The sequence below is a fragment of the Pseudomonas sp. PS01300 genome, from assembly GCF_029960155.1.
GTDB lineage: Bacteria > Pseudomonadota > Gammaproteobacteria > Pseudomonadales > Pseudomonadaceae > Aquipseudomonas > Aquipseudomonas palmensis.
The window spans coordinates 1-55,210 of record NZ_JASCPN010000019.1 but is presented as its reverse complement, the minus strand read 5'-3'; the positions used below and the strand labels follow the sequence as shown (position 1 = coordinate 55,210).

Genomic DNA, 55,210 nt, shown 5'->3' with positions numbered 1-55,210 from the left:
CCCTTGTAGGAGCCGGCCTTGCCGGCGAAAGGGCTGCAGCGCAGCCCGTGCCCAATCAAGGCTTGCGCTTGCGCGGCCCGGTATTGAACGTCGGCACCTTGCGCACCGGCTTGACCTGCGGCGCGGCTGCGGGGGTATCCCCGCTGTCGGTCCAGCGCCCCAGGCTGCCCTTGCCGCTGCCCTGCTTGGGCTTCTTCGGTTTCTTCGGCTTCTTCACCACCTGCCCGCTGGCGTCGGTTTCCGGCACCCGGTGCTCCGGCACGAAATCCGGCTCTTCATGGCGCGGCAAGGTCTTGCGCGTGAGCATCTCGATGGCCGACAGCATGTTCACCTCGTCGGCACACACCAGCGAAATGGCTTCGCCGGTATTGCCCGCACGCCCGGTACGCCCGATACGGTGAATGTAGTCCTCGGCCACGATCGGCAAATCGAAGTTGACCACCAGCGGCAAGTCGTCGATATCCAGCCCGCGCGCCGCCACATCGGTGGCCACCAGGATCTGGATCTCGCGCCCCTTGAAGCTGTCCAGCGCACGCTGGCGCGTGGCCTGGGGGCGATCGCCATGGATGCCGTCGGCGTTCACGCCCTGCGCCTGCAGGCGCTCCACCAGCGCATCCACACCGTTGCGGGTCTTGGCGAACACCAGCACCTGCTTCCAGCGCTGCTTGCGCAGCAGGTGCATGAACAGCTCGGGCTTGCGCTTCTTGTCCACAGGCACGACCCACTGCTTGACGCTGCTGGCCGCCACGTTGCGCGGGCTGACCTCGACGCTGAGCGGGTCATCGAGCATCTGCCCGGCCATCAGGCGGATCTCGTCGGAGAAGGTTGCGGAAAACAGCAGCGTCTGGCGCTTGACCGGCAACGCCGCGTAGATCGAGCGCAGCTCTTCGGCAAAGCCCAGGTCGAGCATGCGGTCGGCCTCGTCGAGCACCAGCGCCTGCAACTGGTTGAACTTGACCGCGTTCTGGCGGAACAGGTCGAGCAGGCGCCCGGGCGTGGCCACCAGCAGGTCGATGCCCTTGCGCAGTTTCATCATCTGCGGGTTGATGCTCACCCCGCCGTACACCGCGTAGGTGCGCAGCGGCAGGTGTTCGGCGTACTCGACGATATTGGCGTGCACCTGTTCGGCCAGCTCGCGGGTCGGCACCAGCACCAGCGCACGTACCGAGTTGCTGGCGACCTTCTCGCCTTCCATCACCAGGCGCTGCAGCAGTGGCAGGGCGAAGCCGGCAGTCTTGCCGGTGCCGGTCTGCGCCGCCGCCATCAGGTCGCGGCCGGCCAGCACGGCCGGGATGGCCGCCGCCTGCACCGGTGTCGGGGTGGTGTACTTGAGGTGCTCGAGCGCGCGCAGCAAGGGTTCAATCAGGCCAAGTTTGGCGAATGTCATGGCAATACCGTCTAGGGAATTCAGCAATGGCGCAAGTTTACCCTGTTCGCGCGGGTTCACCGAGCTTCAATCCACAGGCGGCAGGTACACGTACGTCAGGCGATCCAGGCCATTGCCGACAAACAGCGACAGCGGCCTGCCCAGCTGGCTGGCGCGCGAACGGCACAGGCCGTAGATCTCGTTCAGGCTCGAATCGCGCGCCGACATCGGCGTCCAGCTGTGCATGCCCAGCGACCCCAGTTCGAAGATCATGTGGTCGCGGTCCTTCTCGCGGCTGAAGCTGACGGCTACCTGGCCACGCGCTACCTGACTACGCAACCCGCCATCAGCGAACTCCAGGCGCACCGGCGTGCGCCTGAGCTTCTGGTCCGGGGTGCGCAGCGTCATCACGCCCTGACTGTAGTCGAGCACCTCGAAGGGCAGGTTGGCCCTGAGCCTCACCGGGACCCGGCAATCGACCTCGCCACGCGCCGTGTTCTCGATCAGCGAACGCATCGCTTCGCTGAGCGTAGGATGGCTCTTGATCGCGACATCGTTGGGGAAGGCCAACCGCAACGCGATCGGCTGGTCAGGTTGATCCGCGAGGGTCAGGGTGACGTTGCCGGTGACTGCCTGGCGCGCAGCCAGCACGGCGTCGACCGTCGTCTGCAGAGCCTCACGCCGCGCCGGGGTCAATACGTCGCCTGGCATGCGCAGGTTCACCACCCAAGGGGTCTCGTCATCGGCCCACATTTCCACTCGGGCCAGGTCGATCTGCTGTTCGGCCAGCAGGTTACGGACCGCTTCGGCGTAATACCGGTCTGCATGGCCGTGGGCGTAATTGTCGATAACCGATACCTGAAACTCCAGGCCGACTTCCTGTTCATCACAACCGGACAGCATCCCAACCAACAAGCCTGCCATGGCAATACGACGCTTCACTTGGACAACTCACCCCTCAAGGCGTCAGCCGGGGTGGCTACGCTGGCCGGCACCTTGCGCCATTGCGGAACGCCGATCAACACCACCGCGCCGATGATCACCGCCATCGCCACGCACTCCTCCACGCCGATCTGCTCGCCAGCGAACAGGATGCCCAGCAGCACCGCCACCGCCGGGTTGACGTAGGCATAGCTGGTGGCCGCCGCCGGGCGCACATGCTTGAGCAGGTACATGTAGGCACTGAAGGCCAGGATCGAACCGAAGAACACCAGATAGAGCAACGCCCCCCAGCCGGCAGCGGTCGGCATCTGGGTCATGCGTTCACCGCTGAGCGCGCTGCCCAGCAGCAGCGCCGCGCCGCCCACCAGCATTTCGGCGGCACTGGCCATCGGCCCGGCCGGCAGCGGCAGGCTCTTGCTCCAGACTGAACCGAAGGCCCAGGACGCTGCAGCAAACAGGATCAGCGCCGCGCCCAGCGGGCTGGCCTGCAGGTTGGAGCCCAGGTTGAGCAGGCCGATGCCGGCCAGGCCAAGGCCGATACCGGCCCATTCCAGACGCGTGTTGCGGTGCCCGAAAAATCGCCCGAACACCAGGGTGAACAGCGGCACGGTCGCCACCGCCAGGGCTGCGACCCCGGACGCCACGCCCGCATGTTCGGCCAGGGTCACGCCGCCGTTGCCGCAACTGAGCAGCAATATGCCGATGGCCCCGGCGGCCTTCCATTGCGCCCAGCTGGGCGCCGGCACCCCGCGCCAGCGCAGAAAGCCATACAGCAGGCTGCCGGCAATCAGAAAGCGCACCCCGGCCATCAGCAGCGGTGGCCACGACTCGATACCGATGCGGATCACCAGATAGGTCGACCCCCACACCAGGTACAAGGCCAGGAAGGCACCGATCAGCACCAGCGGAAAGCGACGGGAGGCAGGCATGGGAGGCTCGAAATCAGGGTTTTGGAGCTGTAGTTTAGAAAGCCAAACGGGTAATTTTAAGTTACAAACCCTGTTTATACGGCCACCAGACTTTCGAAAAAACGGATGTTTGCCCGTTTCGCCATCGTTTCAACACCTGGTACCCACGCCCCATGGACAAGTACGATCGCATGCTCCTCGCCGCCTTGCTCGACAACGGCCGCGCCTCCTTCGCCGAACTGGCGCGCAAGGTCAACCTGTCGGCCCCGGCAGTGGCCGAGCGAGTGGCCAAGCTCGAGGCCAGCGGGGTCATCACCGGCTACCAGGCCAAGGTCGACATGAGCCGGATCGGCTTGCCGATCCAGTGCGTGATCGAGCTGCGCCTGGCCAGCCACGGCAACCAGCAGACCTATGAGGACCTGGCGCGTATCCCGCAGATCACCGAGTGCCACCGGGTCACCGGTGATCCGTGCGTGATCATGCAGGCGGCGGTCGGCTCGATGCCGGAACTCGAAGAGCTGATCAACCACGTGGCGCAGTTCGGGTTCAGCAAGACCTCGATCATCCTGTCCAGCGCGGTAGAGCGACGGGTGCCGCTCGGCCAGCTCGACAGCAACGGCAAGAAAGCCTAGCGGTAGCGCTTGAGGGTTTCGGCAACCTTGGCTGCCGGAACCTTCTGCAGGCTGCAGAACAGCGGGTGCGTTACCTCGCTGATACCGTGGCGCTGGCGCAGTTCGCCGGCCAGGTGCTGGGCCAGGTTGGCGGCCATCTCGGCATCGGCCATGGCCCGGTGAGCGGTGCCGGTGTCGGGCAGCCCGGCCCAGCGCGTCAGGGTGCCGAGCTTGTGGTTCGGCGCAGCCGGCAGCAGGCGCCGCGAGAGCAGCATCGAACAGGCGAACGACTGCACCCGCGAGCGTCCGATCAGGCTCAGTTCGTAGTCCCAGAACTTCTGGTCGAACGAGGCGTTGTGCGCCAGCAAGGGCGTGCTGCCGACGAACTCGGCCACCTCGTTCATCACCTGCGCATTGGCCGGCGCACTGCGCAGCATGGCGGTAGTGATGCCGGTCAACCCGGCGACAAAGGCCGGTACCGGCACGCCGGCATTCATCAGGCTCTGGTAGCGATCGACGATGCGCCCGCGTTCGAGCATCACCACCGCCACTTCCGTGGCGCGGCAGTAGGCACCCGGCGAGATGCCGGTGGTTTCAAAGTCGATGACCGCAATACGTTCCACAAAAACCTCGGGTAGCTCTCAGTGCTTGAGCAGGAGTGCGCCTTCGATGGGCACATAGCGGGTGGCGGCGCGAATCAGCGAGTTGGCGGTGAGCCCCGGTACGCCATAGGCCACCGCTTCGGCGCCATGACGGTTGATCACCCGTTCCAGCAGCAGGTCGAAATCGCCATCGCCGGAGGCCAGCACCACTTCGTCGACCCGCGAGGCGGCGTCGATCACGTCCAGGGTGATGCCCACGTCCCAGTCGCCCTTGGCCGAGCCGTCGCTGCGCTGGATATAGGGTTTGAGTTTGACCGTGAAACCGAGGTTGCGCAGGATCTGCTGAAACTGCTGCTGCTTGCTGTCGCCGCGGTCGATGGCATAGGCCACCGCCTCGACGATCTCGCCGTCCTGGCTGACGTGCGCCCAGAAGGCGGCGTAGTTGAAATGACAACCATAGGCCTGGCGCACGGTGTAGTAGAGGTTCTGGACATCGGCGAACACCGCAATCTTCTTCACCGCACTTCCTCGTCACGCCAGGTGCCGGCCCCGCATACCGGGGCCGTTTCGGCGCCCAGTATGCCAGCCTGACGGCAGTACGGGTATGTGCGCGGCTCAGACGAAGGAATCGTCGTCCGAAAAGAAGCCGCCGCCATCGTCACCGTAGTCGGTGTCCATGAAGCCGCCCTGATCATTGCCGTAGCCACCGTTGTCGGCGGTCAGGCGCTGCTCGTCGTTGCCGCCCCAGCCGCTGTCGCTGGCCGGTGCCGGGGCTTCGTTGATGATCTCGGTGACTTCCTGGGGCTGCGACGAATGATGGCCGAACAGGCTGCTGATGCCCTGCGCCAGCATCACCCCGCCTGCCACGCCGGCGGCGGTCTGCAGTGCACCGCCCAGAAAGCTGCTGGCGCCGCCGCGGGCCGGTGCGGCCTGGGGCGCGGCGTTGAAACCCTGCTGCTGAGGGGCCACGCCGGGCCCGCCAAAGCCGCTGGCCGGTTCACGCCAGCCACCACCACTGGTGGCAGGTGCCGGGGCCGGCTGGGCCGCGCGCTGCGGCTGCGGCTCGGGTTGCCGTGCCCCCCCGCCGAAGATGCTCGACAGGAAGCCGCCGCTGCTCGGCGCAGTGGCCGCCACCTGTGCGCGGGCCTGGTTCAGATCGGCCTGCAATTGCCTGTTCTGTTCATCGAGGCGCTTGAGCGCGGCCTCCTGCACCAGAATCGCCTGGGCCATGTAGTAAGGGGCCGACGGCTGTTGCTGCAGGTGCTCGGCAATGCGCGCCTGGGCCTGGGCATCACGCGGTGCGCCTTCGCTCTCGGCTTGCTTGAGGCGGCCGAACAGGCCGTCGATCAAGGTTTGTTCTTCGTGGTTCATGGGGCGACCTCACTGGATAGCCGGGGGATTACAGGTGAGCACTAGATGGGGTTCCAGCATGGGCGATTCAATCGGCCCGCGGCATGAAACTTTGTTCAGGTTCGACCGCTGGGCTAAAGTAGCGGCCTGCTCTGTCACTGCGATATCGACTGATGAATCCGCTTAGCGTTCTGCAAGACTCTTTGTATTTCTTCCGCCGCCACCTGCTGAGCATCGCCAAGCTGTGCCTGCCGCTGATCGTCATCGAAACGCTGCTGGCCCAGGCGATCTATGCACAGTTCGGCAGCCAGACCCGTACCCTGGCCTACGGCATGCTGCTGGGCCTGGTGTTCTACCCGCTCTACAGCGGCGCACTGATCCTCTACCTGGACGCCCGCAGCCAGGGTGAAGAGCCGCGCAAGCGCGACCTGCTGGCCATGTCGCTGCGCCTGTGGCCCTCGTTCGCGCTGCTGATGATCGTCTGCCTGCTGCTGATCGTGGCCGGCTGCGCGCTGTTCATCCTTCCGGGCATCTGGGTGATGGTCAACCTGGTGTTCGCCGAGTACCTGCTGGTGCTGCGCGGCCTGCAACCGCTGCCGGCCATGCGTCAGAGCTTCGAGCTGTGCAAGGGCCACTTCTGGCAGATCCTGGTGTGCATGATCGTGGCCATGATCCCGTTGTGGCTGATCGATGCGCTGACCCGCAGCCTGATCGGCGAAGAGCCCGAGCTGTGGCTGGAACTGCTGGTGGGCAGCTTCAACGGCTTCCTCACCCTGTTCAGCACCCTGGTGAGCTTTCGCATGTTCATGCTGGTCACCGAGCCGCCGCTGGCCCGCGACCCGAGCTGAACCAAGCAGGCGACGAACGGCTCGGGTATGCTGCGGGTTCACCTGCGACGCCAAGCCGAGCCGATGATCCGACTACTGCGCAATGCCCTGCTGACCCTGCTGCTGATACTTGCCCTGCTGTGGCTGCTGGCCAGTCACCTGAGCTGGCAACCCGAGCCGCGCGAGGCCCTGCCGGTGGCCTGCCGTGGCACGGCCACGCCGCTGGTGCCGGGCCAGATGCTCAAGGTCATGAGCTGGAACATCCAGTACCTGGCCGGCAAGGGCTACGTGTTCTGGTATGACGAAGGCCGGGGGAATGACACCCGCCCTACCGAACAGGACATGGCGTTCAACCTCGACGAAGTGGCGCGGGTGATCCGCGCCGACAACCCCGACATCGTGCTGTTGCAGGAACTGGACACCAACGCCAAGGCCAGCGCCTACCAGGACCAATTGGCCCTGCTGCGCGAGCGCCTGGCCGACCTCTACCCCTGTGCGGTGCAGGCCTACGACTGGAAGGCGGACTTCGTGCCCGACCGGCATGTGTTCGGCAGCGTCGGCCGCGGCCTGGCGACCCTGAGCCGCTACCCCATCCAGCAGGCCGAACGCCTGGCCCTGCCCTCGGCCCCCGACAACGCCCTGAGCCGCCTGCTGCAGCCGCAACAGGCGGTGCTGGCCAGCTACCTGCCGCTGCGTGATGGCGGCTCGCTGGCGGTGCTCAACACCCACCTGGCGCCCTTCGTTCCCGGCAGCGATATCCAGCGCCAGCAGGTGCGCCAGCTCGGCGCGCTGCTCGACAAGCTGGAAAGCCAGGGCACGCCGTGGCTTATCGGTGGCGACTTCAACCTGCTGCCGCTGGGCCAGTACCGCCGGCTCACCCCCGAGCAGCGCCAGCACTATGGCGCCGACAGCGACCTGCACTTGCTGTGGGACAAGTATCCGATGATCCCCAGCAACGCCGAAGCCGGTGGCGCCGAGCGCAGCGCCTGGCTGACCCACTACCCCAACGACCCGCGCCTGAACGGCCCGGACCGCACCCTGGACTACCTGTTCCACAGCCCCAAGCTGCAGCGCCTGAGCGCCCGGGTGCTGCAGCAGGACACCCTGCAGATTTCCGATCACCTGCCGCTGAGCGCGCGCCTGCTGTTGCCGACGCCGCCCTAGGGGCTACTTGCGCGGTTTGGCCCGCGCGGTGGCTTCGGCCACCAGCGGGTCGTCCGGCCAGTAGTGCTTGGGGTAGCGGCCCTTGAGGTCCTTCTTCACTTCGGCGTAGGTGCTGCGCCAGAAATTGGCCAGGTCCTGGGTCACCTGCACCGGGCGCCGTGCCGGTGACAGCAGGTGCAGCAACACCTGCTGGCGGCCCTGGGCGATGCGCGGGGTTTCGGCCAGGCCGAACAGTTCCTGCAAACGCACCGCCAGAATCGGCGGCGTCTCGCTGTAGTCCAGGCGGATGTTGGAACCCGAGGGCACACCGATGTGGACCGGCGCCCATTCGTCCAGGCGCTGCGGCAGCGGCCAGGGCAGCAGGTTGCGCAGGATGGACGACAGGTCGAGCTGGGCAAAATGACTGAGCCGGGTGACCTTGCCCAGGAAGGGTTGCAGCCAGTGCTCAAGGCTGGCCAGCAAGGCCGCGTCGCTCAGGTCCGGCCATTCGCTCTGGCCTGCCGCCGCAACATCCAGCCCGCGCAACAGTGCCACCCGCGCCTGCCACTGGCGCAGTTCCGGGGTCCAGGGCAGCAGTTCCAGGCCCTTGCGCCGCACCAGGTCAAGCAGCGCCCGCGCACGCGCATCCTCGCCCAGCCCGGTCAGCGGCTCGCGGCTGAGCACCAGTTCGCCGACCTTGCGCTGGCGCTCGGCACGCAGCACGTTCTCACGCTCGTCCCAATCCAGTTGATCCACGTGGCGCACCTGCTCGGCGAGCACGTCGTCGAACAGCGCCGGGTCGAATTCGGCCGCCAGGTAGATGCGCTCTTCGCGCTGCCCCTGGCGGCTGCCGAGGTCGGCGATCACCAGCCAGGGTTGCTTCATCAGCGCGTCGGCCTCACCGAACAGCGCCGCACGCCCGTTGGCCAACCGGTACTCGGCGCCGCCGGCACGGCGCTGCTGGGCGACCCGGTCGGGGTAGGCCAGCGCCAGCAGGGCACCGAGCCAGCGGGAATGTTCGGGGTCGGCCACGGCCGCGCCGGCCTTGCCGCGCAGGTAGCTGCGGTACTGGCGGGACAGTTGTCGCGCCCGCTGCACCCCGCCCTGCCCACCTCGGGCTACACGGGTTTCGCCACTGAGCAGGGCCAGCCGGCTGTGCAGGTCGGCGCCCGCCCCGCGCAGAATGTCACGCTCGCCCAGCAGTGCCGCCACATCGCAAGCCATCTGGGCCAGGCCAAGGTCCTGGCCCCGCAGCAGCAGGTGTGCGATGCGCGGGTGTGCCGGCAACTCGGCCATGGCCTGACCATGCTCGGTCAGCGCCAGCAACTGCCCCGGCCTGAGCGCCCCCAGGCGCACCAGCAGGTCCTGGGCCTGGGCATAGGCCGCCGCCGGTGGCAGGTCGAGCCAGCACAGCTGCGCCGGGGCCACGCCCCAGCGGGTCAATTGCAGGGCCAGCCCGGCAAGGTCGGCCTGCAGGATCTCGGCGCTGCCGTAGGCAGCCAGTTGGTCATGCTGGGCCTCGGACCACAGCCGATAGCACACGCCCGGTTCCAGCCGTCCGGCGCGCCCGGCCCGCTGGGTGGCGCTGGCGCGCGAGATGCGCTGGGTATCGAGGCGGGTCATGCCGCTGCCGGGGTCAAAACGCGGCACCCGCGCCAGCCCGGCGTCGATCACCACCCGCACGCCGTCGATGGTCAGGCTGGTTTCGGCGATGTTGGTCGCCAGCACCACCTTGCGCAGGCCCGCGGCCGGCGCCTCGATGGCGGCGCGCTGGGCCGCGAGATCGAGTTCACCGTGCAGCGGGCACAGCAGGATCTCGCGTCGCTCACCCAGGGCCTCCTGCAAGGCCTGGTGCACACGGCGGATCTCGGCCTGGCCAGGCAGGAACACCAGCAGGCTGCCCGGCTCGTCGGCCAGCGCCTGCAACACCGTGTCGACCACCCGCGGCTCGACGAACTCGCCGGGCTGGAACGGCCGCCCCCAGCGCATCTGCACCGGGTACATGCGCCCCTCGCTGCTGATTACCGGGGCGTCGTCGAGCAACGCGGACAGGCGCTGCCCTTCCAGCGTGGCGGACATCAGCAGGATCTTCAGCGGCGGCTCATCACGCAGCAGCTCGCGGCCGTTGAGGCTCAGGGCCAGGGCCAGGTCGGCATCCAGGCTGCGCTCGTGAAATTCGTCGAAGATCAACAGGCCCACCCCGTCCAGCGCCGGGTCGTCCTGCAGGCGCCGGGTGAGGATGCCTTCGGTGACCACTTCGATGCGGGTGCGCGGGCCGACCTTGCTGTCCAGGCGAATGCGGTAACCGACGGTTTCGCCCACCGCCTCGCCCAGTTCGCTGGCCAGCCGCTCGGCTGCCGCGCGGGCAGCCAGCCGGCGCGGTTCGAGCATCAGGATGCGCTGGCCGGCCAGCCACGGCTCATCGAGCAGGGCCAGTGGCACGCGGGTGGTCTTGCCGGCGCCCGGCGGTGCCTCGAGCACGGCTTCGTGGCGCTGCTGCAAGGCGGTGCGCAAGGCCGGCAGCACGGCATCGATCGGTAATGAATTCATGGTAGCCCTCGAACAATCGGCCGAGTATAACGGCGAACCGAGCCTGCCTTATCATGGTCTTAGCTGCACCCTCCGGCATTTCGCCGGTAGCGGTGCGGCCTACTTTGCGGAGATTCACATGCGTATTCCTTCACGCCTTATCGGCGGTGCCGTGGTTGCTGCCCTGCTGACCCAGCTGACGGCTTGCGGCACCCTGTTCTTCCCCGACCGTCGCGGCCAGATCGAAGGCAAGGTCGACCCGGTGATCGTGGCACTGGATGCCATCGGTATCCTGTTCTACGTGATCCCCGGGCTGATCGCCTTCGGCGTCGACTTTGCCACCGGTGCCATCTACCTGCCCGGCGGCAAGACCGCCCAGGTCGACCCGCACACGCTGAACAAGGCCATCGCTGCCGATGGCAAGGTCGACAAGGTGCGCCTGCAGGCCATCCTGGAGAGCGAGCTGGGCCAGCGCCTGCCGCTGAACGACCCGCGCCTGATCCAGCACAAGGGCAGCGTTGAACAACTGGCGATGTACGGCCTCAAGCCCGCCGCCTGACCGCCCGCACAAGGACGACCGATGAACACCAGCGCCGAACACGCCCGCCTGCTGCGCCTGGCGACCAATGCCTCGCTCGGGGTCGCCAGCATCCTGATCGTGAGCAAGGCGGTGGCCTGGTGGCTCAGCGGCTCGGTCAGCCTGCTGGCCGGCCTGACCGACTCGATGCTCGACGGCGTGGCCTCGTTCCTCAACCTGCTCGCGGTGCGCTATGCCCTGCGCCCGGCCGATGACGATCATCGCTATGGGCACGGCAAGGCCGAGGCACTGGCCGGCATGGCCCAGGCGCTGTTCATCGGGGTGAGTGCGGTACTGATCGGCGTACAGGCGGTCGAACGCCTGAAAAATCCCACGCCGCTGGGTGATGCCACGGTGGGCATTGTCGTGATGCTGCTGTCGCTGGGGCTGACCGTCGCCTTGCTGATGGTGCAGGCCAGGGTGGTGCGCCTCACCGGCTCGACCGCCGTGCGCGCCGACTCGCTGCACTACCGCTCCGACCTGCTGCTCAATGCCAGCATCCTGGTCGCGCTGGTGCTGGCGCGGTTCGGCTGGCCACAGGTGGATGCGTACTTTGGCCTGGGCATCGCGCTGTACATTCTATGGAGTGCCTTGCAGATCGCCCGTGAAAGCTCGGCGATCCTGATGGACAAGGAGCTGCCCGGCGAGGTGAGCGAGCAGATGATGACACTGGTGTGCGCGGTGCCTGGCGTGCAGGGCGCGCATGACCTGCGCACCCGGGTGTCGGGCAACCGCTGGTTCGTTCAGGTGGACCTGGAGCTGCCGGGCACCTTGACGCTGACCGAGGCCCACGTGCTGTGCGATGCGGCAGCGGCGGCGATCCGCCGGGAGTACCCCAAGGCCGAAGTGCTGGTGCATGCCGACCCGGTGGAGTGACACAGCAGCCCCTTCGCCGGCAAGGCCGGCGCCTACGGGATTCACGCTGTGCGTGTAGGAGCCGGCCTTGCCGGCGAAGCTGTTGCGCTTCAGTTGACGCTGTAACCGCGCCCGCTCAAACACGCCCCCAGCGCCCGTCGATAGGTGTCCGTCACCTGCGCCGCAGGCGCGTAGGTCGCCGATGCCGGGTCGAACCCGGTCTGCTGCACCGCCCAGCGGTGACACTGGTAGCGGTCCTGATCGACCTGCTGTGGCGACTGCCCGTTGGCCGGGTAGGCAATCACGTCATAGCCATTGCCCGGTTGCGCCGGCGCCGCAGCCACCGGCGGGCTTACCACCACATAGTCGCGGCTGTCGTCCAGGTACTGGTAATAGGTGCCTGCAGCCAGAAAGAACAGCGCACTGCCCACCCACACCTGCCGCGCATAGTCGGGCAGGTAGTTCACCCGTACCCCGTAAGGCGGCGCCACCACCACGTAATGCGGCCCCTGCGGGCGATACCAGTAGCCACCGGAATAGTAATAGTCACTGCCACGATACGGCACGCGCCGGTACGGTTCCGGGAAGCGGTCTATGGTGTGCCCCGGCCGATACTGAGGCCCGGGGCCCCAGCCATTGCCGTGCCCTTCGCCAGGGCGCTGCCCCGGCCCGCCGGCCTGCCAGTGCTGATTGGCGTCATTGCGCCGCGGCACGTCCTGATAGTACCCCTGGCGTGGCGGCTGGGTCTGGCGGACCTCGTCCGGGCGCGCGTTGAGCGGCGAGGACGCAGGCGGGCGCTCGCCGCCATTGGGGTCCTGCTGTGGTCCGCGACGCTCGTCTTGGGCCTGTACGCCCAGGCTCAGGCAAAGCAGACCAACACCTGCCAACTGCCAGATGCGCGACTTCATGCTGTTTCTCTCCCGCTGGCATTCATGGCCTACTCTATCAGGCCGCCTGCCACGCGCCAGCAGGCGCCAGATGAAATTGCGGACATTAAAAAAGGGTGACCCTGAGGCCACCCTTCGAGATTTTCGTCCGTGCTCGGCGCTTGTGACGCCGGCTCACCTCACGCTGTCTTGTGAACAGTGTGCAGCCCGGGGGCCGAGCACAACCCGGTGGGGTTGCTGGCCGCAGCGCCCCTGATTGGGGCCGCCGCTGTGGACATGTGTCCGGGCAGTGATTCTGTTGACCATCATAGGCAAGCGCTGCGACAGAGGATTGCGAAAATTGCTCAACAAAACATTACTTGCGCAATTTTTAACTAAGGATTGATAATCCGCAGCAATCGAAACAGAAAAGGCTTCATTCATGAGCAAGCTCGACCGATACGACCTGAGCATTCTTGCCGAACTGCAGCGCGATGCGCGCATCTCCAACCAGGAACTGGCCGAACGGATCGGCCTGTCGCCCTCGCCCTGCTCGCGGCGGGTAAAGCAACTGGAGGACGATGGCTACATCTCGCGCCAGGTCGCCCTGCTCGACCGCAAGAAGCTGGGCCTGAGCCTCACCGCCTACGTGCTGATCGGCATGGACCGACACACCCCCGAGCGCTTCGAAACCTTCGAGGCCGCCATCCGCAGCCTGCCCCAGGTGCTCGAGTGCAGCCTAGTCACCGGCATGGATGCCGACTACCAGCTCAAGGTAGTGGTGCCAGACATGGACCACTACCAGAAGCTGCTGCTCGGCCACCTGACCCGCATCGAAGGCGTCACCAGCGTGCGTTCGAGCTTCGTGCTCAACCAGGTGCTGGCCAGCACCGAGCTGCCCCTTACGCACCTGCGTTAGTCAGCGCTGCGGGCCGGGCGTATAATCGCGCGCTTCAACCTGGCGGAGAAGATCGATGGATCCTGCGTTGTTCGAAGAATGGATGATGACCATCCTGGTCACCATCCTGATTGGTTTCATGGGCTTCATCGTCTGGGACCTGGCGAAAAAATCCAAGGCTGGCAAGTTCGGCACCTTCATCCTGTTTTTCGTGCTGGGCCTGGGCATTCTCGCCTTCGTCATCAAGAGCGTGGTCATCGGCTTCATCGAAGGCGTCTAGCGCCGCGCCGGCACCTCGCGCCAGCAGCCCTGGTCCAGCCCATCCAGGCTCCAGTCGCCGATCCGCACGCGCACCAGGCGCAGGGTCGGCAAGCCTACCGCCGCGGTCATGCGTCGCACCTGCCGGTTGCGCCCTTCCTTGATCACCAACTCCAGCCAGGCGGTCGGCACGCTCTTGCGAAAGCGTACCGGCGGGTTGCGCGGCCACAGTTGCGGCTCTTCCAGATGACGCGCCTGGGCCGGCAAGGTCATGCCGTCATTCAGTTGCACACCCTCGCGCAAGCGCTGCAGCTGCTCCTCGGTCGGCTCGCCCTCCACCTGTACCCAGTACGTCTTGGGCAACTTGTGCCTGGGGTCGGCAATGCGCGCCTGCAACTGGCCGTCATTGGTCAGCAGCAACAACCCTTCGCTGTCGCGATCCAGACGCCCGGCCGGGTATACGCCCGGTACATCGATGAAGTCCTTGAGGGTGGCGCGGCCCTCGCCGTCGCTGAACTGGGTCAGCACGTCGAAGGGCTTGTTGAACAGGAGCAGGCGCGGCGCGGCCGGCGGCGCCTTGGCCTGGCGACGCGGGCCGGCGGGTTTGGCCGCGGCGGGCCGCGGCTTGGAACGGGGGGGTAACGGCATGGGGCCTCAGCGGAACGGCGGCTCGTCGAAACTGCGCAGTTTACGCGAGTGCAGCGAGTTCAGTTCGGTGCGCAGCAGGTCGAGCGCCGCAATACCTATCTTCAGGTGCTGGCTGACCGCCCGGTTGTAGAAGGCGTTGGCCGCCCCCGGCAGCTTGATCTCGCTGTGCAGCGGCTTGTCGGACACGCACAGCAAGGTGCCGTAGGGCACGCGCAGGCGGTAGCCCTGGGCGGCGATGGTGCCGCTTTCCATGTCCACTGCCACAGCCCGCGACAGGTTGATCAACGGGCGCTCCTGGGCCCAGCGCAGCTCCCAGTTGCGGTCGTCGTAGGTCAGCACGGTGCCGGTGCGCAGGCGCTTTTTCAGTTCGTCGCCACGTTCGCCGGTCACCTGCGCCGCCGCTTCCTGCAACGCCAGCTGCACCTCGGCCAGGGCCGGGATCGGAATATTGGGCGGCAGCACACGGTCAAGGATGCCGTCGCGGCGCATGTAGGCGTGGGCCAGCACGTAGTCGCCGATGGTCTGGGATTGGCGCAGGCCGCCGCAGTGGCCGATCATCAGCCAGCAGTGCGGGCGCAGCACCGCCAGATGGTCGGTGATGTTCTTGGCGTTGGACGGGCCCACGCCGATATTGACCAGGGTGATGCCATGGCCGTCGGCAGCAATCAGGTGATACGCCGGCATCTGGTAGCGGTGCCACACCACCCCGGCCACCAGCGCCTGGGCCTCGCCATTGTCCATGGCCTTTTCGATCACCACGTTGCCCGGCAGCACCATGCGCACGAAGCGCGGGTCTTGGCGCAGTTGCTCCAGGCCGTGGGTGATGAACTGGTCGACATAGCGGTGGTAGTTGGTGAGCAGGATCCATGGCTGCACATGCCGCCAGTCGCTGCCGGTGTAATGCACCAGTCGGCGCAACGAGAAATCGACCCGCGCCGCGTCGAACAGCGCCAGCGGCAGCGGGTCGACGTTGGCCCAGTCGTACAGCCCGTCGGCGATGCCGTCGGTGGCCGCCGACAGGTCGGTGCTGGGGAACACCCGCGCCAGCGCCGCAGCGGTGATGCCGGTGCCGGCCAGTTCATCGCCCTGCTCGACCACATAGGGGTAGGGAATGTTCTGCTCGCTCAGGCCCACTTCGACCGTCACGGTAAAGTCGCGCATCAAGGGCCCGAGCTGCTCCAGCAGGTAGCCGCGAAACGCGGCCGGCTGGGTCACGGTGATGCTGTAGGTGCCCGGCAACTGAACCTTGGCGTAGGCCCGGGTGATCACCGGTACGTCACCCTGATACTGGTAGGTCAGGCGCAGTTCGGGGTAACGAAACTGCGCGCGCTCGGCCGCATTGGGCTCGGTGCGGTCCTTGAGGTAGCGCTTGAGCGCCTGGCTCAGTGCGGCGGTGGCGGATTCGTGCAAGGCGGCCAACTGGTCGACGGCTTGCTCGGCGGTTTCCACGACAACGAAGGTTTCATCGGTACGGCTCACAATGTACTTCCTGTCTGTCTGACATGCATGGGCCCATCTTGCCTATATCCGCCGGCAAAGGCACGCACGTTAGAGCGGCCAGTTCGGTGTGGCCCGCTGCACCAGCGCCGCCACGTCCGCCCCGCGCGGCAACGTGCCGTAGACCCGGCCGCTGCCGGACAGCCGGCTGCCGATGAAGGCGTCACTGACCGCCGCATTGCCGGCCTCCAGCAACAGCTTGGCCTGCACCGCCAGGGCGATGTCCTCGGTGAGCTGGCGGGCGCGGTACTGGATGTCGCCGGTATCGGCGAAGGCCGCCTTGAGGTTGCCGATGTGTGCGGCCAGACGCGGGTCGCCATGGCCATCGCCCAGCTCCGCGAACAGCGTGTCCAGTACACCGGGCTCCTTGGACAGGGCACGCAACACGTCCAGGCACTGCACGTTGCCCGAGCCTTCCCAGGTCGAGTTGACCGGGGCCTCGCGGTACAGCCGGGGCAGGATGCTCTCTTCCACATAACCGGCGCCGCCCATGCATTCGGCGGCCTCGTTGATCATGGCCGGCGCGCGCTTGCAGATCCAGTACTTGCCCACCGCCGTCATCAGCCGCGCAAAGCGCGCCTGGTGCGGGTCGTCGGGCTGGTCCAGCGCATGCCCCATGCGCAGGCTCAGGGCCAGCGCCGCCTCGCTTTCCAGGGCCAGGTCGGCGAGCACATTCTGCATCAATGACTGCTCGGCCAGCACCCGGCCCCCGACCGTGCGGTGGGCGCAGTGGTGCGCGGCCTGGGTCAGGGCCTGGCGCATCAGCGCGCTGGAGCCGACCATGCAGTCGAAACGGGTCATGGCCACCATCTCGATGATGGTCGGCACGCCACGGCCTTCCTCGCCGATCATCCAGGCCAGTGCGCCGCGAAACTCCACCTCGCTGGACGCGTTCGAACAGTTGCCCAGCTTGTTCTTCAGGCGCTGGATATAGAACTGGTTGCGCGTGTCATCCGGGCGATGGCGCGGCAGCAAAAAGCAGCTCAAGCCCTTGTCGGTCTGCGCCAGGGTCAGGAACGCGTCGCACATCGGTGCCGAACAGAACCACTTGTGGCCCACCAGCTCGTAGGCCTGGCCCGGCCCCGGCGCGCCCACCGGGTAGGCCCGGGTGGTATTGGCACGCACGTCGGTACCGCCCTGCTTCTCGGTCATGGCCATGCCCAGCGTAACCCCCACCTTGTGCCGGTCGCCGACATTGCGCGGGTCGTAGGCGGTGGCCAGCACCTTGGGTACCCAGTACTCGGCCAGGTCCGGTTGCAGCCTGAGCGCTGGCACCGCGGCAAAGGTCATGGTCAGCGGGCAGCCGCTACCGGCTTCGGCCTGGCTGTGCAGGTAGGTCATCGAGGCACGGGCCACATGCGCGCCGGCACGCGGCTCGGCCCAGGGCAGCGAGGGCAGGCCATGCTCGATGGCAGTCCGCATCAGCTCATGGTAGGCCGGGTGAAACTCCACCAGATCGATCCGATGCCCATAACGGTCATGGCTGCTGAACTGCGGCTTGTTCTGGTTGGCCAGAAAGCCTGCGGCCATCAGCGGCCCACCGGCCAGCGCGCCGTAGGCATCGATGCGCGACTCGGCCCAGCCCGCGCCGTAATGGCGCGACCATTGCTGCAGCGGCAGGTCGAGGCGATACAGATTGGCGCCGTCGAGGCTGGGCGGCTGGTTGGTGACTTCGTGGGTTTCGGCGTACTGGTGCAGGTTCATCGGGGGCTCCTGGCAGATCCGGACGTGACCCCAGTGAATCACGCCCCGCCCCCGGCTCAAAGTGACAAAAACGCCTAATCAGCCGCGATTTGCCCCGATCTGGGCGCCCCGGAAAACCCGCTGGGCACCCGGGCCGTCAGGGTCAGTTCGAAGCAACTGCCCTCGCCCGGGCTCGACTGATGGCTCAGCTGTGCGTCGATCAACAGCGCCAACTTGCGACAGATAGACAGGCCAATGCCCAGGCCGCCGTACTCGCGGGTCATCGACCCATCGACCTGGAAGAAACGCTGGTAGGGCGCTGCCTCGTCCAGGCAGTGAAAGCCGATACCGCTGTCGCGCACACTGAAGGTCAGGCTCGCCTGATCGACGCCCATGGGCGTGGCCCGCACCTTGAGCAGCACGCCGCCGCGATGGGTGAACTTGAGCCCGTTGTCGAGCAGGTAGCTCAGGCACATGGCCAGCTTGCGCCGGTCGCCGTGGATCACGTCCGGCAGATCCATGCCCGGGTCCAGGTTGAAGAACAGGCCCTTTTCCTGGGCCTTGGGCAGAAAGCGCACGCGCAGTTCGTGAAGCAATCCATGCACGCTGAACAGCTCGGTCTGCACCTGCAGGCGACCGGCCTTGAGCTCGGTGAGAATCAGGATGTCGTCGACCATGCGCATCATGTTCTGCGCGGCAGCGTTGGCGGTGTGCTGGTAGGGGGTACGCTCCTGCTCGCTGGTGGCCATCTGCATCAGTTCCAGCGAGCCGATCACACCGTTCATGGGGGTGCGCAGCTCATGGGTGACGGTGGCCAGGAACTCGTCCTTGAGGCGATTGCTGCGCGCCAGCTGCAGGTTGGCCTGCTCCAGGGTCAGCCCGGCCTCACGCAGCGTGCGCGCCTGTTCTTCGCGCATGCTGTTGATGCGGTCGGCCAGGGCCAGCGACAGCAGCCCCACCTCCAGCGCCGAACCGATCTGGCTGGCATACATGGTCAGGAACACATTGGGCAGGTAGCCCAGCACCATCAGGGTGTTGACCAGCCCGCCGAGCAAAAAGGCCGACCAGGCGATGATGAAGTAGCGTGCCACGCGCATGCCGCGCCACCAGGCAAACAGCCCGGCGGCGAAGATGCTCACCGTGAACAGCAGCGCCAGCGCGGTAGCCAGGCGCAGGGCGATCCCGTAGTCCTGCGCCAGCGACATCACCATCACCAGCACCGAACAGGCCATCAGCCCCTGAAGGAAGCGGTCGAAGGCGCGGCTGTGGCTGGCCATCTGCAGGAAACTGCGCGCGAACTGGCAACCGAACAGGCCCGCGGCGCCGATGAACAACGGGGTGGCGGCGTTGGCCCACCACGGGTGGTCCGGCCAGAAGTACGCCACCCCGGCGCCATTGACCGAGACCTGGTACAGGCCGAACGAGGCGATGTAGAGGATGTAGTAGAGGTAGCTCCTGTCGCGCACACTGATGAAGATGAACAGGTTGTACACCAGCATCCCCAGCAGCACGCCGTAGATCAGCCCCAGCACATACAGCCGCGTGGGCTGCGCCTCCAGGTACGCATCGCTCGACCACAACGTCAGCGGCGCCTGTACCGAACCCTCGCTGTGCAGGCGCAGGTACAAAGTGGTCGCCTGGCCGGGGGCGAACGGCAGATTGAACAGGTAGTTGTTCTGGCGGATCTGGCGGCTGGCGTAGGGCAAGGCATCCCCGGTGCGCTGCGCCAGGTAGTAGTGCCCGGCGGCATCGGGCAGGTAGAGTTCCAGGTAATCGAGTGGCGGGTAGGCCAGCTCCAGCAGCCAGTGACGTGGCGCCGCCTGGGCCGTGGCGGTGTAGCGCAGGTCGAGCCTGATCCAGAAGACCGAGGTCGAATAGCCGGCGTTGAGCACGTCGGCCTGGTGCGGCTCGAACCGGCTGGCGAAGTCCGGCGAGCTCACCTGGGCGATGCTGGCGCTGCCATCGGGGTCTTCATACACCTGCATCAGGCGGCCCAGCGGCAACTGCCGGGTGGTGTCGTCGAAATCGGCAGCGCTGGCCAACAGTGGCAAACAGCACAGCAAGAAAGTCAGCAAATTACGCATACAGCCCCGGCGTGGCATGTGCAGTCGCGTCGCGTTGGCCTCCTGTCCGTTTGAGGCGACGAAATCCGACAGTACCTGTTATCGATTGGCGAGCACTCTAGCATAGGTTCCCGGCGCTTCCAGCGGTGTTGTTTCAATTCAATTCAGAGGCTCTATCTCGCGGCTTTCAGCCTATACCAGAGAAGCAATCTGACCTGTCGATCAAAAACACCGCCTGCCTGGAAGACCCGCCAAAAGCGTTTGGTGGTAAGCTCGCGCACCATGAATACCTACAGCTCCCGCCCCGTTGTCCTCTGTCTCTCCGGCCACGACCCCAGTGGCGGCGCCGGCTTGCAGGCAGATATCGAAGCCCTGATCGCTCAAGGTTGTCACGCCGCCCCGGCCGTCACCGCCCTGACCGTGCAGAATACCGTCAATGTCAGTGACTTCCGCGTGCTCGAGCGCGAGTGGGTGCTGGCCCAGGCCAATGCCGTGCTGACCGACTCGACCGTCGCGGCGGTGAAGCTTGGCATGCTTGGCTCGCTGGCCATGGTCGACACCATCGTCGAACTGCTCAGCGCCCACCCGCACCTGCCGCTGGTGTGCGACCCGGTGCTGCGCGCCGGTGGCGGTGGTCGCCTGGGCAAGGACGAGGTCGGCTACGCCATGCGCGAACGCCTGCTGCCGCTGGCCACCATTGCCACGCCCAACCTGCCCGAGGCCCGCATCCTGGCCGAACTGCCCGAAGGCAGTGCCGATGAATGCGCCGAAAAACTGCTGCCATTCGTCAAGCACCTGCTGATCACCGGCGGCCACGGCGACGAACACGAAATTCACAACCGCCTGTACAGCCGCGACGGCGAGCACCACACCTGGACCTGCCAGCGCCTGCCGGGCGACTACCATGGCTCGGGCTGCACCCTGGCCAGCGCCCTGGCCGGACGCCTGGCCCTGGGCGAGCAGTTGCACAGCGCGGTACGCTCGGCGCTGGACTACACCTGGCGCACCCTGCGTGACGCCGAAAAACTCGGCCAGGGCCAGTACGTGCCACGCCGCCTGCCCCTGGATTTCTGTTCCTGACCGACCGCCCCGAGGCCTGCACGATGAAGTTACGTGGTTTGTATGCCATCACCGACAGCCAACTGTTGGCTGGCCGCTTTCTTGCCTACGTCGAAGCGGCCCTCGAAGGTGGCGTGACCCTGCTGCAATACCGCGACAAGAGCCAGGACCACGCACGTCGCCTGGGCGAGGCCGAAGCGCTCAAGGCCCTGTGCGAGCGCTACAACACCCGCCTGATCATCAATGACGATGCCGAGCTGGCCGCGCGCCTGGACGTCGGCGTGCACCTGGGCCAGACCGACGGCCCGCTGACCCCGGCGCGCACCCTGCTGGGACGCAGCGCGATCATCGGCGCCACCTGTCACGCCCAGCTCGACCTGGCCGAGCAGGCGGCCCGCGAAGGCGCCGACTATGTCGCCTTCGGCCGCTTCTTCAACTCGGTCACCAAACCCGGCGCCCCGGCCTGCAACGTGCAGCTGCTGGAGGACGCCCGTGGCCGCATCAAATTGCCGATTGCCGTGATCGGCGGCATCACCCTGGACAACGCCGCACCGCTGGTCGCCCATGGCGCCGACCTGCTGGCGGTGATTCACGGCCTGTTCGGCGCCGACAGCACGGCCGAGGTCACTCGCCGCGCCCGCGCCTTCAACGCCCTGTTCGCATCTGCCTGAGAGAGCCCGACATGTCTCGTTCCGAAACCCTGTTTGCCAATGCCCAGAAGCACATCCCCGGTGGCGTGAACTCGCCCGTGCGTGCGTTCAAGAGCGTGGGCGGCACGCCGCTGTTCTTCAAGCACGCCGAAGGCGCCTATGTCACTGACGAAGACGACAAGCGCTATGTCGACTACGTCGGCTCGTGGGGCCCGATGATCCTCGGCCACAGCCACCCGGACGTGCTGGAGTCGGTGCGCAAGCAACTGGCCCACGGCCTGTCCTATGGCGCCCCGACCGCGATGGAAACCGAGATGGCCGACCTGGTCTGCTCGATCGTGCCATCGATGGAAATGGTGCGCATGGTCAGCTCCGGCACCGAAGCGACCATGAGCGCGATCCGCCTGGCCCGTGGCTTCACCGGTCGCGACAGCATCATCAAGTTCGAAGGCTGCTACCACGGCCACTCCGACAGCCTGCTGGTCAAGGCCGGCTCTGGCCTGCTGACCCAGGGCGTTCCAAGCTCGGCCGGCGTGCCGGCGGCGTTCGCCAAGCACACCCTGACCCTGCCGTTCAACGATATCGACGCGGTAGCGAAGATGCTCGGTGAAGTCGGCCAGGACGTGGCGTGCATCATCGTCGAGCCGGTGGCCGGCAACATGAACTGCGTGCCACCGGCGCCGGGCTTCCTCGAAGGCCTGCGCAGCCTGTGCGACCAGCACGGCGTGGTGCTGATCTTCGACGAAGTGATGACCGGTTTCCGCGTGGCCCTGGGCGGCGCCCAGGCGCACTACGGGGTAACCCCGGACCTGTCGACCTTCGGCAAGATCGTCGGTGGCGGCATGCCGGTGGGCTGCTTCGGCGGCAAGCGCCACATCATGGAACAGATCGCGCCGCTGGGCCCGGTGTACCAGGCCGGCACCCTGTCGGGCAACCCGCTGGCCATGGCCGCGGGCCTGACCACCCTCAAGCTGATCAGCCGTCCGGGCTTCCATGACGAGCTGAGCGCCTTCACCAGCCGCCTGCTCGATGGCCTGCAGCAGCGCGCCGATGCAGCCAGCGTGCCGTTCGTCACCACCCAGGCCGGTGGCATGTTCGGCCTGTACTTCAGCGGCGCCGACGACATCGTCACCTTCGACGACGTGATGGCCAGCGACGCCGAGCGCTTCAAGCGCTTCTTCCACCTGATGCTCGAAGGCGGCGTGTACCTGGCGCCGAGCGCATTCGAAGCCGGCTTCACCTCCATCGCCCACGGCGAGACCGAGCTGAAGATCACCCTGGATGCTGCCGAGCGGGCCTTCGCCAAGCTGTGAAACCGCTTCGCCGGCCAGGCCGGCCCCTGCAGGTTGCATGCAATCTCATGCAATCTGCAGGGGGCGGCCTGGCCGGCAAAGACGCCAGAACAGCCACCGCAAGCCTCCCCGCCTTCCTCCCTCGGCAGAAAATCGAGTAAAGACTTTGTAAGGTGGGCGCTGCTTATCCCATAATGTGCCACCAGACACATTGGCCGCAGCTTTGCAGAGGTAAGTCGATCACCATGAACCGCGCCGGCCGCGCCCTCGCACTGGGCTGCCTGTTGCTACTTCAGCCCCTGCTGGCCACCGCAGGCGGTAACTCGTTGCTGATCCCGGCAGCAGGCCGCTGCACCCTCAATACGCCTGCCGAAGAACTGCAACAGGCCCTGGCCAGCTGCCAGCAGGCCGCGCAGTCCGGCGACGCACAGGCGCAGTACGAGCTGGGCGAGTTCTATTACGACGGCAAGAACGCCCCGCAAGACCTGAACAAGGCACTCAACTATTTCGAGCAGGCCTCGCTGCAAGGCCACGCCGAAGCGCAATATCGCCTGGGCAGCATGTTCTTTCGCGGCGAAGGCGTCGCCGCCAACAACGTGCAGGCCTATATCGTGCTGAAGATGGCCGCGGTGAACGGCGCCGAAGACGCGCTGGACATGGCCGACGAAGTGTCGGCAAAAATGCAGCGCGACGAACTGGAGATGGCCACCCAGGTACTCGGCCAGATCTTTCGCAAGTACCTGCTGGAGCTGCAGACCGTCGACGGTCGCACGCCCTTCGCACCCCTTCCGTAACGCAGCCGTTACTTCTCGGGCATCGGCATCGGGAACGGCATCACGTTGCTGACGCCACGGGCTTCACTGACCTTCGGCGTGCCCAGGCGCTCGACCTCGTCGATGCGCACGATCGAATGCATGGGCACGAAGCTGCGCACCACACCCTCGAACTGAGCCTTGAGCTTCTCCTCGCTCGGGTCGACCACGACCTGAGTGCGCTCGCCGAACACGAATTCCTCGATCTCCAGAAAACCCCACAGGTCACTCTGGTAGATCTGTTTGGCGTACATCTCGAACACCTGGCCCTGGTTGAGAAAGATGACTTTGTAGATGGGAGCTTCGCGTTTGGTCATTGGGGGCTGGAACAGTCACAGGGGGAAATAAGCCGCAAACTATAACATAGCCGCCCGAACGACAGCGCTAGGAACCCTCGACCACGCGCCCTATAATGCGCGGTTCTTTGAATCACCTGATGATCACGCATGGCCAAGAAGCTCTATATCGAAACCCATGGCTGCCAGATGAACGAGTATGACAGCTCGCGCATGGTCGACCTGCTGGGTGAACATCAAGCGCTGGAGGTGACCGAGCGGGCCGAAGACGCCGACGTCATCCTGCTCAACACCTGCTCGATCCGCGAACGGGCCCAGGACCGCGTCTACTCCCAGCTCGGCCGCTGGCGCGAGCTCAAGGACGCCAAGCCCGACATGGTGATCGCCGTGGGCGGTTGCGTGGCCAGCCAGGAAGGTGATTCGATCCGCAAGCGCGCGCCCTATGTCGACGTGGTGTTCGGCCCGCAGACCCTGCACCGCCTGCCCGAGATGATCGACGCGGCGCGCACCACGCGCCTGCCGCAAGTCGACGTGTCGTTCCCCGAGATCGAGAAGTTCGACCACCTGCCCGAACCGCGTATCGACGGCCCCACTGCCTACGTGTCGGTGATGGAAGGCTGCAGCAAGTACTGCACCTTCTGCGTGGTGCCCTATACCCGCGGCGAAGAGGTCAGCCGCCCGTTCGACGACGTGCTGGCCGAGATCATCCACCTGGCCGAGAACGGCGTGCGTGAAGTCACCCTGCTGGGCCAGAACGTCAACGGCTACCGGGGCCAGACCCACGACGGTCGCGTGGCCGATCTCGCCGAGCTGATCCGGGTGGTGGCGGCCGTCGACGGCATCGACCGCATCCGCTACACCACCTCGCACCCGCTGGAGTTCTCCGACAGCCTGATCCAGGCGCACGCCGAGGTGCCGGAGCTGGTCAAGCACCTGCACCTGCCGGTGCAGTCGGGCTCGGACCGCGTGCTGGCGGCGATGAAGCGCGGGCACACGGTGCTGGAGTACAAGTCCAAGCTGCGCAAGCTCAAGGCGGCGGTACCGGGCATCTGCATCAGTTCCGACTTCATCATCGGCTTCCCCGGCGAAACCGAGAAAGACTTCGAGAACACCATGAAGCTGGTGGCCGAGGTCGGCTTCGACTTCTCCTACTCGTTCATCTACAGCCCGCGTCCGGGCACCCCGGCCTCCGACCTGCCGGACGACACCCCCGAGGCGCTGAAGAAGGAACGCCTGGCTGCACTGCAGCACCGCCTGGACCACCAGGGCTTCGAGATCAGCCGACAGATGGTCGGCACCCTGCAGCGCATCCTGGTAACCGACTATTCGCGACGCGACCCGGGGCAGTTGCAGGGGCGCACGGAGAATAACCGTATCGTCAACTTCCGCTGCGACAATCCCACGCTGATCGGCCAGTTCGTCGACATCCATATCGACGATGCACGGCCACATTCGCTGTTCGGTTCGCTGGTGCAATAAGGGCCTGCGCCGGGCCCGACGAGCGGCCCGGCGACCCTTGATCGTTTCAGCGCTTTCACCGTAGCGCGGGTGGGGTTATCCTTGAATTCATCCAAATTGCCGTAGGGCGGCTAAAAACGACCTTGAACGCACCCATAGAACCTCATCGCTTCATCCTCGAGCCCTTCGAGGCTCATCGCTTCGCCAACCTGTGCGGGCAGTTCGACGAGCACCTGCGCCTGATCGAACAGCGCCTGGCCATCGAGATCCGCAACCGCGGCAATCAGTTCGAACTGATCGGCGAACCCAAACTGACCTCCTCTGCCGAGCAGCTGCTGCGCCGCCTCTACCGCGAGACCAAGGCCACCGAGCTGTCCCCGGAAATGGTCCACCTGTTCCTGCAGGAATCGGCCGTTGAAGCGCTGGAGAACCCGGCAGTCAACGAAGTCAGCGTTTCGCTGCGCACGCGCAAGGGCATGATTCGCCCGCGCGGGCTCAACCAGCAGCGCTACGTGAAGGAAATCCTCGGCAACGACATCAACTTCGGTATCGGCCCTGCCGGTACCGGCAAGACCTACCTGGCCGTGGCCTGCGCGGTCGACGCGCTGGAGCGTGAACAGGTGCGTCGCATCCTGCTGGTACGCCCGGCAGTCGAGGCCGGCGAGAAGCTCGGCTTCCTGCCCGGCGACCTGGCCCAGAAGATCGACCCGTACCTGCGCCCGCTGTACGACGCCCTGTACGAAATGCTCGGCTTCGAACACGTGGCCAAACTGATCGAACGCCAGGTGATCGAGATCGCCCCGCTGGCCTACATGCGCGGCCGCACCCTGAACAACAGTTTCATCATCCTCGACGAGAGCCAGAACACCACCGTCGAGCAGATGAAGATGTTCCTCACCCGTATCGGCTTCGGTTCCACTGCCGTGATCACCGGTGACATCACCCAGGTCGACCTGCCGCGCGGCACCAAGTCGGGCCTGGCCCACGTCATCAGCGTGCTCAAGGACGTGCCGGGCATCAGCTTCACCCATTTCCAGCCCAAGGACGTCGTGCGCCACCCGTTGGTCCAGCGCATCGTCGAAGCCTACGAGCGCTTCGAGAATGCACAGGCGGGCCCGACCGAAGGCAAACCGCACGATGCTTGAGCTCGATCTGCAACTGGCCACCCAGGCAAGCGCCCCGAGTGAAGAACAGTTCCGCCAATGGTGCGCCCTGGCCCTGCGCCAGCGCAGTGCCGATTCGGAACTGACCATCCGCCTGGTCGACGAAGCCGAAGGTCGCGAGCTGAACCACACCTGGCGGCACAAGGACTACGCCACCAACGTGCTGTCCTTCCCGGCCGATGTGCCCGACGACCTGCTCGACATCCCGCTGCTGGGCGACCTGGTGATCTGCGTGGCGGTGGTGGAGCGCGAGGCCGCCGAACAGGGCAAGGCCCTCGAAGCCCACTGGGCCCACCTGGTCATCCACGGTTGCCTGCACCTGCTGGGCTACGACCACATCGACGACGATGAGGCCGAGGAAATGGAAGCACTGGAACGAACGTTGCTTGCCGAACTGGGTCACCCCGACCCGTACGCCGACGACGAACACGACGCACCCCACACTGATATCTGCAAGGATCACGAGTAACCGCCATGAGCGAAGATCGATCGAGCAACGGGCAAAAGTCCTGGCTGGGCAAACTGACCCAGGCTTTTGCCCATGAGCCGAAAAACCGCCAGGAGCTCCTCGAGCTGCTGCGCGAAGCGCACCAGAACAAGCTGCTCGACAGCGAGGCCCTGACCATCGTCGAAGGTGCGATCCAGGTCGCCGACCTGCAGGTGCGCGACATCATGGTGCCGCGCTCGCAGATGATCAGCATCAAGGCGTCGCAGACCCCGCGCGAGTTCCTGCCGGCAGTGATCGACGCCGCGCATTCGCGCTACCCGGTGGTCGGCGAGAGCCACGACGACGTGCTTGGCGTATTGCTGGCCAAGGACCTGTTGCCATTGATCCTCAAGGAGAACGGCGACAGCTTCAACATCAAGGACCTGCTGCGCCCGGCCACCTTCGTGCCCGAGTCCAAGCGCCTGAACGTGCTGCTGCGCGAGTTTCGCGCCAACCACAACCACATGGCCATCGTCATCGACGAATACGGCGGCGTGGCGGGCCTGGTGACCATCGAGGACGTGCTGGAGCAGATCGTCGGCGACATCGAGGACGAGCATGACGTCGAGGAAGACAGCTACATCAAGCCGCTGCCCAGCGGTGACTTCCTGATCAAGGCCCTGACGCCGATCGAGAACTTCAATGCGTTCTTCGACAGCGAGTTCTCCGACGACGAGTTCGACACCGTCGGCGGCCTGGTCATGAGCGCCTTCGGCCACCTGCCCAAGCGCAACGAAACCACCGAGATCGGCCCGTACCGCTTTCGCATCCTCAATGCCGACAGCCGCCGGATTCACCTGCTGCGCCTGACCCCCATCACCCGTTAAGGACAACCATGCGCTGGATCACCCGCCCCGGCTGGCCCGGTAACCTGCTGGCCGTGGCGGCCGGCGCCCTCACCCCGCTGAGCCTGGCCCCGTTCGATATCTGGTCGCTGTCGCTGCTGTCGCTGGCGCTGTTCTACCTCGGCCTGCGCGAGCTGAGCCCGCGCCAGGCGCTGTGGCGCGGCTGGTGCTACGGCTTCGGCCTGTTCGGTGCCGGCACCTGGTGGATCTACGTCAGTATCCACGACTACGGCGGCGCCTCGGCGCTGCTGGCCGGCGGCCTGATGCTGCTGTTCTTCGCCGCCATCGCGTGGTTTTTCGCCCTGCCGGCCTGGCTGTGGGCGCGCTGGCTGCGCCGCCCTGAAGCACCGCTGGCCGACGCCCTGTGCTTTGCCGCCCTGTGGGTGGGCCAGGAGGCGTTCCGCGGCTGGTTTCTCACCGGTTTCCCGTGGCTCTATGCCGGCTACAGTCAGCTGGACGGTCCGCTGGCGGGCCTGGCCCCGCTGGGCGGCATGTGGCTGGTGTCCTTCACCCTGGCCCTGACCGCCGCCCTGCTGTGCAACCTGCATCGCCTGCGCGAGCGCAAGGGCTTCATGGCCATCGGCGCGCTGCTGCTGTTCGCCCCGTGGATCATCGGCCTGGCGCTCAAGGGCCATGCCTGGACCGTGCCTTCGGGCGAGCCGCTGAAGGTCGCGGCAATCCAGGGCAACATCGAGCAGGAACTGAAGTGGGACCCCGAGCAGCTCAACCGGCAACTGGCGCTGTACCGCGACATGAGCTTCAGTTCCCGGCCCGTGGACCTGATCGTGTGGCCCGAAACCGCAGTGCCGGTGCTCAAGGAGCAGGCCCAGGGCTACCTGGACATGATGGGCAGCTTCGCCACTGACCGGCATTCGGCGCTGATCACGGGTGTGCCGGTACGTGAGGTGGTGCACCAGCAGCGGCGCTACTACAACGGCATCACCGTGGTCGGCGAGGGTGACGGCACCTACCTCAAGCAGAAGCTGGTGCCCTTTGGCGAGTACGTGCCCCTGCAGGACATGCTGCGTGGCCTGATCGCCTTCTTCGACCTGCCGATGTCGGACTTCGCCCGCGGCCCCGAAGACCAGGCCATGCTGCAGGCCAAGGGTTACCACCTGGCGCCGATGATCTGCTACGAAGTGGTCTACCCGGAACTGGCCGCCAGCCTTGCCGCCAAGAGCGACATCCTGCTGACCATCAGCAACGACACCTGGTTCGGCAAGTCGATCGGCCCCATCCAGCACCTGCAGATGGCGCAGATGCGCGCCCTGGAAGCCGGGCGCTGGATGATCCGCGCCACCAACAACGGTGTCACCGGCCTGATCGACCCGTTCGGCAAGATCACCGCGCAGATTCCGCAGTTCGAACGCGGCATCCTCTACGGTGAAGTGGTGCCGATGCAGAAGCTCACGCCCTACCTGCACTGGCGCTCCTGGCCGCTGACCCTCCTGTGCCTGGGCCTGTTCGGCTGGGCGCTGCTGGCCAGCCGCATTGCCAAGACGGTCTAGTAGAACAGGCGATAACCCAGCAGGCCGACTGCTTCGTTGAGCAGTTGGCCGCTCTGCCACATGGCGCGGCTCTCGGGCATCCAGCCGCCGAACGGGCGTGCATAGGCATGCCCCAGATAGCCAACCGGCGCCGCCACCACGTCGAACCCCGCCTGTTCGAAACTCCACACCGCACGCGGCATGTGCCAGGCCTGGGTGACCACCACCACACGCTTCACGCCCTGCGGCAACAGCAGCGCGGCGCTCATCTGGGCGTTCTCCCAAGTGGTACGGCTCTGCTCTTCGAGCCAGCGTACCGGCACGTCGAAATCGCGCTGCAACGAATCGGCCATCAATCGCGCCTCGCTCGGCGGCGTACCGTAGTGCAGCCCACCGCTGGTCAACAGCGGCAGGCCGCTGGCCTTGGCCAGTTGCGCCGCGTAGCGCATGCGCTCCAGTGCCACGCCGGTGGGCTGGTCGGCGCCACCCCAGGCCGGATCACCGCGCTCGCGCCCGGCGCCCAACACCACGATCGCGTCGGCCTGGCCGGCCAGCGCCTGCCAATGCTGCGGCGCAAGCGGCGGCACACGCTCCAGCTGGCGCGCCGTGAACTCCACCACCACCGGCAGGCTCATCAGCCACAGCCCGCCCAGGCCGGCGATGAAACACAACAGCGAGGTACGCGGCCAGGACCGGCGCAGCCACCACGCTGCCAGCAGCAGCAACAGCAGCACGCCGGGCGGCAGAATCAGTTGTTTGATGAAATAGCGAAATGGCATCAGGCACCTCCATGGATGCCCAAGGCTACAGACAAACGGCGCCTGGCAACAATGCCGCCAGGCGCCGATCAATGGGAATCATGGTGCCAGTGGCGCACTCCGCCTGCGCCTGATTGTGCCCGGCAACTGCCTATCTATTTGCAGTGCAGCTTTCCGGGCTTTGCCGTGTGGGTGGAACGCGCCGCCTGCTTGAGCCAGACGACCTTGGCCCTGGACGGCGGCTGCGCTTGCTGCATCGCTTCGGCACGACCCGGCGCACCCTCCGGCAACGACGCCAGATAGGCCCTGATCACGTCGAATTCGGCGCGGCTCAGGCCACGCAGTTCCAGTTCGGCAGGCATTTCATCACGCAATCGAGCGGCCGTACGGGCGACATCCAGGGCAAGCCCCAGGCGATCGAGCAACCGCTCGTAAATCTCCGGCTTCAGTGGTTCCAGCTGCGACTCTCCCATCCGTTCACCTCATTGAAGATAAGATTCATCTCCCCCCACACGTCAGCTTAGCGGCACTCCCAAAACCAGCCCGTTGCCGCGACCAACGGAACGCCGGCCGATCCGGTGCAATCAGGGTTTCCCACGATGGACGGGGGTCATGTATGCTACGGCGTTCACTCTTGACACCGGATTGCCGGGCACAACGGTTTTGAACCAGCCTGGATAAGGTCTCCCATTTCTCAGCGCAAAGTAGCCATGCACGAACTCTATCAGCCCCGCGAAATCGAAGCCGCCGCCCAGTCTTACTGGAACGAGCACCACTCTTTTGACGTCAGTGAACAGCCAGGCAAGGACACCTACTACTGCCTGTCGATGTTCCCTTACCCAAGCGGCAAGCTACACATGGGGCACGTGCGCAACTACACCATCGGCGACGTGATCGCGCGCTACCAGCGCATGCTCGGCAAGAACGTCCTGCAGCCAATGGGCTGGGACGCCTTCGGCATGCCGGCGGAAAACGCCGCGATGAAGAACAACGTGGCACCGGCCAAGTGGACCTACGAAAACATCGATTACATGAAGACCCAGCTCAAGAGCCTGGGCCTGGCGATCGACTGGACCCGCGAGATCACCACCTGCAAGCCGGACTACTACCGCTGGGAGCAGTGGCTGTTCACCCGCCTGTTCGAAAAGGGCGTGATCTACCGCAAGAACGGCACCGTGAACTGGGACCCGGCCGACCAGACCGTACTGGCCAACGAGCAGGTCATCGACGGCCGTGGCTGGCGTTCGGGCGCGCTGATCGAAAAGCGCGAAATCCCGATGTACTACTTCAAGATCACCGCCTACGCCGACGAGCTGCTGGAAAGCCTCGACGAGCTGCCGGGCTGGCCTGAACAGGTCAAGACCATGCAGCGCAACTGGATCGGCAAGTCGCGCGGCATGGAAGTGCAGTTCCCCTACGACCAGGCCAGCATCGGCGAAGCGGGCACGCTGAAAGTCTTCACCACCCGCCCCGACACCCTGATGGGCGCCACCTACGTGGCAGTGGCCGCAGAGCACCCGCTGGCGACCCTCGCAGCCAAGGGCAACCCTGAACTGCAGGCGTTCATCGACGAGTGCAAGAGCGGCAGCGTTGCCGAAGCCGACGTCGCCACCCAGGAGAAGAAGGGCCTGGCCACTTCGCTGCTGGTCGAGCACCCGCTGACCGGCGAGAAGCTCCCGGTGTGGGTCGCCAACTACGTGCTGATGCACTACGGCGACGGCGCAGTCATGGCCGTACCGGCCCACGACGAACGCGACTTCGAGTTCGCCACCAAGTACAAGCTGCCGATCAAGACCGTGGTGCGCACCAGTGCCGGCGATCAAGTGGGCAGCGAATGGCAGGCCGCCTACAACGAGCACGGCCAGCTGATCAACTCCGGCGCGTTCGACGGCCTGGACTTCCCCGGCGCCTTCGATGCCATCGAAGCCGCCCTGATCACCAAGGGCCTGGGCCAATCGCGCACCCAGTTCCGCCTGCGCGACTGGGGCATCAGCCGCCAGCGCTACTGGGGCTGCCCGATCCCGATCATCCATTGCGACGCCTGTGGCGACGTACCGGTGCCGGAAGACCAACTGCCGGTCATCCTGCCGGAGAACGTGGTTCCGGACGGCGCCGGTTCGCCGCTGGCGCGCCTGCCTGAATTCTACGAATGCAGCTGCCCGAAATGCGGCCAGCCGGCCAAGCGCGAAACCGACACCATGGACACCTTCGTCGAGTCGTCCTGGTACTTCGCCCGTTATGCCTCGCCCAACTACGACCAGGGCCTGGTCGACCCTAAAGCGGCCAACCACTGGCTGCCGGTCGATCAATACATCGGCGGTATCGAGCACGCGATCCTGCACCTGCTGTATGCACGCTTCTTCCACAAGCTGATGCGCGACGAAGGGCTGGTCACCTCCAACGAGCCGTTCAAGAACCTGCTGACCCAGGGCATGGTCGTGGCCGATACCTACTACCGTGTCGCCAGCAACGGCGGCCAGGACTGGTTCAACCCGGCCGACGTCGAAGTCGAGCTGGATGCCAAGGGCAAGGCCATCAGTGCACGTCTGAAGACCGACGGCCTGCCGGTGATCATCGGCGGCACCGAGAAGATGTCCAAGTCCAAGAACAACGGCGTCGACCCGCAATCGATGATCGAAGCCTACGGTGCCGACACCTGCCGTCTGTTCATGATGTTCGCTTCGCCGCCCGACATGAGCCTGGAATGGTCCGACTCCGGCGTCGAGGGTGCCAACCGCTTCCTGCGCCGCGTCTGGCGCCTGGCCCAGGCCCACGTCGGCCAGGGCCTGCCGGGCAAGCTGGAGCTGGGCAACCTGAACGACGCACAGAAGCTGGTACGCCGTGCCACCCATTCGGCGATCCGCCAGGCCAGCATCGACGTGGGCCAGCACAACAAGTTCAACACCGCCATCGCCCAGGTGATGACCCTGATGAACGTGCTGGAAAAGGCCTCGCAAGCCACCGACCTGGACCGTGCACTGATCCAGGAAGGCCTGGAGACCGTGGCCCTGATACTGGCGCCGATCACCCCGCACATCAGCCACGAGCTGTGGCAGCGTCTGGGCCACACCCAGGCCATCATCGATGCCGGCTGGCCGGCGGTCGACGAAAGCGCGCTGGTGCAGGACACCCTCGAACTGGTCATCCAGGTCAACGGCAAGCTGCGCGGGCACATCGAAATGCCGGCCGGTGCCAGCCGTGAAGAAATCGAGGCCGCCGCGCGCAGCAACGAGAACGTGCTGCGTTTCACCGAAGGCCTGAGCATCCGCAAGGTCATCGTGGTACCTGGCAAGCTGGTCAATATCGTCGCCAACTGAGAGCAACGGGCGCCTTGATGGCGCCCGCACCGCCTACAAGGTTCAAGGGAGCAACAAGATGATCAAACGCAATCTGCTGGTGATGGGCCTGGCGGTCCTGCTCAGCGCCTGCGGTTTCCAGCTGCGCGGCACCGGTGTCACCGAGCTGAGCCTCAAGGAACTCGACCTGAGCGCGCGCAACGCCTATGGCGAAACCGTGACCCAGCTGCGCCAGGTACTGCAAACCAGCGGCGTCAACGTGCACACAGGTGCGCCGTACAAGCTGATCCTGACCAACGAACAGGAAAACCAGCGCGCAGCCAGCTATGCCGGCGCCGGCCGTTCGGTGGAGTACGAGCTGACCACCGAGCTTAGCTACGAAATCAAGGGCCTGGACAACCTGAGCCTGCTGAACGACAAGATCGAAGTGCAGAAGGTCTACGTGCACGACAGCAACAACCTGACCGGTTCCGATCAGGAAGCGGGCCAGATCCGTGACGAGATTCGTCGCGAGCTGGTACAGCGCATGGTGCTGCGCCTGCAGCAACTGACCCCCGAGCAGCTCGATAGCCTGCAACAGCAGGCCGATGAGCGGGCCAAGGCCGAAGCCCAGGCGCTTGAAGCTGCACGCCGTGCCCAGGATGCAACCCCCCAGCAATCGCCGCTGGAACTGCCGGCCAACTGAGCCTGAACGGGGCGCTTCGGCGCCCCGTCTATCTGTCCTATGAAGCTCACACCTGCCCAACTGCCCAAACACCTGCAAGGCAACCTCGCACCGGTCTACGTGATCAGTGGCGACGACCCGTTGCTGTGCCAGGAAGCCGCCGATGCGGTGCGCCTGGCGGCTCGCCAGCAAGGGTTCGACGAACGCCAGGTGTTCAGCGCCGACGCCAACTTCGACTGGGGCACCCTGCTGCAGGCCGGTGCCAGCCTGTCGCTGTTCGCGCAAAAGCGTGTGCTGGAGCTGCGCCTGCCATCGGGCAAGCCCGGCGACAAGGGCGCGGCGGCACTGATCGAATACTGTGCGCGCCCGGCCGACGACACCCTGCTGCTGGTCAGCCTGCCCAAGCTTGATGGCAGCGCGCAGAAGACCAAGTGGGGCAAGGCCCTGATCGAAGGCCAGCAGGTGCAGTTCGTGCAGATCTGGCCGGTCGACACCCAGCAGCTGCCGCAATGGATCAACCAGCGCCTGGTCCAGGCCGGGCTCTCGGCCCAGCGTGATGCGGTGGAGCTGATCGCCGCACGGGTCGAAGGCAACCTGCTGGCCGCAGCGCAGGAGATCGAAAAGCTCAAGCTGCTGGCCGATGGCAACACGATCACCGTGGAAACCGTGCAGGCAGCAGTGGCCGACAGTGCACGTTTCGACGTGTTTGGCCTGGTCGATGCGATCCTCAACGGCGAGGCCGCGCATGCGCTGCGCATGCTCGAGGGGCTGCGCGGCGAAGGGGTCGAGCCACCGGTGATCCTCTGGGCACTGGCGCGCGAGCTGCGTGTACTGGCCGGCCTGGCCCAGCAGTTCGCCCAGGGCGTGCCGCTGGACAAGGCGTTCAGCCAGGCTCGCCCGCCAGTGTGGGACAAGCGCAAGCCCTTGATGAGCAAGGCTCTGCAGCGTTACTCGGCGCAACGCTGGGCGCAGCTGCTGCAGGATGCCCAGCGCATCGATGCGCAAATAAAGGGCCAGGCCCAGGGCTCGCCCTGGGTGAGCCTGTCGCGGCTGTCGCTGTTGATGGCGGGGCAGCGGCTGGCATTGCCTGCCGAGTAACCCCCCTGACGGTCAGCACCGGCGAAGCTTCTGGGGGCCGCTGCGCAGCCCATCGCAGGCAATGCCGGCTCTGCCCTTGCCTGCGAGGGGTTCAGCGCCTATATTGCGCCCACACCCATCTGAGCAGGACCTCTGCCATGAGCAAAAAGCCCGCAAAGCACCGGCCCAACAAGGCCAAATCGATCATCGCCCAGCCCTTGTTCCGCAGCCGTCAGGAACCCGCCGGCAAAGGCAAAGGCAGCTACCGCCGCGAAGCCTTCCAATCGAGAGATTGGGAGGCTTCTCACTTTTTGGCCGCATGAAAGCAAGAAACCCACAGGCATGATATGGTCGTCACCTGACCTGAAATACCTGGACCCATGCATGCCCTTATGCCCCTCCCGTCGCCGGCAACTTCGCCAGCTGACCGCAGCTTCCAGCCTTATCCTGCTCGTCGCCTGTGCCGAGCAACCTACCGTCGCCGACACCCTGCCCCTGGCTCCCGCGCAACCTGCCCCGGTGGTCACCCTGCCCACCCCGAACACCGACGCCAGCCCGGAAATCCAGCCCCTGCAGACCTTTGCCCAATGGCAAGCCGGCTTTCGTCAGCAGGCCCTGCAGGCCGGCATCACCCCGGCCACCTTCGACCGCGCGTTCATCGGCATCACCCCCGACATGGACGTGATCAAGGCCGACCGCAGCCAACCCGAATTCACCCGACCGGTGTGGGAATACCTCGAGGGCGCGCTGTCGCCCCTGCGCGTTCGCAACGGCAAGAAGCTGCTCGACCAGCATGCCGTCCTGCTCAGCCAGCTGGAGCAACGCTATGGCGTGGACCGCAGCGTACTGGTGTCGGTATGGGGCATGGAGAGCAACTTCGGCCAGTTCCAGGGCAGCAAGTCGGTGATCCGCTCCCTGGCCACCCTGGCCTATGAAGGACGCCGCCCGGCATTTGCCCAGGCGCAGCTGATCGCGGCCCTGCAGATCCTGCAGAACGGCGATATCCAGCCCGAGGCCATGCTGGGTTCGTGGGCCGGCGCAATGGGCCAGACCCAGTTCATCCCGACCACCTACAACACCCACGCCGTGGACTTCGACGGCGACGGTCGCCGCGACATCTGGAAGAGCTCGGCCGATGCGCTGGCCTCCACCGCGCACTACCTGCAAAGCTCCGGCTGGAAACGTGGCGAGCCCTGGGGCTTCGAAGTCCAGGTGCCAGGCAGCTTCGACTACTGGCTGGCCGATGGCAGCCTGCGCAAGAGCGTGGCCGAGTGGCAGCAACTGGGTGTGACCCTGCCAGCCGGTGCCCGTGCCCCGGCCGGTACCGAACAGCTCTCGGCCGCCCTGCTGCTGCCGGCGGGCGCCCGTGGCCCGGCATTCCTGGTACTGGACAACTTCCGCGCGATCCTCAAGTACAACAACTCGTCGTCCTATGCGCTGGCCGTAAGCCTGCTGGCGGAACGCTTCGAGAACTCGGGCTTCATTCGCGGGTCGTGGCCCAAGGATGACCTGCCGCTGAGCCGCAGCGAGCGGATCGAGCTGCAGCAACTGCTCAGCGCCAACAATTATGACGCGGGCACCGCAGACGGGATCATCGGCGCCAACACGCGCAAGGCCATCCGCAGTGCGCAGCAGGCGCAGGGCTGGCCGGCCGATGGCTACCCGACGCACAAGCTGCTGGAAAGCCTGCGCAAGCGCTGACAGCGTGACGGCAAGGCCGGCTCCCACAGCCTGTGGGAGCCGGCCTTGCCGGCGAAGAAGCCAGTGAAGCCATCAACAAAAAGGCCCCCGTACCATCGCTGGTACGGGGGCCTTTTTTCAGCCAGTCACACGCCGGTCACAGCTTGATCTTGGCCTCGTGCGCCTGTTGGTCGGCATGGTACGACGAACGCACCAGCGGGCCCGAGGCGACGTTCTTGAAGCCCATCTTGTAGCCTTCCTCGGCGAACCAGGCGAAGGTGTCCGGGTGCACGAAGCGCTGCACCGGCAAGTGGCTGCGCGATGGCTGCAGGTACTGGCCCAGGGTCAGCATGTCGATGTTGTGCTCGCGCATGCGATGCATCACCTCGATCACTTCCTCGTCGGTCTCGCCCAGCCCCAGCATCAGGCCGGACTTGGTCGGTACGTGCGGCACCAGCTCCTTGAACTTCTGCAGCAGGGTCAGCGACCACTGGTAGTCCGACCCCGGACGCGCGGCCTTGTACAGGCGCGGCACGGTTTCCAGGTTGTGGTTGAACACATCCGGCGGCTCTTGGGCCGTGATCGCCAGTGCCACGTCCATGCGTCCGCGGTAGTCCGGCACCAGGGTTTCCAGCTGCACGCCCGGCGACAGCTTGCGGATCTCGCGCAGACAGTCGGCAAAGTGCTGGGCACCGCCGTCACGCAGGTCGTCGCGGTCCACCGAGGTGATCACCACGTACTTCAGGCGCAGGTCGGCGATGGCCACGGCCAGGTTCATCGGCTCGTCGACATCCAGCGCTTTGGGCCGGCCGTGGCCGACGTCGCAGAACGGGCAGCGACGGGTGCAGATGTCACCCATGATCATGAAGGTGGCGGTGCCACCCGAGAAGCACTCGCCCAGGTTCGGGCAGGAAGCCTCTTCGCACACGCTGTGCAGCTTGTGCTTGCGCAGCAACTGCTTGATGCGGTCGACTTCCGGCGACACCGGGATGCGCACGCGGATCCAGTCAGGTTTTTTCGGCAGTTCCTCGGTCGGGATGATCTTGACCGGGATACGTGCAACCTTTTCGGCGCCACGCAGCTTGACGCCAGCTTCGACCTTGGGCCGTGGGGCCGGGCGCGCGCTGACGTCCTGAGTGGGAATAAGGGTTTGCTGCGGTTCTTGCACAACAGTATTCATATTCAGTCGATTCCGCCCGCAAGGGTCGTCTGCTCAGCATAGTCGAGGTGCTTGACCAGCTGCCCGCGCAGCCTTGCCCTTACCTCGGTGAGTTCGATCGGGCCTGCCTGATCGCGCAGCTGGGTCATGGCCAGCCCCGCATACCCGCAGGGGTTAATCCGGCGGAATGGCGCAAGGTCCATGTCCACGTTCAAGGCAAGGCCATGGAAAGAACAGCCATTGCGAATGCGCAAGCCGAGGGAGGCGATCTTCGCCCCGTCGACGTAGACGCCAGGCGCGTCGGGCTTGGCCGCCGCCTCGACGCCATAACTGCCCAGCAGCTCGATCAGGCAGCACTCCATGCGGCTGACCAGGTCACGCACGCCAAAGCCCAGGCGGCGTACATCGAGCAACAGGTAGGCCACCAGCTGACCCGGCCCATGGTAGGTCACCTGGCCACCGCGGTCGGTCTGCACCACCGGGATATCTCCCGGCAGCAGCAGGTGCTCGGCCTTGCCGGCCTGGCCCTGGGTGAACACCGGCGGGTGTTCAACCAGCCACACTTCATCGGCCGTGCCCGGGCCACGCTGGTCGGTGAACCGACGCATGGCCTCGAGCACGGCCGTGTAAGGCAGCAGGCCGAGGTCGCGAAAGCCGAGGCTGGCCGACATCAGAGCACCATTTTCACGATTCCGGTCGCGCGCAGGGCACTGTTGATGTTCTGCAACTGGTCTTCACTGGTGGCAATGATGTGCAGCTGCACCGTGGTGTACTTGCCTTCCTTGCTCTGGCGCTCGGCCAGGGTCTTGAGGTCGACCTCGGCGTATTTCTTGAGAATCTCGATCACCGTGTCCCTGAAATGGACCACGGTGTCGCCGATTATCTTGATCGGGTAATCGGCGCAGGGGAATTCGATCTTGTGCGACTTGACGTCTGGTTCGGTCATGGCAGTAACGGCCTCGTAAGCCGTGGCAACAACAATGCCCCCGCGTGAGTGTGCGGGGGCATGGCAGGTCACGATATCAGTTGAACAGCCCGTAGAAGAATAGCCGAATGCTATCCCACGCACGACGCAGGAAACCACCTTCCTCCACGTCGTCCAGCGCGATCAGGTCGGCGCTGTGTACCACATTGTCATCCAGTTTGACTTCCACTTTACCGATCACGTCACCTTTGGCGATAGGCGCGGTCAGCTGCGGGTTCATGGTCATGCTTGCAGCCAGCTTCTTCAATTGGCCTTTAGGCAAAGTCATGCTCAGGTCTTCGGCAAGACCTGCCTTGACCTGGGCTGTCTTGCCCTTCCACACCGGCGCCTGGGCCAGTTCGGTGCCCTTCTGGTAGAAGGTCTGGGTCTCGAAGAAGCGGAAACCGTAGGTCAGCAGCTTCTGGGTTTCGGCAGCGCGCGATTGCTCGCTGTTGGTACCGAACACCACGGCGATCAGGCGCATGCCGTCACGTACTGCCGAGGACACCATGCAGTAGCCCGCCTCGTCGGTGTGGCCGGTCTTCAGGCCGTCGACGGTCTTGTCGCGCCACAGCAGCAGGTTGCGGTTAGGCTGCTTGATGTTGTTCCAGAAGAATTCCTTCTGCGAGTAGATCGCGTAGTGCGCCGGATCCTCGTGGATGATCGCCCGTGCCAGCACCGCCATGTCGTGCGCCGAGGAGTAGTGCTCGGGGTTCGGCAGGCCGGTGGGGTTCATGAAGTGGCTGTTGCTCATGCCCAGGTCGGTGGCAGTCTTGTTCATCATGTCGGCGAAGGCGTCTTCACTGCCGGCAATGTGCTCGGCCAGGGCGACGCTGGCGTCGTTGCCGGACTGGATGATGATGCCGTGCAGCAGGTCGCTGACGCTGACCTGGGTGCCGACCTTGATGAACATGCGCGAACCGCCGGTACGCCAGGCGTTTTCGCTGACGGTGACCGGATCGTTCTCGCCGATCTGCCCGCGACGGATGTCCAGGGTGGCGATGTAGGCGGTCATCAGCTTGGTCAGGCTCGCCGGAGGCAGGCGCTGGTCGCCATTGTTCTCGACCAGGATGTTGCCGCTGGAGGCTTCCATGAGCACGTAGGACTTGGCTGCCAGTTGCGGCGGCGACGGCATCATCTGCTCTGCCGCGAAAGCGGCAGGAGCGATCATCAGCGGTACAAGCAGGCAAAGGCGTTTGGCAAAGCTGGTTATGTTCATCCGTCTCTCGAAATGGCTATTGGGCTCATGCCCTCGCGGGCAAAACGTATTCCAGGCGCTGGGCCTGGCGAGCAAAACGGCCATTGTACATGGCTGCTCTGCCCGACTGCATGACAAACCGATCAGTCCCCCCGATCAGTCTGCCGTGACGACTTTGGGTTGCCCCAGGTTGGCCAGGCGCACGCTGTCCTGCATCTGCTGGGCCTCGCCCTGGCTGTTGATCGGCCCCAGGCGCACGCGGTGCAGGGTCTGCTGGTTGCGCACGATGGAACTGATGAACACCGGCGCGCTGACCATGCCGCTGAGCTTGGAGCGCAGCAGTTCGGCCGCATCCGGGTTGGCGAACGCACCGACCTGCAAGTAAAGACCATTGCTGGCCGGCCCGCTGCCGTTGTTGGCAACCTGCACCGGCACCACGGCCGCCGCGTGCTGCTGCGGCGGCGGGGTCCATTGCTCGACGGTGCCGGTACTGGCCGGCAGCGGCTGGGTCTGGGCCACCTGGGGCTGGTTGAGCACCATCGGCGCCTGCTGACCACGCTGGGCCCACCATTGCTGCGGGTCGATGCCCTCGACGCGCACGCGGGCGGTACCGGTTTCGGCGTAGCCGAGCTTCTTGGCCGCGGCGTAGGACAGGTCGATGATGCGGTCCGAATAGAATGGGCCACGGTCGTTGACCCGCAGGATCACGCTGCGCTGGTTGTCCAGGTTGGTCACCTTGACGTAGGCCGGCAGTGGCAGGGTCTTGTGCGCCGCACTCATGCCGTACAGGTCGTACACCTCGCCATTGGCGGTGTTCTGCCCGTGGAACTTGGTGCCGTACCACGACGCCGTGCCCTCGGCGCGGTAGTTGCGCGAGTCCTGGATCGGGAAGTAGGTCTTGCCCAGCACCGTGTAGGGGTTGGCCTTGTAGTTGCCGGTGTGCACCGTTGGGGTGGCGTCGGGGATCTTCGAGACATCCACGTCCCACCACGGCGCGCCGTCCTTGTGGGCCCGGTTGATGTCCAGGCCCGGCTTGGCGCGAACCACGTTGCTGCCACCTTGCGGCGTCGGGCGGCTGGAGGAGCAGCTGACCAGCAACAGGCCCAGGGCCGCGCAACCGATCAGTTTGAGAGATGTGTCAGTAAACAGTACGCGCATTACCTGGCGCCCCTTGCCTGGACCAGCTGATCCGAGAGTTGATGTACCGCCATGGCGTACATCACGCTGCGGTTGTAGCGAGTGATCGCGTAGAAATTCTTCAGGCCCAGCCAGTATTCCGGGCCGTTGTCGCCTTCGAGCCGGAAGGCGGTGACCGGCAGATCATCGCGCAGCGCATCATGACTCGACCAGCCCAGTGCCCGCAACTGCGCGACGGTCTTGACCGCCTCGATACCCGGGCTCAGGCCCTCGTCGACACGTTCGCCACGCACCTGGGCGCGGCTGACCACGCCCTCGCCGGCCACCCAGCCATGGCGCTTGAAGTAGCTGGCCACGCTGCCGATGGCATCGTCCGGGTTGGTCCAGATATTGATGTGGCCGTCGCCGTCGAAGTCCACGGCATAGGCGCGAAAGCTGCTGGGCATGAACTGCGGCAGGCCCATGGCGCCGGCGTACGAGCCCTTGAGGGTCAGCGGGTCGACCTGCTCTTCGCGGGCCAGCAGCAGGAACTCGCGCAGCTCCTTGCGGAAGAACTCGGCCCGCGGCGGGTAATCGAAGCCCAGGGTCGACAGCGCGTCGATCACCCGGTAATTGCCGGTGTTGCGGCCAAAGAAGGTCTCCACGCCGATGATCGCCACGATCACCTGGGCAGGCACGCCGTATTCCTTTTCGGCGCGCGCCAGGGTGGCCTCGTGCTGGCGCCAGAAGTCCACACCGCGGGCGATGCGCGCGTCGGTGATGAACATCGGCCGGTATTCCTTCCACGGCTTGACCCGCTCGGCCGGGCGCGAGATCGCATCCAGGATCGACTGCTTGCGCTGCGCCTCGCGAAACACCGCCATCAGTTGCTCGCCGGCAAAGCCGTAGTCGCGGGTCATCTCGCCGACGAACTCGGCCACCTGGGGCGAGCCGTCATAATCGGCGGCACTCGCCTGCTGACCTGGGGCCAGCAGCCCCAACAGCCCGACCCAGGGGGCACAGCGAGCCACCCAGCCACGCATTGCTTGCATTGAATTGTTCACCTTATTCAAACCTGCGCGATCCATTTGCGGTGCGTGTGGATCGACATCAAAACCCCAAACGCTGACAGCAGCGTCACGAGCGAAGTTCCGCCATAGCTGATGAAGGGCAGCGGCACACCCACCACGGGCAACAGGCCGCTCACCATACCGATATTGACGAACACGTATACGAAGAAGGTCATGGTCAGGCTGCCGGCCAGCAGCTTGCCGTACAGCGTCTGCGCCTGGGCCGTGATCACCAGGCCGCGACCGATCAGCAGCAGGTAGATCAGCAGCAGCGCGCAGATGCCCACCAGGCCGAATTCCTCGCCGAGCACGGCGATGATGAAGTCGGTGTGGCTCTCGGGCAGAAAGTCCAGGTGCGACTGGGTGCCGAGCAGCCAGCCCTTGCCGAATACCCCACCCGAGCCGATCGCCGCCTTGGACTGGATGATGTTCCAGCCGGTGCCCAGCGGGTCGCTTTCCGGGTCGAGGAAGGTCAGCACGCGCTGCTTCTGGTAGTCGTGCATGACGAAGAACCACATCGCCACCGCCACCGGCACTGCCGCCGCCAGCACGCTGAGGATCCAGCGCCAGCGCAGCCCGCCCATGAACAGCACGAACGCGCCCGAGGCCAGGATCAGCAACGCGGTGCCCAGGTCGGGCTGGCGCACGATGAGAATGAACGGCACACCGATCAGGATCAGGCTGATCATCACGTGCTTGAGGTGCGGCGGCAAGGTGCGCTTGGCCAGGTACCAGGCGATGGTCGCCGGCATGATGATCTTCATGAACTCCGACGGCTGGAAGCGGATCACCCCGGGGATGTTGATCCAGCGCGTGGCGCCCATGGCGTTGTGGCCCATCACGTCCACCACCACCAGCAGGATCACCCCGCCGACGTACGCCAGTGGCACCCAGCGCGCCATGAAGCGTGGCTCCAGCTGGGCGATGACGAACATCGACACCAGCCCCAGGCCGAACGAGGACGCCTGCTTGAGCAGCATGTCCCAGTTCTTGCCGCTGGCCGAATACAGCACGAACAGGCTGCCGGCGGCCAGGGTCAGCAGCAGCACCAGCAGCGGGCCGTCGACGTGGATGCGCTGCAGGAAGCTGGCGCGGCGGCGCATCACGTCCTCGCTGGAGAGCATGCGATCGAAATTACTCTTCACGGGCCGTTTCCTGCGCGGTTGTAGGGTTGGCTGGCGGGGCGGCCGGGGTGGTCACCGACACATTGGTCGGGGCACCCGCGGGGTTGGCGTATTCAGGCTTGAGGCGACCGTTCTGGTCGAGCAGCCAGGCGTCCATCACCTGGCGCACCACGGGGGCGGCCACGCCGGAGCCGGACTCGCCGTTCTCGACCATCACCGACACCACGATCTTCGGGTTTTCGGCCGGGGCGAAGGACACGAACAGGGCGTGGTCGCGGTGACGCTCCTGCACCTTGTTGCGGTCATACTTCTCGCCCTGCTTGATCGCGACCACCTGCGCGGTACCACTCTTGCCGGCGATGCGGTACTGCGCGCCGATGGCGGCCTTGCGCGCGGTACCACGGGCACCGTGCATCACCATCTCCATGCCGTGGGTGACCCTGTTCCAGTCGGCCTTGTCACGCAGCACGATGTCTTCCATCGGGTTCTCGTCCACCGGGCGCACGCCCTCGACGGTCTTGGCCAGGTGCGGGCGGTTCCACTTGCCCTTGCTGGCGATCAGCGCGGTGGCCTGGGCCAGTTGCAGCGGTGTGGCCTGCATGTAGCCCTGGCCGATGCCGAGGATCAGTGTCTCGCCGGGGAACCAGGCCTGGCGCCGGGTCGCGCGCTTCCAGTCACGCGACGGCATCAGCCCGGAGGATTCCTCGAACATGTCCAGCGCGACCTTCTGGCCGATGCCGAAGCGGTTCATGTAGGCCGAAAGCCGGTCGATGCCGACCTTGTGCGCCAGGTCGTAGAAATAGGTGTCGTTGGAACGCATGATCGCCGTGTCGAGGTCGACCCAGCCATCGCCGGTGCGGTTCCAGTTGCGGTACTTGTGGTCATAGTTGGGCAGTTGGTAGTAGCCCGGGTCGAACACCCGCGAGGTGGCCGTGACCGCGCCGGTGTCCAGGCCGACGATGGCCACTGCCGGCTTGATCGTCGACCCCGGCGGGTACAGGCCGCGCAGTACGCGGTTGAACAGCGGGCGGTCGATCGAGTCGCGCAGCTCGGCATAGGCCTTGAAGCTGATGCCGGTGACGAAGGGGTTGGGGTCGAAGCTCGGCTGACTGACCATCGCCAGCACTTCACCTGTGTTCGGGTCGAGCGCCACGATCGCGCCACGACGACCGCCCAGCGCCGCTTCGGCAGCTTCCTGCAGCTTGATGTCCAGGCTCAGGACGATGTCCTTGCCGGGGATCGGATCGGTACGCTTGAGCACCCGCAGCACCCGGCCACGGGCGTTGGTCTCGACCTCTTCGTAGCCGACCTGGCCATGCAGCTCGGCTTCGTAGAAGCGCTCGATACCGGTCTTGCCGATATGGTGGGTGCCACTGTAGTTGACCGGGTCGAGGGACTTGAGCTCTTTTTCGTTGATGCGCCCCACATAGCCGACCGAATGCGCAAAGTGCGCACCCTGCGGGTAATGGCGTACCAGCTGCGCCGCCACCTCCACACCCGGCAGACGGAACTGGTTCACCGCTATCCGGGCGATCTGCTCTTCGGTCAGCTCGAACAGGATCGGTACCGGCTCGAAGGGCCGACGCCCCTGGCGCATGCGTTTTTCGAACAGTGCCCGGTCGTCCTCGGTCAGCTCCAGCACCTCGACAATGGAATCGAGTACCTGCTGCCAGTCACCGGAACGCTCGCGGGTCATGGTCAGGCTGAAGCTTGGCCGGTTGTCGGCGACGATCACCCCGTTGCGGTCGAAGATCAGCCCGCGTGTCGGCGGGATCGGCTGCACATGCACCCGGTTGTTCTCCGACAGCGTGGAGTGGTAGTCGTACTGAATGACCTGCAGGTAGTACAGCCGGGCGATCAACACGCAAATCAGCAGCACGATCGCGACTGCGCCGACCACGACGCGGCTACGCACCAGGCGGGCGTCTTTCTCGTGGTCCTTGAGGCGAATCGGCTGCGACATTGAAAAGGCTTACGACTATTTGTGGTAAGGGTGCCCGGACAACACGGTCCAGGCGCGGTACAGCTGTTCGCCGATCAGTATCCTTACCAACGGGTGCGGCAAGGTCAGCGGCGACAGCGACCAGCGCTGCTCGGCCCGCGCACAGACTTCCGGCGCCAGCCCTTCGGGGCCGCCGACCATGAAGTTGACGGTACGCGAGTCGAGGCGCCAGCGGTCCAGTTCGACCGCCAGCTGTTCGGTGCTCCACGGCTTGCCGTGCACCTCGAGGGTGACGATACGCTCGCCCGGCTGGACCTTGGCCAGCATGGCCTCGCCCTCCTGACGGATCAGGCGGGCAACGTCGGCATTCTTGCCGCGCGTGTTGAGCGGTATCTCCACCAGCTCCAGGGACAGCTCCGAAGGCAGGCGCTTGGCATATTCATGCCAGCCGTCCTCGACCCATTTGGGCATGCGCGAGCCGACCGCGATCAGACGCAGACGCACGGGGCTACCTTATTCCTGGTCTTTGTTGAGCTTGGCGAAGTGCTCGTGGGTGTGCTCCGGGCTGTGGTGCTTGCCATCGGCGGCACGGCTCTGCTCGGCACCTTTCCACAGGCGCTCCAGGTCGTAGAACTGACGGGCCGAGGCGGTCATCATGTGCACGATGACGTCGTCCAGGTCCAGCAGCACCCAGTCGCTGTCGCCCTTGCCTTCTTCGCCCAGCGGACGAACGCCCTTCTCCTTGACCATCTGGCGGACCTTGTCCAGCATCGCGCTGATCTGACGGTTGGAGGTACCGGTGGCGATGATCATGTAGTCGGTGATGCTCTGCTTGTCGCGAACGTCGATGACCAGGACGTCCTGGGCCTTGACGTCTTCAAGGGCAGCTACCGCGACCTTGACCAGCTCTTCGCCTTTAATCATTTCTTGCTTGCTCATATAAAACTCATTCAACTCGTAGGTATGAGGCGCCGTTGGCGCACTCAGTTCGGCACACGGTACAGGCCGTGCGCATCGATATAGGCCAGTACTGCGTCCGGCACCAGAAACCGCACCGACTTGCCGCTGGCCAGCAGCTGTCGGATCTGCGTGGCCGACACCGACAAGGGTGTCTGCCAGACGAATGCTATGTGCCCGGCCGGCCCCTGCAGGGCTTGCGGGTCACTCACCGAACGTGCGGCCAGCAGGTTGCGCAGGGCATCCGGCGACTCGACGTCGGCATCCGGGCGCTGAAGCACCAGGATATGACAGTGTTGCAACAACTCTTCCCAGCGATGCCAGCTCGGCAGGCCGCAGAATGCGTCCCAGCCCAGCAGCAGGAACAACTGGTCGTCAGCGGCCATTTCGGCGCGCATCAGCTCCAGCGTATCGATGGTGTAGGACGGCTTGTCCCGGGCCAGCTCACGCGCATCGACGCTCAGCAGGGGCACGCCCTCGACCGCGCGCTCGACCATGGCCAGGCGATCCTGCGCCGACACCTGCGGCATGTCGCGGTGCGGCGGGCGCGCATTGGGCATCAGGCGCAGTTCGTCCAGCGTCAGCACTTCGGCCACCTCCAGCGCACTGCGCAGGTGACCGATGTGCACCGGATCGAACGTGCCGCCGAGCACGCCGATGCGCCGGGCGGGCGACGGCGTGGCAGCAACGGCGAGCGGGCTGTGCTCGGCCAAGGTCAGAACGACTCCTGACCGCGCAGCTGGCCGTCACCGATCACCACGTACTTCTCGCAGGTCAGCCCTTCCAGGCCGACCGGGCCGCGTGCATGCAGCTTGTCGGTGGAGATGCCGATCTCGGCCCCCAGGCCGTACTCGAAGCCGTCGGCAAAGCAGGTCGGGGTGTTGATCATCACCGACGAGGAGTCGACCTCGGCGGTAAAGCGACGGGCCTGACCCTGGTGTTCGGTGACGATCGAATCGGTATGGTGCGAACCATAGTGGTTGATGTGCTCGATGGCCGCATCCAGGCCATCGACCACGCGAATCGACAGAATCGCCGCCAGGTACTCGGTGCTCCAGTCGTCTTCGCTGGCCGGCAGCGCCTCGATGATCTGCCGGGTGCGCTCGCAGCCCCGCAGCTCCACGCCCTTGTCGCGAAACTGGCTGGCCATCGCCGGCAGGAACGCCGCGGCGACCGACTGGTCGACCAGCAGGGTTTCCATGGCGCCGCAGATGCCGTAGCGATAGGTCTTGGCGTTGAAGGCGATGCGTTGGGCCTTGTCCAGCTCGGCGTGCTCAGCCACGTACACGTGGCAGATGCCGTCCAGGTGCTTGATCACCGGCACCCGTGCGTCGCGGCTGACCCGTTCGATCAGGCCCTTGCCGCCACGGGGCACGATCACGTCGACGTACTCGGGCATGCTGATCAGCGCGCCCACCGCCTCGCGGTCGGTAACCTCGACCACCTGCACCACCGCCGCGGGCAGGTCGGCCTCGGCCAGGCCGCGCTGGATGCAGGCGGCAATGGCACGGTTGGAATGAATGGCTTCGGAGCCGCCACGCAGGATGGTGGCGTTGCCCGACTTCAGGCACAGGCTGGCAGCGTCGATGGTCACGTTGGGGCGCGACTCGTAGATGATGCCGATGACGCCCAGCGGTACGCGCATCTTGCCGACCTGGATGCCGGAGGGGCGATAGCTCATGTCGCGGATGGCACCGACCGGGTCCGGCAGGCTGGCCACCTGGCGCAGGCCGACGATCATGCCGTCGATGCGGGCCGGGGTCAGCGCCAGGCGCTCGAGCATGGCCGGCTCCAGACCATTGGCGCGACCGGCAGCCAGGTCCAGTTCGTTGGCGGCACCCAGCTCGGCGCGGGCGGCGTCCAGGGCATTGGCGGCAGCGTGCAGGGCGCGGTTCTTCTGCGCGGTGCTGGCGCGGGCAATCACGCGCGCGGCCTCACGGGCGGCGCGACCCAGGCGGGTCATGTAGTCAAGAACGGACTCAGTCATGGGCTCAGTGTCTTGGCGGAGGGGAAAATCGGCTGATTATAACTGTCATGCAGGTATACGCCCAGCGGTGTCAGGCGGATGGTCGAAAACAGTGTATGAAGATGTACCGTAGCGCGTCCCTTCGCCGGTAAGGCCGGCTCCAGCAAAGCCCCGCCGCCGACCCGGACCATAAATTGCTATTATCGCGCCCATGACCGAATTCGCCCCCTGCCCGCCCCGGGCCCTCCCCGACAGCTTCTTCGACCGCGACGCCCAGACCCTGGCCAAGGCCCTGCTCGGCAAGGTAATCCGCCATCGTCAGGGCGAGCTGTGGCTGTCGGCGCGCATCATCGAGACCGAAGCCTATTACGTCACCGACAAGGGCAGCCACGCCTCGCTGGGCTACACCGAAAAACGCAAGGCCCTGTTCCTCGATGGCGGCCACATCTACATGTACTACGCCCGTGGCGGCGATTCGCTCAACTTCAGCGCCCACGGCCCCGGCAACGCGGTGCTGATCAAGTCGGCCTACCCCTGGGTGGATGCCGTCAGCGACCACAACAGCCTGGCGCAGATGCAGCTGAACAACCCCGACGCCAGCGGCCAGCCGCGCGCCGATCAGCGCCTGTGTGCCGGCCAGACCCTGCTGTGCAAGGCCCTGGGGCTGAAAGTCCCGCACTGGGACGCCCAGCGTTTCGACCCCGAGCGGCTGTTCGTCGAAGACTGCGGCATAACCGTGAAACACATTATTCAGACCACACGCCTGGGCATTCCCCAAGGGCGCGACGAACATCTGCCCTACCGTTTCGTCGACGCCGACTTCGCCGCGCACTGCACCCGGAACCCACTGCGCCGTGGGCAAGTCGAAGGCCGCGACTATTTCTTACTGACACAAGGAAACTGACACCATGGGCCCATGGCTCGACAGCCTGACCGGCTGGCTGACCGCGAACCCGCAATGGCTCGGCCTGGCAATCTTCATCGTGGCCTGCGTCGAATGCCTGGCCATCGCCGGGCTCATCGTGCCCGGCACCATCCTGCTGTTCGCCGTGGCGGTTCTCGCCGGCAGCGGCGCACTGGGCCTGAGCGAAACCCTGCTGCTGGGCTTTCTGGGCGGGCTGCTGGGCGATGCGATTTCCTACACCCTGGGCCGGCGCTTCCACCAGAACATCCGGCGCCTGCCGCTGCTGCGCCACCACCCCGAATGGATCGGCAGCGCCGAGAGCTACTTCCAGCGCTATGGCATCGCCAGCCTGCTGGTGGGGCGCTTCATCGGCCCGCTGCGGCCGATGCTGCCGATGGTGGCGGGCATGTTCGACATGCCCTTGCCACGCTTCATCGCCGTCAGCCTGTTGGCAGGTGCCGGCTGGGCGGTGGCCTACCTGCTGCCCGGCTGGGCCACCGGCGCGGCCATGCGCCTGCCGCTGCCCGAAGGGTTCTGGACCGAAGCAGGCATCATCGCCGCCGGCCTCGCACTATTGATCGGCCTGAGCATCAGCACCAGCCTGCGCAGCAAGCGCTACGGCACACGGCTGATCGCCGGCCTGAGCCTGGTAATGCTGGCTGCGGTGTTCATCGGCTGGCCGTACCTGAACGATTTCGACCAGGGCCTGATGACCCTGGTGCAGGAACACCGCCGCGCCACGCTGGACGGCACCATCGTACTGATCACCCGCCTGGGCGACTTCCGCACGCAGTTCGTGGTGGGCGGTGTGCTCACCGGCCTGCTGCTGCTGAGCCGGCAGTGGCGCCCGGCGATCTTCGCCGCCTGCACGCTGATGGGCACGGCGCTGGCCAACGGCACACTCAAGTGGCTGTTCGCCCGCGCGCGCCCCGAAGTGCTCAGCGACCCGCTGACCTCCTACAGCATGCCCAGTGGCCACAGTTCGGCGTCATTCGCGTTCTTTCTGACGCTGGCGGTGCTGGCCGGTCGTGGCCAGCCGCCACGCATGCGCCTGACCTGGATTCTGCTGGGGTGCCTGCCGGCGATGTCGATTGCCCTGTCCAGGGTCTACCTGGGTGCACACTGGCCCACCGACATCCTCGCCGGCTCGCTGCTGGCCTGCTGCGTGTGCGCCGCCAGCCTGAGCCTGGTGCAGCACCGCGAACCGCTCGGCGCCATGCCGCTCAAGGTGTGGTGGCTGATCCTGCCGGCCTGCGCCGGCACTCTTGCGTTCTTCGCCCTGCATGCCTTGCCCCATGCCCTGCTGCGCTACCAGTACTGAGACCTAGGCGAACAACTCGCCCTGCAGCCGCTCGAGCAGCGCCTGGATCGCGTCCAGGCGCTGGCGGGGCGAATCGATGGCCAGCAGGTCGAGCTTGTCTTCATCCTCGAAGGGCAGCAGGTAGGCCAGCTGGTTGGCCAGTGCCTGCTGGCCGATGACTTCGACCGGCATGTCCAGTGCCGCCACCATCGGGTGCTCGCCCAGCGCGCCGAGCAAGGCCAGCAGGTCGTGATCGTCCTCCTCCAGGGGGGCGTCGGGCTGTTCGCTGCGCCAGTTCACCTCGGCCAGCAGCAGTTGGTCCTTCTGCACCTCGTAGGGGCCGACATCGAAGCGCCGCACACCTTCGACGCGAATGCCCAGCAGGCCGTTGTCCTGCTGCTGGAAGTCGCGTATCAACGCCTCGCAGCCGATTGTCGCGAACCCCGACGGGGCATTGCCCACCTGCTCGCCTTCGAGGATGCACACCACGCCGAACCCGCCGCCCTGCTTCATGCAGCGGCCGATCATGTCCAGGTAGCGCGCCTCGAAGATCTGCAGGTCGAGCTTGCAGCCGGGGAACAGCACGGTATTGAGTGGAAACAGGGGCAATGTCATCGAATATCCTCAGGCAACCAGGCTGACCGCCAACGGCAGGAACACCGCCGTGACCACTCCCATCAGGCTCATGCCCAGGGCCGCGAAGGCCCCGGTTTCCTCGCTTTCTTCCAACGCCACCGCCGTGCCCACCGCGTGCGCACTGATGCCCAGTGCCATGCCGCGGGCTTCCGGGCTGCTCACCCCGCAGGCCGACAGCAGGGCCGGGCCGAAGATCGCCCCGATCACCCCGGTGATCAGCACGAACACTGCCGCCAGCGCCGCCACCCCGCCGATCTGCTCGGCCACCAGCATCGCAATCGGCGAAGTCACCGACTTGGGCGCCATGGTCATCAGGATCATGTGTTCGGCACCGAACCACCAGCCCAGCAACAGGCAGGCACAGGTCGCGACCAGGCCGCCGATTACCAGCGTAGTCAAGGTCGGCCACAACAGCTGGCGAATACGCCGCAGGTTCAGGTAGAGCGGGACCGCCAGGGCCACGGTGGCCGGGCCCAGCAGGATGTTCATGATTTCGGTGCTCTTGCGGTACTCGGCGTAGGACACGCCGCACGTCACCAGTACACCGATCACCACCAGCATCGATACCAGTACCGGCTGCAGGAAGATCCAGCGGGTCTTGTCGTAGGCCGCCAGCACCAGCTGATAGGCCCCCAGGGTGATACCGATGCCGAACAGCGGGTGGTGGATGACCGCATCGAGGGCGCCGTGCCAGTCCAGGCTCATGGCTTTTCCTCACGACGGGCCTGACGGGCAATCATCTTCTGCATGAGCACGCCACAGAACGCCAGGGCGATCAGCACCGACAGCACCAGCGAACCGACGATGGCCCAGAAGTCGGCAGCAATGTCGGCGGCGTACACCATCACCCCCACCGCCGGCGGCACCAGCAGCAACGGCAGGTAGCGCAGCAGGCTGCTGGCCGCCTCGCTCAACGGCGCACTGACCTCGCCGCGCAGCATCAGGTACGCCAGCAACAGCACCAGCCCGATGATCGGCCCCGGCAGCATCGACAGAAACAGGTGATTGATCGCCGTCCCCAGCAACTGGAACAGCACGAGCCACGTCAAACCACGCAACAACATTGCACTTCTCCCTCAGGCCTGGCGGCCATTATAAGCACGCTAACGACTGGTCTATACCCCGATATTCGCTGAAACAACGGTGACTTGACCGCATCCGGTCGGCGTGCTGATCTTAAGCAGTCGAACCTGTAGCAGTCACAACAAAATCAAAGACAACCAGGAGAGTCGCAATGCCCTATGTACCCGTTGCAGAGCTGGCGCAGTACGTTGGAAAGGAACTGGGACGTTCCGAGTGGCTGACCATCGACCAGGAGCGCATCAACCTGTTCGCCGAGGCTACCGGCGACTTCCAGTTCATTCATGTAGACCCGGTGAAGGCGGCAAAAACGCCATTTGGCAGCACCATTGCCCACGGTTTTCTCACCCTTTCGCTGATTCCCAAGCTGATGGAAGACATCCTCGTGCTGCCCGAGGGGCTGAAGATGGTCGTCAACTATGGCCTGGACAGCGTGCGCTTCATCCAGCCGGTGAAGGTCGGTTCGCGGGTTCGTCTCAAGGTCGACCTGAGCGAGGCCATCGAGAAGAAACCGGGCCAGTGGCTGCTCAAGGCCACCACCACCCTGGAAATCGAAGGCCAGGACAAACCCGCCTATATCGCCGAGCCGCTGTCGCTCTGCTTCGTCTGACCCGCCCAAGGTGAAACAGCTGCCAGCGGCTGTTTCACCCGCGACAAACTGCGGCATACTCGGGGCCTGACTTGCCCGGACCCCGCCATGCGCCCATTCGTACCCCTTGCCCTGACCCTGCTGCTCGCCGCCTGTGGCGACGGTGAACCGCTGTCACCGCCCGATGCCCGCCTGCCCGATGGCGGCCGCTACCGTGGCGACGTGGTCAATGGCCTGCTGCAGGGCCCGGGGCGCATCGACTACCCCAATGGCAGCTGGTATGCCGGCAACTTCCAGCAGGGCCAGTGGCAGGGCCGCGGCGAATGGCACGGCAGCAATGGCGAGGTGTACCGCGGCGAGTTCCAGCAGGGTCTGTTTCACGGCCAGGGCGAGCTGACCACCCCGGGCAGCCACTACAGCGGCGGCTTCAAGCTTGGCCGGCGTGACGGCGAAGGCACCCTCAGGGAAGGCCAGGTACAGTATCGCGGGCAGTTCAAGGACGACCAGTACAACGGCGCCGGCGAACTGACCCTGGCCGACGGCAGCCAGTACCAGGGCCTGTTCGCCAAGGGCAAACCCCACGGCGAAGGCATCCGCAGCGATGCCAGTGGCAACCAGTTCAGCGGGCGCTTCGTCGACGGCCAGTTGCAGGGCAGCGGCACCTTCAACAGCGCCGAAGGCGACCAGTACATCGGCGAATTCAAGGACAACCACCTGCAAGGTCGCGGCCGTTACGAAAACGCCGATGGCGACGTTTGGATCGGCCAGTTCCGCGACGGCTCGCTGACCGGCAAGGGCGAGCTGTTCGGCAGCGACGCCAGCCACTACAAGGGCGAGTTTCGCGACTGGCGCTTCGCCGGCCAGGGCCGCCTGCAATTGCCCGACGGCAGCCTGTACGTCGGCGGTTTCGAAAACGACACCTACCAGGGCAAAGGCCGGCTGACGCAGGTCGACGGCAGCGTCGAAAGCGGCCACTGGGTCAACGGCCTGCGCGTGCGCGACGAACACGGGCGCCTGTTGCCCGACCCCCTGGAGCTGGCCCTGCTCAAGCAGGGCACCCTGCTCGACAAGGCGCTGGCCCAGGTACCGGCCTCTACCCCGGCAATCGAGCTGTACAGCCTGGCCCTGGCCGGCGATGGCAACCAGAGCGTGTTCATGCGCGAGGCCGACTACGTCAGCGACATGCTCAAGACCCGTTTCGGCGCCACTGGCCAGGTCGCCCTGGTCAACCACCGCGACCACATGGCCGACCGCCCCCTGGCCACCCGCGAGAACCTGGCGCGGGCCGCACGCACCCTGGCCGAGCGCAGCGGCCCCGAAGACCTGGTGTTCATCTACCTGACCAGCCACGGTAGCCACGAACATGAACTGGTGCTGGATCTGCCGCGCCTGCAACTGGCCGACCTGCCCGCCGATGAACTCTCGGCCGCGCTTGCCCCACTAAAGGAACGTGACAAGATAATCGTGATCTCTGCGTGCTACTCGGGGGGTTACATCGATTCACTCAAGGACGACAAGACCTTGATCATGACCGCATCGCGTGCCGACCGGGTGTCGTTCGGCTGCTCCGAAGAGGCCGACTTCACCTATTTCGGCGAAGCACTGTTCGCCCGGGCACTGAACCAGACCGACGACCTGCAGCAGGCCTTCGAACTGGCCAAGACCACGGTGCAGCAGCGCGAGCAGGCCGATGGCTTCGAGGCTTCCGAACCTCAGCTGTGGGCGCCGCAACGGGTGCTGCAGCACTGGCAGAAACTGCGCCAGCAACAGGCACGAAAAGCACTGCAAAGTGCCGGTGCGGTACAAGCAGAAAATACAAGCAGCCACTAAGCTGACTGTATCAAGGGAGAGACATCATGTACCTGACGCCTCAGCACATCCTGATTGCCGGAGCCACCGGGCTGACTGGTGAGCATTTGCTGGATCGGCTGCTCAACGAGCCGACCGTGAGCCGTGTGCTGGCCCCCACGCGCCGGCCGCTGGCCGAACACCCGCACCTGGAGAACCCGGTCGGCGACCCGGCGGTGTTCCTGCCGCAGTTGAGCGGCCGGGTGGACATCGCCTTCTGCTGCCTGGGCACCACCATCAAGCAGGCAGGTTCGGAAACGGCGTTTCGCGCCGTCGACCTGGACATGGTGGTGGCGTTCAGCAAGCGGGCGCGGGAAATGGGTGCACGGCACCTGCTGGTGGTCAGCGCGATTGGCGCCGACCCCAAGTCGTCGGTGTTCTACAACCGGGTCAAGGGCGAGATGGAACAGGCACTCATGGCGCAGGACTGGCCGCAATTGACCATCGCGCGGCCGTCGGTACTGCTGGGCGAGCGTATCGAGCCTCGGCTCGGTGAACAGTTTGCCGGGCCGTTGTCGCGGCTGCTGCCGGGCAAGTACCGCGGCATCGAAGCCTGCCAACTGGCGCGGGCGCTGTGGCGCCTGGCGCTGGAAGAGCAGGACGGGGTCCGGACCGTGGAGTCCGATGAACTGCGTAGATTGGGTAAGTAATTCAAAGGCCTCATCGCGGGTCGAGCCCGCTCCCACAAGGACAGCTCAGCCCCTTGTGGG

Annotated in this window: 56 protein-coding genes; 26 read left to right on the top strand and 30 right to left on the bottom strand. The window is 65.6% G+C overall.

Annotated features, from left to right (window positions below; translation table 11 throughout):
- Nucleotides 1-55 precede the first annotated feature (55 nt).
- The 3 genes from QMX96_RS12220 to yedA form a co-directional block, all read right to left on the bottom strand.
- Nucleotides 56-1,387, bottom strand: coding sequence for a DEAD/DEAH box helicase (locus QMX96_RS12220; protein ID WP_282361848.1), 1,332 nt, complete (start codon nt 1,385-1,387; stop codon nt 56-58).
- 66 nt (nt 1,388-1,453) lie between these two features.
- Nucleotides 1,454-2,308 (bottom strand): hypothetical protein, encoded by an 855-nt coding sequence (locus QMX96_RS12215; RefSeq protein ID WP_282361847.1) that lies wholly within the window; start codon nt 2,306-2,308, stop codon nt 1,454-1,456.
- Entirely contained in the window at nt 2,305-3,237 is a 933-nt protein-coding gene (yedA, locus tag QMX96_RS12210) for a drug/metabolite exporter YedA (protein ID WP_058540581.1), read from the bottom strand. Before yedA ends, QMX96_RS12215 begins: the two co-directional genes overlap by 4 nt.
- 152 nt (nt 3,238-3,389) lie before the next feature.
- Here yedA and QMX96_RS12205 point away from each other — a divergent pair, with 152 nt between their 5' ends.
- Nucleotides 3,390-3,848: an Lrp/AsnC family transcriptional regulator gene (locus QMX96_RS12205; protein ID WP_043863869.1), complete on the top strand. Its 459-nt coding sequence runs from the start codon at nt 3,390-3,392 to the stop codon at nt 3,846-3,848.
- Here the strand turns inward: QMX96_RS12205 and QMX96_RS12200 are convergent.
- The 3 genes from QMX96_RS12200 to QMX96_RS12190 all read right to left on the bottom strand — a co-directional run bounded on the left by QMX96_RS12200 (nt 3,845) and on the right by QMX96_RS12190 (nt 5,800).
- Nucleotides 3,845-4,450 (bottom strand): 3'-5' exonuclease, encoded by a 606-nt coding sequence (locus QMX96_RS12200; protein WP_088513874.1) that lies wholly within the window; start codon nt 4,448-4,450, stop codon nt 3,845-3,847. The two genes, QMX96_RS12205 and QMX96_RS12200, sit on opposite strands and share 4 nt — an antisense overlap.
- 18 nt (nt 4,451-4,468) lie before the next feature.
- Entirely contained in the window at nt 4,469-4,948 is a 480-nt protein-coding gene (locus QMX96_RS12195) for an NYN domain-containing protein (RefSeq protein WP_043863871.1), read from the bottom strand.
- Nucleotides 4,949-5,044: 96 nt separating this feature from the next.
- Nucleotides 5,045-5,800, bottom strand: a complete 756-nt coding sequence (locus QMX96_RS12190) for a DUF2076 domain-containing protein (RefSeq protein WP_054916353.1) — start codon at nt 5,798-5,800, stop codon at nt 5,045-5,047.
- 152 nt (nt 5,801-5,952) lie between these two features.
- Between QMX96_RS12190 and QMX96_RS12185 the strand changes: the two genes are divergently transcribed.
- Both QMX96_RS12185 and QMX96_RS12180 read left to right on the top strand, forming a co-directional pair.
- A complete protein-coding gene (locus QMX96_RS12185) occupies nt 5,953-6,627 on the top strand; it encodes a hypothetical protein (RefSeq protein WP_043863873.1) in 675 nt (224 codons plus the stop codon).
- Between the two features lie 63 nt (nt 6,628-6,690).
- Entirely contained in the window at nt 6,691-7,770 is a 1,080-nt protein-coding gene (locus tag QMX96_RS12180; RefSeq protein WP_282361846.1) for an endonuclease/exonuclease/phosphatase family protein, read from the top strand.
- A gap of 3 nt (nt 7,771-7,773) precedes the next feature.
- Here QMX96_RS12180 and hrpB read toward each other — a convergent pair whose 3' ends face one another.
- Nucleotides 7,774-10,299: an ATP-dependent helicase HrpB gene (gene hrpB / locus QMX96_RS12175; protein ID WP_282361845.1), complete on the bottom strand. Its 2,526-nt coding sequence runs from the start codon at nt 10,297-10,299 to the stop codon at nt 7,774-7,776.
- A gap of 118 nt (nt 10,300-10,417) precedes the next feature.
- Here hrpB and QMX96_RS12170 point away from each other — a divergent pair, with 118 nt between their 5' ends.
- Together QMX96_RS12170 and QMX96_RS12165 are read left to right on the top strand one after the other, a co-directional pair.
- Nucleotides 10,418-10,837, top strand: coding sequence for a hypothetical protein (locus QMX96_RS12170; protein ID WP_043863875.1), 420 nt, complete (start codon nt 10,418-10,420; stop codon nt 10,835-10,837).
- Nucleotides 10,838-10,858: 21 nt separating this feature from the next.
- On the top strand, nt 10,859-11,731 hold the full coding sequence (locus QMX96_RS12165) for a cation diffusion facilitator family transporter (protein ID WP_054916351.1): 873 nt from the start codon (nt 10,859-10,861) through the stop codon (nt 11,729-11,731).
- An 89-nt stretch (nt 11,732-11,820) separates the two neighbouring features.
- Here the strand turns inward: QMX96_RS12165 and QMX96_RS12160 are convergent, their stop codons facing one another.
- A complete protein-coding gene (locus QMX96_RS12160; RefSeq protein ID WP_078481375.1) occupies nt 11,821-12,618 on the bottom strand; it encodes a DUF6515 family protein in 798 nt (265 codons plus the stop codon).
- A 400-nt stretch (nt 12,619-13,018) separates the two neighbouring features.
- Here QMX96_RS12160 and QMX96_RS12155 point away from each other — a divergent pair, with 400 nt between their 5' ends.
- Both QMX96_RS12155 and QMX96_RS12150 read left to right on the top strand, forming a co-directional pair.
- Nucleotides 13,019-13,495 (top strand): Lrp/AsnC family transcriptional regulator, encoded by a 477-nt coding sequence (locus QMX96_RS12155; RefSeq protein WP_043863878.1) that lies wholly within the window; start codon nt 13,019-13,021, stop codon nt 13,493-13,495.
- Nucleotides 13,496-13,550: 55 nt separating this feature from the next.
- The gene (locus QMX96_RS12150; protein WP_043863879.1) at nt 13,551-13,754 is read left to right on the top strand and encodes a DUF2788 domain-containing protein; all 204 of its coding nucleotides are present in this window, start codon (nt 13,551-13,553) and stop codon (nt 13,752-13,754) included.
- On the opposite strand, the gene QMX96_RS12145 is transcribed toward QMX96_RS12150, so the two are convergent.
- The 4 genes from QMX96_RS12145 to QMX96_RS12130 form a co-directional block, all read right to left on the bottom strand.
- Nucleotides 13,751-14,380: a pseudouridine synthase gene (locus QMX96_RS12145; RefSeq protein WP_043863880.1), complete on the bottom strand. Its 630-nt coding sequence runs from the start codon at nt 14,378-14,380 to the stop codon at nt 13,751-13,753. The two genes, QMX96_RS12150 and QMX96_RS12145, sit on opposite strands and share 4 nt — an antisense overlap.
- A 6-nt stretch (nt 14,381-14,386) precedes the next feature.
- Nucleotides 14,387-15,859, bottom strand: a complete 1,473-nt coding sequence (gene amn, locus QMX96_RS12140; protein ID WP_043863881.1) for an AMP nucleosidase — start codon at nt 15,857-15,859, stop codon at nt 14,387-14,389.
- Between the two features lie 69 nt (nt 15,860-15,928).
- On the bottom strand, nt 15,929-17,581 hold the full coding sequence (locus QMX96_RS12135; RefSeq protein WP_282361844.1) for an acyl-CoA dehydrogenase family protein: 1,653 nt from the start codon (nt 17,579-17,581) through the stop codon (nt 15,929-15,931).
- Nucleotides 17,582-17,655: 74 nt separating this feature from the next.
- Nucleotides 17,656-19,644, bottom strand: a complete 1,989-nt coding sequence (locus QMX96_RS12130) for a sensor histidine kinase (protein ID WP_054916371.1) — start codon at nt 19,642-19,644, stop codon at nt 17,656-17,658.
- A gap of 261 nt (nt 19,645-19,905) precedes the next feature.
- On the opposite strand from QMX96_RS12130, the gene QMX96_RS12125 reads away from it, so the two are divergent.
- From QMX96_RS12125 to QMX96_RS12110, 4 genes are all read left to right on the top strand, one after another.
- Nucleotides 19,906-20,703, top strand: coding sequence for a hydroxymethylpyrimidine/phosphomethylpyrimidine kinase (locus tag QMX96_RS12125; RefSeq protein WP_282361843.1), 798 nt, complete (start codon nt 19,906-19,908; stop codon nt 20,701-20,703).
- Nucleotides 20,704-20,726: 23 nt separating this feature from the next.
- Complete coding sequence (thiE, locus tag QMX96_RS12120) at nt 20,727-21,353, top strand: thiamine phosphate synthase (RefSeq protein ID WP_043863883.1); 627 nt, start codon at nt 20,727-20,729, stop codon at nt 21,351-21,353.
- Nucleotides 21,354-21,364: 11 nt separating this feature from the next.
- Entirely contained in the window at nt 21,365-22,645 is a 1,281-nt protein-coding gene (hemL, locus tag QMX96_RS12115; protein WP_054916347.1) for a glutamate-1-semialdehyde 2,1-aminomutase, read from the top strand.
- A gap of 224 nt (nt 22,646-22,869) precedes the next feature.
- Nucleotides 22,870-23,418: a tetratricopeptide repeat protein gene (locus QMX96_RS12110; RefSeq protein WP_058540589.1), complete on the top strand. Its 549-nt coding sequence runs from the start codon at nt 22,870-22,872 to the stop codon at nt 23,416-23,418.
- Between the two features lie 8 nt (nt 23,419-23,426).
- On the opposite strand, the gene QMX96_RS12105 is transcribed toward QMX96_RS12110, so the two are convergent.
- Entirely contained in the window at nt 23,427-23,753 is a 327-nt protein-coding gene (locus QMX96_RS12105) for a DUF1820 family protein (protein WP_043863886.1), read from the bottom strand.
- Nucleotides 23,754-23,882: 129 nt separating this feature from the next.
- On the opposite strand from QMX96_RS12105, the gene miaB reads away from it, so the two are divergent.
- The 5 genes from miaB to lnt all read left to right on the top strand — a co-directional run bounded on the left by miaB (nt 23,883) and on the right by lnt (nt 29,193).
- Nucleotides 23,883-25,211, top strand: coding sequence for a tRNA (N6-isopentenyl adenosine(37)-C2)-methylthiotransferase MiaB (gene miaB, locus QMX96_RS12100; protein WP_043863887.1), 1,329 nt, complete (start codon nt 23,883-23,885; stop codon nt 25,209-25,211).
- Nucleotides 25,212-25,333: 122 nt separating this feature from the next.
- Nucleotides 25,334-26,335: a PhoH family protein gene (locus tag QMX96_RS12095; protein ID WP_043863888.1), complete on the top strand. Its 1,002-nt coding sequence runs from the start codon at nt 25,334-25,336 to the stop codon at nt 26,333-26,335.
- Complete coding sequence (gene ybeY, locus QMX96_RS12090; RefSeq protein ID WP_043863889.1) at nt 26,328-26,822, top strand: rRNA maturation RNase YbeY; 495 nt, start codon at nt 26,328-26,330, stop codon at nt 26,820-26,822. Before QMX96_RS12095 ends, ybeY begins: the two co-directional genes overlap by 8 nt.
- A gap of 5 nt (nt 26,823-26,827) precedes the next feature.
- The gene (locus QMX96_RS12085; protein ID WP_043863890.1) at nt 26,828-27,667 is read left to right on the top strand and encodes an HlyC/CorC family transporter; all 840 of its coding nucleotides are present in this window, start codon (nt 26,828-26,830) and stop codon (nt 27,665-27,667) included.
- 8 nt (nt 27,668-27,675) lie between these two features.
- Nucleotides 27,676-29,193, top strand: a complete 1,518-nt coding sequence (lnt, locus tag QMX96_RS12080; protein ID WP_043863891.1) for an apolipoprotein N-acyltransferase — start codon at nt 27,676-27,678, stop codon at nt 29,191-29,193.
- Here lnt and QMX96_RS12075 read toward each other — a convergent pair.
- Both QMX96_RS12075 and QMX96_RS12070 read right to left on the bottom strand, forming a co-directional pair.
- Nucleotides 29,190-29,951, bottom strand: a complete 762-nt coding sequence (locus tag QMX96_RS12075) for a YdcF family protein (protein WP_116052302.1) — start codon at nt 29,949-29,951, stop codon at nt 29,190-29,192. The genes lnt and QMX96_RS12075 overlap by 4 nt on opposite strands.
- 134 nt (nt 29,952-30,085) lie before the next feature.
- The gene (locus QMX96_RS12070; RefSeq protein ID WP_043863893.1) at nt 30,086-30,403 is read right to left on the bottom strand and encodes a hypothetical protein; all 318 of its coding nucleotides are present in this window, start codon (nt 30,401-30,403) and stop codon (nt 30,086-30,088) included.
- A 237-nt stretch (nt 30,404-30,640) separates the two neighbouring features.
- Between QMX96_RS12070 and leuS the strand changes: the two genes are divergently transcribed.
- From leuS to QMX96_RS12045, 5 genes are all read left to right on the top strand, one after another.
- Nucleotides 30,641-33,247, top strand: coding sequence for a leucine--tRNA ligase (leuS, locus tag QMX96_RS12065; RefSeq protein ID WP_054916346.1), 2,607 nt, complete (start codon nt 30,641-30,643; stop codon nt 33,245-33,247).
- A 58-nt stretch (nt 33,248-33,305) separates the two neighbouring features.
- A complete protein-coding gene (lptE, locus tag QMX96_RS12060; RefSeq protein WP_282361842.1) occupies nt 33,306-33,911 on the top strand; it encodes an LPS assembly lipoprotein LptE in 606 nt (201 codons plus the stop codon).
- Nucleotides 33,912-33,950: 39 nt separating this feature from the next.
- Complete coding sequence (holA, locus tag QMX96_RS12055) at nt 33,951-34,988, top strand: DNA polymerase III subunit delta (RefSeq protein ID WP_282361841.1); 1,038 nt, start codon at nt 33,951-33,953, stop codon at nt 34,986-34,988.
- A 137-nt stretch (nt 34,989-35,125) separates the two neighbouring features.
- A complete protein-coding gene (arfA, locus tag QMX96_RS12050; protein WP_054916343.1) occupies nt 35,126-35,290 on the top strand; it encodes an alternative ribosome rescue factor ArfA in 165 nt (54 codons plus the stop codon).
- A gap of 61 nt (nt 35,291-35,351) precedes the next feature.
- Complete coding sequence (locus tag QMX96_RS12045) at nt 35,352-36,668, top strand: lytic murein transglycosylase (protein WP_282361840.1); 1,317 nt, start codon at nt 35,352-35,354, stop codon at nt 36,666-36,668.
- A 136-nt stretch (nt 36,669-36,804) separates the two neighbouring features.
- Here the strand turns inward: QMX96_RS12045 and lipA are convergent, their stop codons facing one another.
- The 12 genes from lipA to QMX96_RS11985 form a co-directional block, all read right to left on the bottom strand.
- Nucleotides 36,805-37,827 carry a lipoyl synthase gene (lipA, locus tag QMX96_RS12040; protein ID WP_043863898.1) on the bottom strand — a complete coding sequence of 341 codons (1,023 nt, stop codon included), beginning with the start codon at nt 37,825-37,827 and terminating at the stop codon, nt 36,805-36,807.
- A 2-nt stretch (nt 37,828-37,829) separates the two neighbouring features.
- Nucleotides 37,830-38,477 carry a lipoyl(octanoyl) transferase LipB gene (lipB, locus tag QMX96_RS12035; protein ID WP_282361839.1) on the bottom strand — a complete coding sequence of 216 codons (648 nt, stop codon included), beginning with the start codon at nt 38,475-38,477 and terminating at the stop codon, nt 37,830-37,832.
- The gene (locus QMX96_RS12030) at nt 38,477-38,752 is read right to left on the bottom strand and encodes a DUF493 domain-containing protein (protein ID WP_043863900.1); all 276 of its coding nucleotides are present in this window, start codon (nt 38,750-38,752) and stop codon (nt 38,477-38,479) included. The genes lipB and QMX96_RS12030 overlap by 1 nt, the downstream gene beginning before the upstream one ends.
- A gap of 76 nt (nt 38,753-38,828) precedes the next feature.
- Nucleotides 38,829-39,989 (bottom strand): D-alanyl-D-alanine carboxypeptidase family protein, encoded by a 1,161-nt coding sequence (locus tag QMX96_RS12025; RefSeq protein WP_043863901.1) that lies wholly within the window; start codon nt 39,987-39,989, stop codon nt 38,829-38,831.
- Nucleotides 39,990-40,124: 135 nt separating this feature from the next.
- Nucleotides 40,125-41,126: a septal ring lytic transglycosylase RlpA family protein gene (locus QMX96_RS12020; protein WP_043863902.1), complete on the bottom strand. Its 1,002-nt coding sequence runs from the start codon at nt 41,124-41,126 to the stop codon at nt 40,125-40,127.
- Nucleotides 41,126-42,136 (bottom strand): lytic murein transglycosylase B, encoded by a 1,011-nt coding sequence (mltB, locus tag QMX96_RS12015; protein WP_043863903.1) that lies wholly within the window; start codon nt 42,134-42,136, stop codon nt 41,126-41,128. Before mltB ends, QMX96_RS12020 begins: the two co-directional genes overlap by 1 nt.
- 17 nt (nt 42,137-42,153) lie before the next feature.
- Nucleotides 42,154-43,257, bottom strand: a complete 1,104-nt coding sequence (gene rodA / locus QMX96_RS12010) for a rod shape-determining protein RodA (protein WP_043863944.1) — start codon at nt 43,255-43,257, stop codon at nt 42,154-42,156.
- 31 nt (nt 43,258-43,288) lie between these two features.
- Complete coding sequence (mrdA, locus tag QMX96_RS12005) at nt 43,289-45,241, bottom strand: penicillin-binding protein 2 (RefSeq protein ID WP_054916341.1); 1,953 nt, start codon at nt 45,239-45,241, stop codon at nt 43,289-43,291.
- Between the two features lie 15 nt (nt 45,242-45,256).
- Nucleotides 45,257-45,724 (bottom strand): 23S rRNA (pseudouridine(1915)-N(3))-methyltransferase RlmH, encoded by a 468-nt coding sequence (rlmH, locus tag QMX96_RS12000; RefSeq protein WP_010222895.1) that lies wholly within the window; start codon nt 45,722-45,724, stop codon nt 45,257-45,259.
- 9 nt (nt 45,725-45,733) lie between these two features.
- Entirely contained in the window at nt 45,734-46,159 is a 426-nt protein-coding gene (gene rsfS / locus QMX96_RS11995) for a ribosome silencing factor (RefSeq protein WP_088514344.1), read from the bottom strand.
- A gap of 44 nt (nt 46,160-46,203) precedes the next feature.
- Nucleotides 46,204-46,890 carry a nicotinate-nucleotide adenylyltransferase gene (gene nadD, locus QMX96_RS11990; protein WP_043863906.1) on the bottom strand — a complete coding sequence of 229 codons (687 nt, stop codon included), beginning with the start codon at nt 46,888-46,890 and terminating at the stop codon, nt 46,204-46,206.
- Nucleotides 46,891-46,892: 2 nt separating this feature from the next.
- Nucleotides 46,893-48,164: a glutamate-5-semialdehyde dehydrogenase gene (locus QMX96_RS11985; protein WP_043863907.1), complete on the bottom strand. Its 1,272-nt coding sequence runs from the start codon at nt 48,162-48,164 to the stop codon at nt 46,893-46,895.
- 190 nt (nt 48,165-48,354) lie between these two features.
- On the opposite strand from QMX96_RS11985, the gene QMX96_RS11980 reads away from it, so the two are divergent.
- Both QMX96_RS11980 and QMX96_RS11975 read left to right on the top strand, forming a co-directional pair.
- Nucleotides 48,355-49,047, top strand: coding sequence for a DNA-3-methyladenine glycosylase (locus tag QMX96_RS11980; RefSeq protein ID WP_043863908.1), 693 nt, complete (start codon nt 48,355-48,357; stop codon nt 49,045-49,047).
- 4 nt (nt 49,048-49,051) lie between these two features.
- Nucleotides 49,052-50,368, top strand: coding sequence for a bifunctional DedA family/phosphatase PAP2 family protein (locus QMX96_RS11975; protein WP_054916340.1), 1,317 nt, complete (start codon nt 49,052-49,054; stop codon nt 50,366-50,368).
- Between the two features lie 3 nt (nt 50,369-50,371).
- On the opposite strand, the gene QMX96_RS11970 is transcribed toward QMX96_RS11975, so the two are convergent.
- The 3 genes from QMX96_RS11970 to QMX96_RS11960 are packed head-to-tail and all read right to left on the bottom strand — an operon-like array spanning nt 50,372 to nt 52,047.
- Nucleotides 50,372-50,962 carry an LON peptidase substrate-binding domain-containing protein gene (locus QMX96_RS11970; protein ID WP_282361838.1) on the bottom strand — a complete coding sequence of 197 codons (591 nt, stop codon included), beginning with the start codon at nt 50,960-50,962 and terminating at the stop codon, nt 50,372-50,374.
- A 9-nt stretch (nt 50,963-50,971) separates the two neighbouring features.
- On the bottom strand, nt 50,972-51,682 hold the full coding sequence (locus tag QMX96_RS11965; protein WP_173925073.1) for an LrgB family protein: 711 nt from the start codon (nt 51,680-51,682) through the stop codon (nt 50,972-50,974).
- 2 nt (nt 51,683-51,684) lie between these two features.
- Nucleotides 51,685-52,047, bottom strand: coding sequence for a CidA/LrgA family protein (locus tag QMX96_RS11960; protein WP_043863912.1), 363 nt, complete (start codon nt 52,045-52,047; stop codon nt 51,685-51,687).
- A gap of 170 nt (nt 52,048-52,217) precedes the next feature.
- Here QMX96_RS11960 and QMX96_RS11955 point away from each other — a divergent pair, with 170 nt between their 5' ends.
- The 3 genes from QMX96_RS11955 to QMX96_RS11945 all read left to right on the top strand — a co-directional run bounded on the left by QMX96_RS11955 (nt 52,218) and on the right by QMX96_RS11945 (nt 55,150).
- Entirely contained in the window at nt 52,218-52,673 is a 456-nt protein-coding gene (locus tag QMX96_RS11955) for a MaoC family dehydratase (protein WP_043863913.1), read from the top strand.
- Between the two features lie 87 nt (nt 52,674-52,760).
- On the top strand, nt 52,761-54,482 hold the full coding sequence (locus QMX96_RS11950; RefSeq protein WP_282361837.1) for a C13 family peptidase: 1,722 nt from the start codon (nt 52,761-52,763) through the stop codon (nt 54,480-54,482).
- A 26-nt stretch (nt 54,483-54,508) separates the two neighbouring features.
- Nucleotides 54,509-55,150, top strand: coding sequence for an oxidoreductase (locus QMX96_RS11945; RefSeq protein ID WP_043863915.1), 642 nt, complete (start codon nt 54,509-54,511; stop codon nt 55,148-55,150).
- Nucleotides 55,151-55,210 lie beyond the last annotated feature (60 nt).

What these genes read in the sequence shown, in the direction of transcription:
- hemL (WP_054916347.1), top strand. Translation starts at nt 21,365, where the DNA reads ATGTCTCGTTCCGAAACCCTGTTTGCCAATGCCCAGAAGCACATCCCC.
- lnt (WP_043863891.1), top strand. Translation starts at nt 27,676, where the DNA reads ATGCGCTGGATCACCCGCCCCGGCTGGCCCGGTAACCTGCTGGCCGTG.
- rsfS (WP_088514344.1), bottom strand. Translation starts at nt 46,159, where the DNA reads ATGAGCAAGCAAGAAATGATTAAAGGCGAAGAGCTGGTCAAGGTCGCG.
- QMX96_RS11975 (WP_054916340.1), top strand. Translation starts at nt 49,052, where the DNA reads ATGGGCCCATGGCTCGACAGCCTGACCGGCTGGCTGACCGCGAACCCG.
- lipA (WP_043863898.1), bottom strand. Translation starts at nt 37,827, where the DNA reads ATGAATACTGTTGTGCAAGAACCGCAGCAAACCCTTATTCCCACTCAG.
- QMX96_RS12085 (WP_043863890.1), top strand. Translation starts at nt 26,828, where the DNA reads ATGAGCGAAGATCGATCGAGCAACGGGCAAAAGTCCTGGCTGGGCAAA.
- mrdA (WP_054916341.1), bottom strand. Translation starts at nt 45,241, where the DNA reads ATGTCGCAGCCGATTCGCCTCAAGGACCACGAGAAAGACGCCCGCCTG.
- QMX96_RS11945 (WP_043863915.1), top strand. Translation starts at nt 54,509, where the DNA reads ATGTACCTGACGCCTCAGCACATCCTGATTGCCGGAGCCACCGGGCTG.
- QMX96_RS12205 (WP_043863869.1), top strand. Translation starts at nt 3,390, where the DNA reads ATGGACAAGTACGATCGCATGCTCCTCGCCGCCTTGCTCGACAACGGC.
- QMX96_RS12030 (WP_043863900.1), bottom strand. Translation starts at nt 38,752, where the DNA reads ATGACCGAACCAGACGTCAAGTCGCACAAGATCGAATTCCCCTGCGCC.
- ybeY (WP_043863889.1), top strand. Translation starts at nt 26,328, where the DNA reads ATGCTTGAGCTCGATCTGCAACTGGCCACCCAGGCAAGCGCCCCGAGT.
- QMX96_RS12155 (WP_043863878.1), top strand. Translation starts at nt 13,019, where the DNA reads ATGAGCAAGCTCGACCGATACGACCTGAGCATTCTTGCCGAACTGCAG.
- QMX96_RS12045 (WP_282361840.1), top strand. Translation starts at nt 35,352, where the DNA reads ATGCCCTTATGCCCCTCCCGTCGCCGGCAACTTCGCCAGCTGACCGCA.
- mltB (WP_043863903.1), bottom strand. Translation starts at nt 42,136, where the DNA reads ATGCAAGCAATGCGTGGCTGGGTGGCTCGCTGTGCCCCCTGGGTCGGG.
- lipB (WP_282361839.1), bottom strand. Translation starts at nt 38,477, where the DNA reads ATGTCGGCCAGCCTCGGCTTTCGCGACCTCGGCCTGCTGCCTTACACG.
- yedA (WP_058540581.1), bottom strand. Translation starts at nt 3,237, where the DNA reads ATGCCTGCCTCCCGTCGCTTTCCGCTGGTGCTGATCGGTGCCTTCCTG.
- QMX96_RS12165 (WP_054916351.1), top strand. Translation starts at nt 10,859, where the DNA reads ATGAACACCAGCGCCGAACACGCCCGCCTGCTGCGCCTGGCGACCAAT.
- QMX96_RS12220 (WP_282361848.1), bottom strand. Translation starts at nt 1,387, where the DNA reads ATGACATTCGCCAAACTTGGCCTGATTGAACCCTTGCTGCGCGCGCTC.
- QMX96_RS12170 (WP_043863875.1), top strand. Translation starts at nt 10,418, where the DNA reads ATGCGTATTCCTTCACGCCTTATCGGCGGTGCCGTGGTTGCTGCCCTG.
- QMX96_RS11970 (WP_282361838.1), bottom strand. Translation starts at nt 50,962, where the DNA reads ATGACATTGCCCCTGTTTCCACTCAATACCGTGCTGTTCCCCGGCTGC.
- arfA (WP_054916343.1), top strand. Translation starts at nt 35,126, where the DNA reads ATGAGCAAAAAGCCCGCAAAGCACCGGCCCAACAAGGCCAAATCGATC.
- QMX96_RS12160 (WP_078481375.1), bottom strand. Translation starts at nt 12,618, where the DNA reads ATGAAGTCGCGCATCTGGCAGTTGGCAGGTGTTGGTCTGCTTTGCCTG.
- QMX96_RS12190 (WP_054916353.1), bottom strand. Translation starts at nt 5,800, where the DNA reads ATGAACCACGAAGAACAAACCTTGATCGACGGCCTGTTCGGCCGCCTC.
- QMX96_RS12180 (WP_282361846.1), top strand. Translation starts at nt 6,691, where the DNA reads ATGATCCGACTACTGCGCAATGCCCTGCTGACCCTGCTGCTGATACTT.
- thiE (WP_043863883.1), top strand. Translation starts at nt 20,727, where the DNA reads ATGAAGTTACGTGGTTTGTATGCCATCACCGACAGCCAACTGTTGGCT.
- QMX96_RS12025 (WP_043863901.1), bottom strand. Translation starts at nt 39,989, where the DNA reads ATGAACATAACCAGCTTTGCCAAACGCCTTTGCCTGCTTGTACCGCTG.
- QMX96_RS12130 (WP_054916371.1), bottom strand. Translation starts at nt 19,644, where the DNA reads ATGCGTAATTTGCTGACTTTCTTGCTGTGCTGTTTGCCACTGTTGGCC.
- QMX96_RS12020 (WP_043863902.1), bottom strand. Translation starts at nt 41,126, where the DNA reads ATGCGCGTACTGTTTACTGACACATCTCTCAAACTGATCGGTTGCGCG.
- QMX96_RS12125 (WP_282361843.1), top strand. Translation starts at nt 19,906, where the DNA reads ATGAATACCTACAGCTCCCGCCCCGTTGTCCTCTGTCTCTCCGGCCAC.
- QMX96_RS11985 (WP_043863907.1), bottom strand. Translation starts at nt 48,164, where the DNA reads ATGACTGAGTCCGTTCTTGACTACATGACCCGCCTGGGTCGCGCCGCC.
- QMX96_RS12150 (WP_043863879.1), top strand. Translation starts at nt 13,551, where the DNA reads ATGGATCCTGCGTTGTTCGAAGAATGGATGATGACCATCCTGGTCACC.
- QMX96_RS12145 (WP_043863880.1), bottom strand. Translation starts at nt 14,380, where the DNA reads ATGCCGTTACCCCCCCGTTCCAAGCCGCGGCCCGCCGCGGCCAAACCC.
- lptE (WP_282361842.1), top strand. Translation starts at nt 33,306, where the DNA reads ATGATCAAACGCAATCTGCTGGTGATGGGCCTGGCGGTCCTGCTCAGC.
- QMX96_RS12075 (WP_116052302.1), bottom strand. Translation starts at nt 29,951, where the DNA reads ATGCCATTTCGCTATTTCATCAAACAACTGATTCTGCCGCCCGGCGTG.
- QMX96_RS11950 (WP_282361837.1), top strand. Translation starts at nt 52,761, where the DNA reads ATGCGCCCATTCGTACCCCTTGCCCTGACCCTGCTGCTCGCCGCCTGT.
- miaB (WP_043863887.1), top strand. Translation starts at nt 23,883, where the DNA reads ATGGCCAAGAAGCTCTATATCGAAACCCATGGCTGCCAGATGAACGAG.
- QMX96_RS12185 (WP_043863873.1), top strand. Translation starts at nt 5,953, where the DNA reads ATGAATCCGCTTAGCGTTCTGCAAGACTCTTTGTATTTCTTCCGCCGC.
- QMX96_RS11960 (WP_043863912.1), bottom strand. Translation starts at nt 52,047, where the DNA reads ATGTTGTTGCGTGGTTTGACGTGGCTCGTGCTGTTCCAGTTGCTGGGG.
- QMX96_RS11980 (WP_043863908.1), top strand. Translation starts at nt 48,355, where the DNA reads ATGACCGAATTCGCCCCCTGCCCGCCCCGGGCCCTCCCCGACAGCTTC.
- QMX96_RS11955 (WP_043863913.1), top strand. Translation starts at nt 52,218, where the DNA reads ATGCCCTATGTACCCGTTGCAGAGCTGGCGCAGTACGTTGGAAAGGAA.
- leuS (WP_054916346.1), top strand. Translation starts at nt 30,641, where the DNA reads ATGCACGAACTCTATCAGCCCCGCGAAATCGAAGCCGCCGCCCAGTCT.
- QMX96_RS12110 (WP_058540589.1), top strand. Translation starts at nt 22,870, where the DNA reads ATGAACCGCGCCGGCCGCGCCCTCGCACTGGGCTGCCTGTTGCTACTT.
- QMX96_RS12070 (WP_043863893.1), bottom strand. Translation starts at nt 30,403, where the DNA reads ATGGGAGAGTCGCAGCTGGAACCACTGAAGCCGGAGATTTACGAGCGG.
- QMX96_RS12105 (WP_043863886.1), bottom strand. Translation starts at nt 23,753, where the DNA reads ATGACCAAACGCGAAGCTCCCATCTACAAAGTCATCTTTCTCAACCAG.
- holA (WP_282361841.1), top strand. Translation starts at nt 33,951, where the DNA reads ATGAAGCTCACACCTGCCCAACTGCCCAAACACCTGCAAGGCAACCTC.
- rodA (WP_043863944.1), bottom strand. Translation starts at nt 43,257, where the DNA reads ATGCGCCGCCGCGCCAGCTTCCTGCAGCGCATCCACGTCGACGGCCCG.
- hrpB (WP_282361845.1), bottom strand. Translation starts at nt 10,299, where the DNA reads ATGAATTCATTACCGATCGATGCCGTGCTGCCGGCCTTGCGCACCGCC.
- QMX96_RS12135 (WP_282361844.1), bottom strand. Translation starts at nt 17,581, where the DNA reads ATGAACCTGCACCAGTACGCCGAAACCCACGAAGTCACCAACCAGCCG.